This window comes from Novosphingobium sp. ST904 (assembly GCF_001298105.1).
Lineage (GTDB): Bacteria > Pseudomonadota > Alphaproteobacteria > Sphingomonadales > Sphingomonadaceae > Novosphingobium.
Genome location: NZ_LGJH01000138.1, coordinates 1 through 56,090, shown reverse-complemented (window position 1 = coordinate 56,090; position 56,090 = coordinate 1). Strand labels below are relative to the sequence as shown.

Here is a 56,090-nt window from a genome sequence, read left to right as displayed (position 1 = left end):
GGAAAGGTCCGGCGCGGCGCGGGTGTCGCGCGCCTCGATCACGGTGCGCAATTCGGCCAGCGGGCGCAGGCTCCAGCCCAGCGCCGGGCGAATCAGGGCCAGCGCGATCCCGACCAGCGCGCATTCGCCGAACAGCAGCGCGGTCATCAGCCGCTTGCGCAGGGCGTTGCGATTGTCCAGCGTCTCGGCCACCTGAACGACCACGGGCGCATCGATCCGGGGCAGCGCGCGCTTGATCTCGCCGATGCGGATGGGCTGGCCGCGATAGTCGGCATTGCGGAAACGGGCCTCGTCCACCGGCAGGGATGCAAGGTCGGGCGCGGGCAGGTCGGCGTAGCCGGTGAGCAGGCGGTTCCCCACGGCAATGCGGTAGTAGACATTGTCGCGCTCCGAATTCTCAAGCATCCCGAATGCGGCGGGCGGCAGGTCCAGCGTGACTTCGCCGCGCTCCACCTGCACCGTTTCGGCAATGGCGCCGAGCGCGCCGCCCAGCACCCGGTCGTTGGTGCGGCGCACGACATCGGAAATCATCGCCGAGCCGACAAGGCCGAGCACCAGCGCCACGATCATCAGCGGCCCCAGCATGGCGATGCCAAGGCGAAGGCGAAGCGATACCGCGCGCGGCTGGGCGGCAGGCGCTGTCACGAACGGTCGAGCATGTAGCCCACGCCGCGCACGGTGCGGATGGCCGGACCGTAAGGCGCAAGCTTGCTGCGCAGCCGCGTGACGTTCACTTCGAGCGCATTGGAACCGACCGGATCGTCGAAGCCGAACACTTCGGCCTGCAAGGTCTCGCGGGAGACGATCTGCCCGGCGCGTGCTGCCAGTGCATCCAGCACCGCCCATTCGCGGCGGCGCAATTCGACCAGCCGCTCTCCCACTTCCACGCGCCCGGTAGAACGGTTGATCGTCATCGCCCCGATCCGCACTTCCGGCGCCGCATCGCCGCCGCGCCTGCGGCCAAGCGCGCGAACGCGGGCTTCGAGTTCCTCCACGTCGAAAGGCTTGCGCAAGTAATCGTCCGCGCCGAGATCCAGCCCGCGCACCCGGTCGTCCAGCCCGTCGCGGGCGGTGAGCATCAGCACCTGCACCTGATCGCCCCGTGCGCGCAGCCGGGCGAGCACCTCGAATCCATCGATATCGGGCAGGCCGACGTCAAGGATGACCAGCGAGTAGGGCTCGGTCGCCGCCACCGAGAGCGCGTCCTCGCCGCTGGCGACATGGTCGATCGCATGGCCCGCCGCCCGCAGCAGCGAGACCACCCCGCGTGCGAGCTGGGCGTCATCCTCGACGATCAGGATGCGCATGGGAGCGGCCCGGCGGACAATTTTTCGTGAAAGGTGGATGACAGCTTCGGATCGTAGGGCATGTCCATCAGCTTATCCGACATGAGACCCGGAAAGCGAGAGGATACAGGAATGCGCAGCTTCATCACGGTTCTGGCACTTGCAGCGATGGTCGCGTTTCCCGCGATGACCGCGCCTGCCGAGGCCCGGCGCCCGGCCGAGCGCCCGGCCGGCTATCCGCGTTCCTACGACAGCGTCATCGCCGATGCCCAGGCCGAAGGCACCGTGCGAATCTACGCCAATGCCGACAAGGCGGAGATGGTCCCGGTCGTTGCCGCGTTCCGGCGGCTCTATCCGGGCATCCAGGTGCTCTATGCCGATCTCGGTTCGGCCGAACTCTATCGCCGCTACACCGCCGAAACGCGGGCGAAGCAATATTCGGCGGACATCGTCTGGTCCTCGGCGATGGACCAGCAGGTCAAGCTCATCAACGACGGGTACGCGCAGCAATATGCCAGCCCGGAGAAGCCGGCGCTGCCCGCTGCCGCGGTGTGGAAGAACATGGGATTCGGCGTCACCGCCGAGCCGATCGGCGTGGTCTACAACAAGAAGCTCGTGCCGGCCGCGCTCGTGCCGCAAAGCCACCAGCAGCTGGAGCAGCTTCTTCGCAAGCGCCGCACGGCCTTCATGGGCAAGATCGCCACTTTCGACCCGGCGCGTTCGAACGTCGGGTATCTCTACCTTTCGCAGGATTTCCAGATCACCCGCGATACCCGCAGCCTCGTGGAAGCGATGGCGGCGACGCGCCCGGTGCTCATGACGCATACCGAGGAAATGCTCCAGGGCGTTGCCTCGGGCAAACTGGCGATGGCCTACAACGTGATCGGCTCCTACGCGCTCGAACGGGCGCGGCGCGATCCGAACATCGGCGTGGTCTTCCCGCGCGACTATACCATCGTCACCTCGCGCATCGCCTTCATCTCGCGCGAGCGCGCCATCCGGCCGCCGCGCGGCTGTTCCTCGATTTCCTTCTTTCCCGCGCCGGTCAGGCCCAGCTTGCCCGGCACAGCCTCTGGCCCGTGCGTACGGACGTTCCCGCTTCGCACCGCCTTCCTGCCGGTCAGGCCCGCCCCGTGCGCGTCGGCCCGCAGCTTCTCGTCAACCTCGATCGCCTGACCCGTGAGCGCTTCCTGCGCGACTGGAACGCGATCCTCGCCTCCGGACAAAAGACCAGATGAAAGTCATTGCAGCGGGCACAGCCCTCGCCGCCCTGATCGCGGCGACCCCGGCGCTGGCCCAGGAACCCAGCAGGGAAGACCTTGCCGAACTCGTGCGGGCGCAGGCCGCCGAAATCGCCTCCCTGCGCCAACGCGTGGAGAAGCTGGAAGCCGGTTCGCCGGTTCAGGGTTCGGGTGCCCCGGTAGCGGGTGCCCCGGTCGTGGCCGCAGCACCGCAATCGCCTGTCGCCGCTCCAGAAGCCGCGCCCCAAGTGGCGGTGACGCAGCCTTATGCGCCGCAGCTCCTTCCTCCCGGCCCGGCCGAACGCGATATCGAGCGCGTGCGCGCCGCCGCCGTCTCGGCCTCGGGCGTGAGCACCGAATGGGGCGCGGGCCTGCCGGTATTCCACTCGGCAGACGGCATGTTCAGCTTCAAGCCGCGCGGGCGCATCATCACCGATGTCAGCACGTCCACCGGCTCGAAATATGCGGGGCGCAACCTCACCACCACGGGCATGCGCGCGCTGCGCATGGGCCTTGAAGGTACCGTGGGCACGCACTTCTTCTATCAGTTCGAGACCGATTTCTCGGAAAACGAAGTGGACGTCGTCACCGCCTTCATGGGCTGGCGCAACCGCATCGCGCCGGGCATGGATTACGACGTGCGCGTCGGCCACTTGTTCAACGACCGCAGCTTCGAAGGCTCGACCGGCTCGGATTCGACGCCGTTCACCGAACGCTCGGTGGTTGCCACCGCGATCATCCCGCAGCGCGCCTTCTACGGCCTCGGCATCATGCCGCGCCTGTTCTGGAAGACCGGCCACGCCTCGCTGACCGTCACCGGAGACCGTATCGACGCGACCAGAGCACGTCCGACAACCGCACCGTGCTCGCCCGCGCGCACTGGAACCCGGTGAAGTCCGACCGCCAGGTGCTGCACCTCGGGATCTGGGGCTTCGACGAGATGCTCCACCCCGGCAAGAACACCCTGACGCGCAACACCGTGATCGGCGGGCGTTTCAACGGCGGCCTGCGGCTTTCCACCGGCACGCTGACCGGCGGCACCGGCACCACCGGCTACGGCGTGGAGCTGGGCGGCTATTCCGGCCCGCTGTGGATCATGGGCGAGGCGGGCGAGCGCCATGCCCGGCTCGACAACGGCCGCCCCGATTTCGTGACCCGCGCGTGGAGCGTCTCGGGCGGCTGGTTCCTCACCGGAGACCTGCCTCCCTATAATCCGCGCCTTGGCAGCTTCGGCCAGCCCAAGGTGCTGCGCCCGGTCTTCGAAGGCGGCCCCGGCGCGATCGAGCTGACCGCGCGCTACGAGAACCTCGAATTCGACGATATCGTCACCCCTGCACAGGGCTGGGCGGCGACGCTGGGCGTGAACTGGTATCTCAACAGCTTCACCCGTTTCCAGGTCAACGCCATCCACTGGAACACGCAGAATACCGCCGGTGCCTATACCGGGAAAGACGATGGACAGACTTTGACCGCCCGCGTCGGCGTCACGTTCTGATCCGTCCCATCCATCCATGACAGACATTCGGGGACAATCATGAGTCTCGCCCTTATCGGCTTCCTGATGGTGGCCACTTTCATGACGCTCATCATGACCAAGCGGATGACCCCGCTGGTCGCGCTGGTCGTCGTGCCCACGCTGTTCGCCCTGCTCGCCGGTTTCCATGCCGGGCTTGGCGACATGATGATCGAGGGCCTGACAAAGCTGGCGCCCACCGGCGTCATGCTGCTCTTCGCGATCCTGTTCTTCAGCACGATGACCGACACCGGGCTGTTCGATCCGCTGGTGGGCCGCCTGATCCGGCTGGTCCACGGCGATCCGATGCTGATCCTGATCGGTTCGGTGGTGCTCTGCGCGCTCGTCAGCCTCGATGGCGACGGATCGACGACTTACATCATCACGATGGCCGCCATGCTGCCGCTCTACAAGCGCTACGACATGAACCGGCTCTATCTCGTCTGCCTGCTGATGGTGACGAGCGGGGTGATGAACCTCACCCCCTGGGGCGGGCCGACCGCCCGCGCCGCCAGCGCGCTCAAGCTCGATCCTTCGACGCTGTTCGTGCCGCTGATTCCGGGCATGATCGCGGGCCTTGCTTTCCTGGTGGTGCTGGCGATCCACTTCGGCCGCAAGGAACGCCGCCGCATCGGCCGCGTCGAAGCCGCGACACCCAAGGAGCTGGCCGACTTCGCCGTCTCGCAGTGGCCCGAAGCGCGCCGTCCCAAGATGATCTGGTTCAACGCCGCGCTGGTCGCCGCGCTGCTGGTGCTGCTGGTCTGGGGCGTGCTGCCCTTGCCGATCCTGATGATGCTGGCCTTCGCGATCTCGATGATCGCCAACTACCCGCATGTTAAGGAGCAGAAGGAGCGCATCGCCGCCCATGCGGGCAATGTGCTGGCCGTGGTCTCGCTGATCTTCGCGGCGGGCATCTTCACCGGCATTCTGTCGGGCACCGGCATGGTCGAGGCGATGAGCCGCGAGGTGGTGAACTTCATCCCGCCGTTCCTCGGCCCCTACATGGCGCCGATCACCGCGCTCATCAGCCTGCCGGGCACGTTCTTCATCTCCAACGATGCCTTCTACTTCGGGATGCTGCCGATCCTTGCCGAGGCAGGCGCACATTACGGCGTGGAGCCGATGGCCATCGCCCGTGCCTCGTTGATGGGCCAGCCGGTTCACCTGCTCAGCCCCTTGGTACCCTCGACCTACCTGCTGGTGAGCCTTGCGGGCGTGGACCTTGCCGATCACCAGCGCTTCACGCTGGTCCCGGCGGCGCTGTGCTGCCTGGTGATGACCTTGGTGGGGATGATGGTGCTGGCCTTCCCGTTCGTGGGATAATTCGGTGTTGCGCCCATCCCCGCTCCGGATTGCCGCGCCCCTGCGGGGCTCGCAATGACGAAGGCAGCGATGATCCTGCGCTTCCTTGCCGCGCTTGCCCTTGGCGCGGCGGGGGGCGCTGTGTTCTGGTCGATCGGCGCGCCGCTGCCCTGGGTGCTGGGCGCGATGACCGCCTGCGCGGCGGGGAGCATCGCCGGTCTGCCCATCGCCGCCTCCTCCGCCACCCGCCGCCCGATGTCGGCGGTGATCGGCGTCGTGCTCGGCAGCGCCTTCCATCCCGGCCTCATGAAACAGGCGTCCGAATGGATCGTGCCCATCGCGCTGCTGCCGCTGTTCCTTGCCAGCGCGGCGTTTCTCTGCGTGATCTACTTTCGCCGTGTCGCCCGCTTCGACCCGCCGACCGCCTACTTCGCCGGAATGCCCGGCGGCATTGCCGAAATGGTGCTGATGGGCTCCGAGCGCGGCGCGGACGAGCGGATGATCGGCCTGATCCACGGCGCGCGCATCTTCCTCGTCGTGTTCATCCTGCCTTTCCTGATCCGTGCGTTCGAGGCGGACGTCCACGCCCCGCCGCTTGCCGCGCCGCTGGTTACCGAGGCGACCGGCTGGCCGCTGCTGCTCTGGGGGCTCGGCTGCGTGATCGCCGGCAGCGTGATCGGCCGCGCCTTGCGCCTGCCCGCGTGGCACCTGATGGGGCCGCTGTTCGTCAGCGCGCTGGTTCACCTGACCGGCCTTTCCGATTTCCATATTCCGGCATGGGCCATCGCCGCCGCCCAGGTGGGGCTTGGCGCCACCATCGGCTGCCGCTTTGTCGGGCTCGACTTGCGAACGCTCGCGCGGACGCTGCTGCTGGCGGCGGGATCGACGGCGATCCTGCTGGTGATAACCTTCGTCTGGGCCTTTGCGATCGGCTGGGCTACGGGGCTCAATCCGGCGCTTGTCGCGCTGGCCTATTCGCCCGGCGGGGTGGCGGAAATGAGCATGGTCGCGTTGAGCCTCTCGCTGGAGGCGGGCTTCGTGATCGTGCACCACCTTGTGCGGGTGGTGCTGGTCATTGTCGGCGCGCCGCTGTCCTTCCGCATCATGGGAGCCACCAATGACCGCGCCTGACGTTGGCGAACAGACACCGGGCGAACAGACCATCGCCATCCTCTATCAGCGCTCGAACCGCCGGTGATCGGCGGCGCGCGCAAGGAGGCCAAGCCCGGCGGCTATTCCGACAGCGGCGCGGATATCGGCGTGGCCCTGCTGGCGGCCGGCTGCACGCTGGCGATGCCGGTGGCCGATCCCGATCCCGCGCGGGTCTTAGATTGGGTCTGGCCCGATACCCGAGGCGGGCATCGGCCGCTGCTCTGGATGCGGGCGCGACATTGCTCTGGGCCAATACCGTGGTCTTCGCAGGACATCCCGTCGAGGATGCAAGCCGCAAGGCCTGGATCGTCGGCCCCGATCCCAAGGCGATGCAGGCGATAGACGACAAGGCGGCCACCAATGCGCGGCTGCTGGCGGCAGGTCTGCCGGTCGCCCGTTCGTGGCTGATCGATGGCGACGGCGATCTGGACGCCCAGCTTGCTCCCTTCGCTGACCGGGTGCCGATCGTGGTGAAGCCTCTGCGGGGGCGCGGCAGCCAGGGCGTGGGCGTGGCCCGCACCCGCGCGCAATTGGCCGCGCAGGTCCGCGATCTGGCGCAAAGCCGCCGGTTCGGCGCGTCGATCATGCTGGAGCAGTTCCTGCCGGGTCAGGAGATCACCATCACCGTGATGCCTGCCGCCTGCCGTCCGGGCGAGACCGCGCCTTTCGCCCTGCCGCCGGTGCGGCGCTTCGACCAGTTCGACGATGTCGCCCCCTATAACGGCGATGTTCCGGTCAGCCGCAACAGTGCGGCGTTGACCCTGGGGGAATGCGCGGATCCTGCCATCGCCGCGGCTATCGCCGCCTGCGAACAGGCCGCCGCGCTTCTCGAAATCCGCGCGACCATGCGGATCGACTGCCGCGCCGACGGCGATGGCACTTATTTCCTTTTCGACGTCAACGCCAAGCCCAACCTTACCGGCTCCGGCCGGCGGCCGCGAGGACGAAGACAGCCTCTCCACAATGGCTGCCGCCGCTTGCGGCTGGAGCTATCCGGACTTCCTCCTCGCCGCCGCGCGCGGCGCCTGGAGGAATACCCAAGACCAACAGGGATAACACCACATGACCGACTTGTGGCAGCACATCGTTGCCGATTTCTCCAACCTCGGCTCGCCCGCCGCGCTCGCCGCCTTCGGGCAGGTCGTGCTGATCGACGTGATGCTGGCGGCAGACAATGCGATCGTCGTCGGCGCACTGGCGGCCGGACTTCCCGCCGCGATGCGCCGCAAGGTCATCCTGATCGGCGTGCTGGCCGCGCTGGTCCTGCGCATCGGCTTCGCGCTCGTGGTGACGCAGCTCATGCAGCTTGTCGGCCTCGTCTTCGCGGGCGGGTTGCTGCTGGTGTGGGTGGCATGGAAGATGTGGCGCGAACTGCGCGAGGATGTCGGCGGCGAGGATGATCCCGTCGCCAAGGCCGCGCCGCGCAGCTTTGCCGCCGCCGCCTGGGCGGTGGCCGTAGCCGACATCAGCATGAGCCTCGACAACGTGCTGGCCGTGGCCGGCGCCGCGCGCGACCATCCCGGCATTCTGGCGATCGGCCTGATCCTCTCGGTCGCCCTGATGGGCCTTGCCGCGAACCTGCTGGCCCGCGTGATCGAACGCTATCGCTGGATCGCCTATGTCGGCCTGCTCGTGATCCTCTATGTCGCGGGCAAGATGATCTGGGAGGGCCTCGTAGACCCCTCGCGCGGCCTGCTCGTGCTGTTCTGACACGGCACGCGCGCCTGCCATCGGCGCCCGGCGTTTCGCTTCGATCCGGGGCATTTTCAACTCCGGGTTGAAAGATATTACCCAAATCGAGGGATTATCCCGATGGGGGAGCGGCGGCATAGCCACGGCCAAGATCGGCCGGGGCCATTCCCGCCGCGCCCATCCATTGGAGCTCCCATGAAGACCGTCTCGTTCACCGCCCTTCTGCTGGCCGCTGCCGCGCCCGCGCTCGCCGTGGCGCCCTCTCTCGTCACGGCGCAGGCATCGGCTGCGCCCGAAGCCGTCCAGGCCGGAACCTACAAGGTCGAGAGCAATCACACCCTTGCCCAGTTCGCGGTGAACCACTTCGGTTTCAACGATTTCTTCGGCACGATCCCCGGCGCCACCGGTTCGCTCTCGCTCGATCCCAAGGCGCTCGCGGCCACCACGCTCGACGTGTCTCTGCCGGTCGCCCGCATCGCGACCACCAATGACACGCTCGACGAGGAACTGCGCAGCGCCGACTGGTTCGACGCGGCGACGTATCCAACGATCCGGTTCGTGTCCCGCAAGGTCGAGCAGACCGGCCCGCGCACCGCGCGCATTTCCGGCACTGTCACCCTGCATGGCGTCACGAAGCCCATGGTCCTCGACGCGACGTTCGGCGGCGCCGGCGTGAACCCGATGAACAAGGCCTACACGATCGGCTTCAGCGCGACCGGCACGCTCAAGCGCTCGGAATTCGGCGTCTCGAAGTATGTGCCCGCTGTCAGCGACGACGTGCAGGTCCGCATCACCGCCGCTTTCGAAAAGACCAGTTGAGTTCGCGCTCCCGCGCGCAAGCTGACGGGCGGAGCTGACCGAACAGCTTCGCCATCGGGGAGGCGGCCGGACAGCAAGGTTGCGTGAAGCGGCCTTGCCTGCCAAAGGCCTCGGCCGTCCCCCGATCAAGGAATCAGCACCATGTCCGATGGCATGACCGCCGCGCGTACTGTCGGCATCGACTTCGGCACGACCAATTCGGTCATGGCCCTTTCCGATGGAGAAGGCGGTGCCGGACTGGTCGATTTCGCCGCGCCCGACGGCACCGGCTCGGTGTTCCGCTCGGCGCTGTGCTTCTGGCAGGACGACGATGTGCGGGGCGGCCTGGCGCATGAGGCGGGGCCATGGGCCATCGCCGAATTCCTGGATTTTCCGCAAGGCAGCAGGTTCCTGCAATCGTTCAAGTCGGTTGCCGCCAATCCCGGCTTCGACAGCGCCAACCTGTTCGAGAAGCGCCTGCGCTTCGAGGAACTGGGCCGCGTGTTCCTGGAACATCTCATCGCGCATGGCGGCGAGGCGGCAAGGAACCTGCCCGGCCGGGTCATCGTCGGCCGACCGGTGCGCTATGTCGGCGCGCGGCCCGACGCGGCGCTGGCGCGGACACGCTATGACGCGATGTTCTCGATGCTCGGCAGCGAGATCCACTATGTCTACGAACCGCTGGGCGCGGCCTACAGCTTTGCCTCGCGCCTGTCCGATCCGGCCACGTTGCTGGTGGCGGACTTCGGCGGCGGCACCAGCGACTTCTCGATCGTGCGGGTGGAGGCGCCGGGAACGGCCAAGCGCTGCACGCCGCTCGGGTCGGCGGGTGTCGGCATCGCCGGGGACAGGTTCGACTACCGCATCATGGACCGTCTCGTGCTGCCGATGCTGGGCAAGGGCGGCACCTATCGCTCGTTCGACAAGGTGCTGCAGATCCCGGACGGACACTTCGTCGATTTCGGCGACTGGTCCCGCCTTGCGCTGATGCGCAACCGGCGCACGCTGGAGGAACTGGCGCGGCTCAAGCGCAGCGCCACCGATGGCGCGGCGATCGGGCGCATGATCGCGGTGGTGGAGAACGAACTGGGCTATCCGCTCTACGATGCGGTGGGCAAGCTGAAGCGCAGCCTGTCGGGCGACGATCGCGCGCACTTCCATTTCGAAAGCCCGGAACTCTCGATCGAGGCCGACGTGACCCGTGCGGAGTTCGAGGAGTGGATCGCCCCAGACCTCCAGCGCATCGCCGAGACCGTCGATCTTGCGCTCCAGCGGGCGGGCATGGCGGCCGACCAGATCGACCACGTGTTCCTGACGGGCGGCTCCTCGCTGATCCCGGCGGTGCGCCGCATGTTCGAGGCCCGCTTCGGCGAAAGCCGCATCGACAGCGGCGAGGAACTCACCTCGATCGCGCACGGGCTCGCGCTGATCGGGAGTGAACCCGACCTGCGCGAGTGGACCGTTCAGGACGATACTGCCGACTGATCAGAAGGCCGTTCTCACGCCGAACACGAAGTTCCGCCCGCGCAGCGGCGAGGCGTCCTTCACGAAGGAGGCGTGGTTGAGCGCGAACGAATTCGTCAGGTTGGTGCCGCGCGCGAAGAGTTCGGCCCAGCGGTCGGTGCCGAGGTCGAGCTTGTAGGACAGCGTCAGGTTGAGCATGTCGTAGCCCGGTGTCGCGGTCTCGAAGTCGGCGATGCGGTCCTGCTTGAAGGTGCGGTAATATTCCGCCTCCGCCGTGAACGGGCCGGTTGCCGCATCGACGCGCGTGCCGAGGCGGCCGGGCGGGATACGGGGAAGGTTCCCCAGATCGTCCTTCAGCTTGGCGCGCACGTAATCGCCGAAGAGCGAGACGCCCAGTTCCGGCATGATCTGGTGGCGCAACTCGCCGTCCACGCCGGTGAAGGTCGCATCCGCCGCCACGTAGTGGATCAGGCGAAACTCCTCGTACTGGTCTAGCGTCTGGCCATAGATGTAGTTGTCCACGCGCTGGTGATAGGCCCCGAGTGTGAAGGTGGTGGCGCCGCTGGTCTTGCGGAACGTCAGGTTGATCGACTTGCCGGTTTCCAGACGGTTTTCGGTCGATGCCATGCCGTTGAAGGTACGGCCCGTCACCATGCCGATCTCGTAAGTGTTCGAGGCGAAGTGTGGGCCGAAGGCGTAGAGTTCCTGCACGTTGGGCGCGCGCTGCGACCGGGCGAGCGAGAGCGCCAGCGAGTAGCCATCCACCACCTTCCACAGCGCCGAGGCCGAGACCGAGAAGGGATCGTGCGCGCTGGAGGGCATGAACGCGGCCAGCGAGGTTTGCGGGCGGATGCGCTGCCATTCCTGGCGCACGGCGGCCTCGATGCGGACCGGGCCGAAGTCGCGGCTTTCGTGCAGGAACAGGGCGGTATTGCTGATGTCGAACGGCGTGTAACGGGTCACGTCGTCCTCGACCACGGCGTGGATGCCGCTGAAAGTGCTGTCGGAGTGCTGGACGCCGAAGACTCCGCGGAAGCCCGCCACGGCCTTGTGCGTCAGTTCGAAGCGAACGTCGAAGGCCTTGTTGCGATAAGCGGTGGCGATCTCGTCGTGCTCGATCTCGTCATTGCGGTAGTTGGTGTGCGCCATGCGGAAGCGGACGCGTTCGAAGCCGGGCAGGGGGTCGCGATATTCGCCGCGAATGTCGAACCGCTCGCTGCGCATCTTCACGAAGATGCTTTCCTCCTCGTGCTCATGGTCGTGGTTATCCTCGCCATGATCGTGGTCGTCGTGATCGTCGTGAGACCCGCAGTGAAGGCTGGCGCCGTGCGTGTGGCAGTCCTCGTATTCGTGGCTGTGGCCGGGGAGCCCGTACTTCCCGGTCACGCGGGTATAGGCGACGCCGAGATAGCCGTCCGGGCCGACCCACGATCCACCGGCGGTGAAGGTGGAGCTTTCGTTCCACGATCCGGCAACGCGGCGCTCGCCGAAGGCGCCGGGCACGCGGTAGTCGTCCGCCTCGCGGTGCGCGCCCTCAAGCCGCAGCGCCAGAGTGCCCGAACCCACGGTGACGCCGCCCACGACCGAGCGCTCGTCATCCCCGGTGCCGAGCCGGGCCTCGCCCGCGCCGGAAATGCCGCTGGCCGGGATGGCGGTGGGGATCTTGGTGTCGAGCAGGTTCACCGCGCCGCCGATCGCGCCGCCGCCGTAAAGCAGGGCGGCCGGGCCGCGCAGGACTTCGATGCCGCGCAGCAGCAGCGGCTCGCCGGTGATGGCATGGTCGGCCGAAATGCCCGAGGCATCCTGCACATTGGCGCTGTCCGACAGGACCTGCACGCGCGGCGAGGTCTGGCCACGGATCACCGGCCGGCTGGCACCGCCGCCGAAGTTGTCGAAATGGATGCCGGGCTGGCCGGCGAGGGTCTCTCCCAGGGTGCCCTGCCGGCGATGAGCGAGTTCGTCACCGACCAGCGTGATGACCGGCGTGGCGGTTTCGTCCGCGGTCTCTTCCAGCGGCGCGGAGGTGACGAGAATTTCGCGCGATTCCGGCGCGGGAGCCTCGGCGAAAGCGGCGGCCGGGATCAGCGCGATGAGGGATACGGCGGATCGGTGCAGGATACGGACGGACAAGGAACCAACCCCCTGGGATCGGAAAGGAGGCTTTCTCTAATGTGATGTGATAACATTACTCAACAGGGGGATTGTCCTGTTATCAATATGTTACAATCGGGAAATATCCGCTGCCTGCTCAGCCGGCCTTGCCGGGGGCGTCGTCATCCTTCGCGGTGGCCAGTTCGGTGCCGTCTGCCGCGCTGGACCCGTAGATGAAGCCGTAAGTCGGATTTTCGCGCGAACCCAGCGAATGGCTCGGCCCGTACCAGACGCGCACGTTGCTCCAGTCGCCCGCTTCGGACACGTCTTCGGCAAGGGCGCTGCGTTCGATCAGGCCGGGGCCGGACCAGTTGGCGTGGTCGAGCATGACGTGGCGGGCATCCACCACTTCGCGGATCGTCGCGACATGGCCGTAAGGCATCGCCGAGGTGGACTTGAAGACGAGGACCGATCCCGCTTTGGGCAGATGACCGCGCTTGTAGGTGCCTTCGGCCTGGCCCCACCATGTCGCCGCGTTGCCGTGAATGCCGATCCCCGACTGCGCGCGGGCATAGGGCACGCATTGCAGATGCTGCGCGAACGCCGGCGCGGCGAACATCTGGGCAGCGAGGGAAAGGATGGCGGCGGCGACCACGGGAACCATTTTCATGGAGAGACGTTATATCGTCTCAGAACTTTCGAGGTAGCCCCGTCCCGGCGAGATGATCGCACGGGACACACCGTTCGTCGCGCCTGCGGGAACCGGACGGTGAAGGCGGCCTAGCGCGCTTCCATCGAGTCGATAACCAGCACCAGACGGGATTCTCCCGATTCTGCGATGGGCGGTGAGCGATGCAGGATGGATGGTTCCGGTTGAAGCAGACGGCCTTTGAACATTGCCACCGTCCCGGCCGATAGTTCGCGGATCATCTCGGGCTGCCAGTCCGAACCGGGGGCCTGCGTCCACTGCGTGCCGCGCCCGAGATAAGTCGTGATCGTGCGGACCGTTACGAAATCGGCGTGGAACCGCCGGCAGGCGTCGGTCTCGATCACTTCCAGCCGCAACCGGATCCGCTCCGCAGCCAGTACCTCGACATGGCAGCGTGCGAGCATGGCGATGTCGCGGCGCAGCGCCGGACAGTGCGGATAGCCGGCGTCATCCAGGGCCTGCGCAATGCCCGCGGCAAGATCGGGGATGGTGCATTCGAAGGTCAGGTCGTCAAGCTCGGCAAGTTTCAGGGCTGCCAGTTCCTGTTCCAGCGCCGCATCGAGATGCCGTTCCCACAGCGCGACGTCGGTACCCGGCCGGGCTATCCGCGCGAGTGCCTCGTGCGGACGGATTTCAGGAGGACAGAGATCATTTTCCACGGGAGAGGCCTTTTCATTCGCGAAGGAGGCCCCATCTAGCACAAGCAATGTGATGTTGTAACATACCTTAATTGAGCAGGAGCCGGGTTGATGAGCGAGCAGTGTGGAGTCCGGCAGGTCCGGAGACAGAGGCTGCTTGCCGATTTCGTGGAATCCACCGCGATCTCGGCCTCGGCGCTCTGCATGGTCCACTGCCTTGCGCTGCCGCTGCTGCTCTTCCTCCTGCCCGGCCTGCTTGGCTCATTCTTCCAGTCGGAGGCGTTTCATGTGGCCGTGCTCGGCCTGGTCGCACCTGCGGCGCTGGCGGCGTTCCTGATGGGCTATCGGCGGCACGGCGCGATCGGGCCGGGCATTGTCGGCGGGGCTGGCATCGTCTGCCTCGTTCTTGCGGTATGGCCCGCCGGCCTGCCGCTGGGCGAGACGGGCCTGACCGTGGCCGGCAGCGCGATGCTGGTGCTCGGCCACGGCTGGAACTGGCAGAAGCGGCTGCCTTGCAACGAGTGCGAGTCAGCCGGCCCGTCGCGCTAGAAGCGCTTCTTCTCCGTGACGTCGATCTGGACGACGCGGCCGTCATGGATGGTCAGCGAGACATTGCCGTAGCGCAGGTTCTTCAGGGCATCGCGCACGCTGGCGATGCTCTCTTCAAGCTGCTTGTCCGAGGGGGAGCCGGGTGCGGGGCTGGTCATGCGAGGTTTCCTTCAGCCGAATAGGTTCGCGAACGGCGCGCCTCGATCAGGACGGTGCTCCCGATTTCCGGCGGAGTGGTGTTCGCCGCGACATCGATTTCGATCATGGTGTCGCCGCCGCCGAGGCGGCCTTCCACGCGCCATGCACTGCCCTTGCGGAAGACGTTGTCGACATGAACCGCCTCGCCGCCGGTGGGCACGATCGCGAGGTCGTGCGGGCGGACATGCCGGCCGTCCGGGAAACGGTTGGTCTCGCCCACGAAGTGCGAGACGAAGGCGGTCGCGGGCTCCATGTAGACTTGTTCGGGCGTGCCGATCTGGTCGATCCGGCCATGGTCCATCACCACCACGCGATCGGCAAGTTCGAGCGCTTCTTCCTGGTCGTGCGTCACGAAGATCGAGGTCAGGCCCATCTGCTTGTGCAGGTCGCGCAGCCAGCGGCGCAGGTCCTTGCGGACCTTGGCGTCGAGCGCGCCGAACGGCTCGTCGAGCAGCAGCAGGCTGGGTTCGATGGCCAGTGCGCGGGCGAGCGCCACGCGCTGGCGCTGTCCGCCCGAAAGCTGGCCGGGATAGCGCCCGCCGAGGTCTTCGAGCTGGACCACGCGCAGCAGTTCCTGCGCCCGTGCCTTGATCTCGGCCTTGGATGGGCGCCGCTTGGCCTTGCGCACGCTGAGGCCGAAAGCGATGTTGTCGGCCACGGTCATGTGGCGGAACAGGGCGTATTGCTGGAAGACGAAGCCGACGTTGCGCTTGCCCACCGGGATTTCGGACACGTCCTCACCGTTGAAGTAGACGTGGCCCTCGTCCTGGAATTCGAGGCCGGCGATGATGCGCAGCAGCGTCGTCTTGCCCGAGCCGGAGGGGCCGAGCAGGGCGATGAATTCGCCGGGCTGGATTTCGAGGTCGATGCCGTGGAGTGCGGGATAATTGCCGAAGCGCTTGGTGATGTTCTGGACGCGGATCAATGCCTTGCTCCCGAGTGAAGGTCGAAGCGCCATTCGAGCACGGTCTTGAGGACCAGCGTGACGAGCGCGAGCGCAGCCAGCAGCGAGGCCACGGCGAAGGCTCCGACGAAGTCGTATTCGTTGTAGAGTATCTCGACATGCAGCGGCATGGTGTTGGTCTCGCCCCGGATGTGCCCCGAGACGACCGAGACGGCGCCGAATTCGCCCATGGCGCGCGCGTTGCACAGCAGTACGCCGTAGAGCAGGCCCCAGCGGATGTTCGGCAGGGTGACGTGCCAGAAGGTCTGCCAGCCATTGGCGTCCAGCGAAAGCGCGGCTTCCTCGTCATCCTTGCCCTGCTCCATCATCAGCGGGATCAGTTCGCGGGCGACGAAGGGGAAAGTGATGAAGACGGTGGCCAGGATGATGCCGGGCACCGCGAAGATGATCTTCAGGCCGTGGGCGGAAAGCCATGGTCCCAGCAGGCCCTGCGCTCCGAACAAAAGCACGAAGATCAGGCCAGAAACCACCGGGGAGACCGAAAACGGCAGGTCGATCAGGGTGAGCAGCAGGTTCTTGCCGGGGAAGCTGAACTTGGTGATGGCCCAGCTTGCGGCGAGGCCGAAGACCATGTTGAGCGGCACGCTGATCGCGGCGATGATCAGCGTGAGCTTGATCGCGGACAGCGCGTCGGGGTTGGACACGGCGTCCAGGAAGGGAGCGATCCCCTGCTTCAGGGCTTCGCTGAAAACCGCGACCAGCGGCAGCATCAGGAAGAACGCCAGAAAGGCGAGCGCGATGAGGATCAGCAGTACCTGCGCGGTCCTGCTTTCGGTTCCGGGGGTGATCCGGCGCGTTTTCCGGGTCATGCGCCAAGCCTCCTGCGGCGGATGGACTGGAGGGCGTTGAGCGTGAAGAGCACCGCGAAGGACACCAGCATCATGACCATCGCGATGGCGGTGGCGCCGTCGTAATTGTATTGTTCGAGCTGGGTGACGATTAGCAGCGGCGCGATCTCCGTGCGGCCGGGCATGTTGCCCGAGATGAAGATCACCGAGCCGTATTCGCCCACCCCGCGTGCGAAGGACAGCGCGAAGCCGGTGAACAGCGCGGGCAGGATCGCCGGGAAGATGACCCGTGCGAACGTCTGCGCACGGTTGGCGCCCAGCGTTGCGGCGGCTTCCTCCACGTCCTTGCCGAGATCGGCAAGGACCGGTTCGACCGAGCGCACCACGAAGGGCAGGCCGATGAAGACCAGCGCCACGGTGATGCCGATCGGCGTGAAGGCAACCTTGATTCCCAGCGGATCGAGATATTGCCCGACCCAGCCGCTCGGCGCGTAAAGCGCGGTGAGGGCGATGCCGGCAACGGCGGTGGGAAGCGCGAAGGGCAGGTCAACCAGCGCGGAAATCACGCGCTTTCCGGGAAATTCGTAGCGCACGAGAACCCAGGCGACGAGCAGGCCGAACACCGCGTTGACCAGCGCGGCGGCGATGGCGGTGCCGAAGCTCAGGCGATAGGCGGTGAGGGCGCGTTCGGAAAAGCCCACGTCCACGAAAGCCTGCCAGCCCATGCCGGCAGACTTGAGGAACAGGGTGGACAGCGGGATCAGCACGATCAGGGACAGCCAGGCCAGGCTGAACCCGAAGGTCAGCCCGAAGCCCGGCAGAACGGAGGGCGCACGCCATCGGGGCTTGCGCGTCGTCATGGATGGCATCTGCAGTGGCCTGCTCGATTCTGGCGCCGGAAAGCGCGGTTTACTTCTTGGAGTAGATGCGGTCGAACACGCCGCCGTCAGCGAAGAAGGTCTTCTGCGCCTTGCCCCAGCCGCCGAAATCCTCGTCGATGGTGGTGAGGTTCAGCTTGGGGAACTGGTTGGCGAACTGTTCGGCGATCTTGGGATCGCTGGGCCGGTAGAAATTGCGCGCGATCGCGACTTGCGCCTCCGGTGTGTAGAGATATTCGAGGTAGGCCTTGGAAACTTCCTCGGTGCCATGCTTCTTCGCGTTCGCCGCGATCACGGCGACCGGCGGTTCCGCGAGGATCGAGATGGAAGGCACCACGATCTCGAACTTTCCGGCGCCCAGCTTCTTCTCGGCCAGCAGGGCTTCGTTCTCCCAGGCGAGCAGCACGTCGCCGATGCCGCGTTCGACGAAAGTGGTCGTCGCGCCGCGCGCGCCGCTGTCGAGCACGGGAACCTGCGAGAAGAGGCGCTTCACGTAAGTTTCGGCGGCAGCGTCCGATCCGCCGGCCTTGCGGCCATAGGCCCAGGCAGCGAGGAAGTTCCAGCGGGCGCCGCCGCTGGTCTTCGGGTTGGGGGTGATGACCTGCACGCCGGGCTTCACCAGGTCGTTCCAGTCATGAATGCCCTTGGGATTGCCCTTGCGCACGAGGAAGACGATGGTCGAGGTGTAAGGCGAACTGTTGTCCGGGAGGGCCTTTTGCCAGTCGGCCGGGAGCAGCTTGGCCTTCTCGGCGATCACGTCGATATCGTAGGCCAGCGCCAGCGTGGCGACATCGGCTTCGAGGCCGTCGATGATCGCGCGGCTCTGCTTGCCCGATCCGCCATGGCTCATGCGGAAGGTCACGTCCTGTCCGGTCTTCTTCTTCCAGTAAGCCGCGAAGGCCGGGTTCACGGCCTGGTAGAGTTCGCGGGTCGGATCGTAGGAGACATTGGTGATCTCGACCGAATTGCCCGATTTCCCGCCCGAGCAGCCGGCAAGGGAGGCGGCCAGCACCGTCACCGCGGCGACGGTAACAAACAGGCGGCGATTGAGGGTTCCGGCATTCATCTATGGTGTCTCCCGTCAGGTGGCCTACGCCTAAACTCAATCGAATTGGTTGACATTAAATATGTAGTTGCAGGGTGGCAAGCATACCTTTTGGCCAAGCCTGCCTGCTCCACCGGACATACCGGCCAAGCGGCCCATTCGCGCCGGACCCCGCGCTTGATGCGGCGTGCCAGGAATTTCAATGACATATGATTCATCGCCGGCACAGGGTCCACTCCCTCAAAGGGAGCAGCAACCTATTGTCACGCAAACAGGCGGCCGACTCAAGCGGCTCTGCGATCCGGGGCACTGCGCCGGGCCGGCGGCGCACGGAACCGGACGGGAAACCGGTACCGTGCGCGCGTGAGGGGCAGCCTAGGCGGCTGTTACCGGCGCGTTGGAAAGGGCGGCAAGGATCGGGGCGCTGTCGGTACGGTCCAGCCAGTCGGGGCTGGCTTCGAAGAACAGGACTCTGGCGTCCTGTCCCAGGACCAGCACGGCGGGCTGGTCGATCTCGTAGCTCAGCGTTCCCAGAGTGGCGCCGATCCAGCTCTCGCCCGGGGCGACTTCGGGCTGCTCCTCGGGGAAGAAGGTCACGCCAAGCCTGCGGCCGAGTGCGTAGTCGGGGTCGCTGGCGACGGTGAAGCCCAGGCCGTGGCGTTCGATCACCGCCCGGTCCACGGGAATCTGGGCGCTGACCGCGACAAGCGGAATGCCCCGCGCGCGAAGTTCGGGCCAGAGCGTCTCGTTGTAATAGGGCAGGGCGATGTTGCAGGCCGGGCACCCGCCGAAGCGGAAGAACACCAGCACGGCGGGACCATTGGCCAGCAGCGAGTCGCGGGTCAGTTCGCGCCCGTCCTGATCTATCAGGGTGAAAGGCGTGATTTCGTCGCCCGTCCTGGGCAGTTTCGCGGGATCGTGGCGCTCCGAAAGCAGGCTGCGCTGCAAGGCGTTGCGGGCCAGTTGCTCGGCGCTCCACGTCCGGTCCCGTTCCGCCTGAAGCTCGGCGAATCGCTCCTTGAGGCTCTTGCTCATCCTGTTTCCTCCTGATGGGTGTCCATCGGGAAGCTAGGGGGCGAGGCGGGGCAGGAATAACGAGAAGCGCCCCGCCGTTATTGAAAGTTTCCAATAAGCGCCCGTGGCTTCAGAGTGCCGCCACGACCTCGCGCGCCAATTTGGCGAGCTGGCTGGTCGGCCCGTCAAGCCCGGGCGCGGTCTGGAGGATGCACGAGACGTTGGGCAGTTCGGGCAGGTCCGAATCCTCCAGCGGAGCCTCGCGCAGGAACAGGTGCGTTCGGCAGGTCACGCCCAGTCCGGCATCGACGGCAGCGCGCAGCGCGGTGAGATTGGGTGTCTCGACCGAGATCCGGTAAGGCCGCCCGGCATCTTCCAGCGCCCGGATCGCCGCTTCGCGAAAGCGGCACGGCGGTTCGAGCACGGCGAGCTGCACGGTTTCCTGCAACGCCAGTTCGGGCTTTCCGTACCAGGCCATCGGCGCGCTGGCGATCGCGCTGGGATCGTTGTTGGCCGCGAAGCCGAGCACGATGTCCAGTTGCCGGCGTTCGAGCTGGCCGAGCAGTTCGGCAGTGCCCGCGACGCGCGAATAAAGCTGTGCTTCGGGGTGAAGCTCCGCGAAACGGGCCAGCAGGCCGGACAGCAGCATCTCGGCGAAGTCCTGCACCATGCCGATGCGTGCCGGCCCGGTAAAGTGCCCGGCAGTGACGGCGGCTACGGCCTCGTCATGGAGATTGAGCACCTTGCGCGCGTAATCCAGCATCAGGTCGCCGGACTGGGTGAGCGTCAGCCTGCGGCCCTCGCGGTGAAACAGCGGCTGCTGGAGTAGTTCCTCCAGACGCTTGATCTGGAGGCTCAGGGCGGACTGGCTCACGAAGACCCGCTCGGAGGCATGAAGCATGGAGCCGGTATCAACGATCGCCACGAAACTGCGCAGGAGGTTGGTGGGAAGATTGACGGGCATGTTCGAATCACTCTCGAATGGGTGGGCTGCTGCGGCGGGGGTAACCTGCTTCATATTCTCAACCAAATTAGTAGAGTTTGTGAAGCTGATTGCAAACCTTGTCTGCTCCATCAGTGCGGCCAGCGGGGCGTTCGCCCCGAATCCGGCACGGCCCGGCGATGCAAACTCCAGCTTTTTCCGGCGTTATGAGCGGTGCTGATAGGCGGGCACACAAAACTCAATTGAATTGGTTGAGAATGCCGTGTCTCTTCCCGGCCTGCTCCATGGAAGAGAAAGACAATGGCCATTTCAGGCAGGATTCCATTTTCGCTGAAACGCTCGCTGTCAGGCGCGCGCTGGCTTTCGCCGGTGCTGTTCCTGCTGGCCTGGGAGGCGGGATCGCGTTCCGGCCTCATTCCCGAGCGCACGCTGGCGGCGCCCTCGAAAGTGCTCTCCACCTTGCTTGGCATGGCGGTTTCGGGTGAACTTGCGGCCAATCTCTGGGTCTCGTTCCTGCGCATCGCCATCGGCCTTGCCATCGGCGTGACCATCGGCGTGGTGCTGGCGCTGGTCGCCGGGCTTTCGCGGCAGGGCGAAGTGGCGGTCGATCCGCTCATGCAGATCAAGCGCACGATCCCGACGCTGGCGCTGACTCCGCTGTTCATCGTGTGGTTCGGCATCGGCGAAACGCCGAAGATCGCGCTGATCGCCTTCGCCTCGATCTTTCCCGTCTACCTCAACCTCTACAGCGGCATTCGCGGGGTAGACCTGCGCCTGCTGGAAGGCGCGCGCAGCTTCGGGCTCAGCCGCCCCGAACTGGTCTGGCATGTCATCCTGCCCGGAGCCTTGCCTTCCCTGCTGGTGGGGCTGCGCTATTCGCTGTCGGTCGCGATCCTCGTGCTGGTCGTGGCGGAGCAGATCAACGCCTCGGCCGGGCTCGGCTATCTCATCAACAATGCCCGCGACTTCATGAGGACCGACATCATCGTCGTGTGCCTGATGATCTATGCGGTGCTGGGCCTCGCCGCCGATGCGCTGGTGCGGGCGGTGGAGAGCCGGGCACTCGTCTGGCGCCCGAGCATCGTTTCGCAATGACCCCCGCCTACCGATCCCCCACGCAACTTGCACCGGAGAACCGTGCCATGGATGCCCGACCGAACGGCTATTCCCGCGTCGCGCCGCCGCAATTCCCCGCCCCGCCGGTTGGTCCTGCGCCGGTTGTCCGCCTGCGCGATTTCACGCGCCGCTTCGGCGACAACACGATCATCTCCGGCCTCGACCTCGACATCGCGCCGGGCGAGTTCGTCACGCTGCTGGGCCGGTCGGGTTCCGGAAAGACCACGCTGCTGCGCACGCTTGCCGGGCTCGACCCGACGCCGGGCCAGGACGTGATCGTCCCGGATTCCCGCGCCGTCGTGTTCCAGGATGCCCGTCTGCTGCCGTGGAAGAAGGTCTGGCGCAATGTCGCGCTGGGGCTTCGGCAGGGCGACGTGCGGCAGCAAGCAGAGGACGCGCTGCGCGAAGTCGGTCTCGGGCACCGGCTGGACGCATGGCCGCTGACGCTATCCGGCGGCGAGGCGCAGCGGGTGGCGCTGGCCCGCGCGCTGGTGCGCGAACCGAGCCTGCTGTTGCTGGACGAACCCTTCGCCGCGCTCGACGCCCTGACGCGCCTGCGGATGCACGAACTCGTGCTCTCGCTCTGGACCCGGCACCGGCCGGCGGTGATGATGGTCACCCATGACGTGGACGAGGCGATCGCGCTGGCCGATCGCATCGTCCTGCTGGATCGGGGGCGCATCGCCGCGCAGGAGCGCATCGAGGCGCACGCGGCGAACGCGGGCAGGTCGCGCGGGGGCTGCGCAGCCGCCTGCTGAGCGCGCTGGGCGGACAGGTATCGGAAGGTCCTGCACCCGCCGAAATCATCGCGCTCCACGCCGGAGGCCTCGCATGAACGCGCCGGTTTCCCTCGTCGTTCCGGGGCAGGATATCAGGCCGCTACGCCGTTTCGTGACCGGGCTTGCCGCGATCATCGACAGCGGGGCCGGGCAGGCGGCGATCCTGGAACATGGCGGCGCCCTGTTGGGCCGTCTCGTCTCGCAAGGCGGCTGGCTGCCCGAGGAATTCGCGCGGCCGCATCCCGAGCGTTACCAGCAATACCTGCTCCATTGCGACAGTGCGGAGCGCTTCAGCGTGGTCTCCTTCGTATGGGGGCCGGGACAGGCGACGCCGATCCACGACCACCGCGTCTGGGGGCTCGTGGGCGTGCTGCGCGGCGCGGAGAACATGCAGAACTTCCGCCGCCGGCCGACGGCTCGCTCGTCCAGAAGGGTGAGACCGGCCAGCTTCGCGAAGGCGAGGTGGAGGCGATCGATCCGCAGGTGGGCGATATCCACCGCGTCGCCAATGCCTTCGCGGACCGCATTTCGATCTCGATCCATGTTTACGGCGCCAATATCGGCGCAGTCGAACGCGCGACCTACCGCGACAGCGGCGAGGAGCGCCCCTTCATCTCGGGCTATGCGAACGAGGTCCTGCCCAACCTCTGGAATGGAGTGATCCGGGCATGAGCGTGTACCCCGCCGAAGTTCGAAGTGCCCTGCTGGCCCGCCGTGAAATCGCGCTGATAGACGTGCGGCAGGAAGCGCTTTTCGCGCTCGGCCATCCGCTGTTCGCGGCGCAGATCCCGCTTCAGCGCATCGCACTGGAAGCGCCCTGGCGCATCCCGCGCAAGGATACGCAGATCGTGGTCTACGATGACGGCGAGGGGCTGGCCGAACCGGCGCTGCACCAGTTCCGCGCGCTTGGCTATACGCATGTCGATGTGCTGGAAGGCGGCCTCGCGGGGTGGCGGGCTGCAGGGTACGAGCTGTTCGAGGACGTGAACAGCTACTCCAAGGCTTTCGGCGAACTGGTTGAGCATCGCCGCCACACCCCCTCGCTGCCGGCGCCCGACGTGCTGGCGCTGATCGAGGAAAAGGCGGATATCGCCATTCTCGACGCCCGCCGCTTCGACGAATATGCCACGATGAGCATCCCCGGAGGCCGTAGCGTTCCGGGGGCCGAGCTCGTGCTGCGCGCGCCCGTCGCCGCGCCCGATCCCGATACGACGATCATCGTCAACTGCGCCGGCCGCACCCGCAGCATCATCGGCACCCAGTCGCTCATCAACGCGGGGCTGCCGAACAGGATTTTCGCGCTGCGCAACGGCACGATCGGCTGGACGCTCGCCGGGCAGAAGCTGGAGACAGGGCGTCAGGAAAGCGTCGACAAGGGCGCCGACGGCGAAATCGACGTGGCCCGCGAGCGCGCCCGCGATGTCGCCTATCGCGCCGGAGTGCGCCGGATCGACAGCGCGGATCTCAGGGCCTTGCTCGCCGAGAACGACCGCACGCTCTACCGCTTCGACGTGCGTCAGCCCGCCGATTTCGCGGCCGGGCACCCTGCGGGCTTCCGCAATGCGCCCGGCGGCCAGCTCGTGCAGGAAACCGATCACTTCGCACCGGTGCGCGGTGCCCGCATCGTCTTGGCCGACGACCTTGGCTCCCGCGCGGACATGACCGCCTCCTGGCTCGCCCAGCTCGGGTGGGACGTGTCGGTTCTGGCGGATGCCTTCGACGGGCCGCTGGAGACGGGCGAGGACGGCGCTCCCGCGCCGCGCGGACCGCATGGCCGGTACAAGCGTCCTTACGAGGGCACCGACAATCGCGAGGCCGCCATGCAGGCCTACCTCGACTGGGAATATGGCCTCGTCGCCCAGTTGGAGCGCGACGGCACGCACGGCTTCTTCGTCATCTGATCCAGCGCCCTTCAGGGAGAATTGCATCATGACCGTAAAGTTCATCGGCTATATCGGCTTCAACGACACCTCCGAAATCCACGCCGGATCGCGTTCTCGCGTGCTTGACCGCGACTATGTGGATGCCGCTGCCCGCGCGCAGGAAGCGGGCGGGTTCGACCGGGTGCTGATCCCGTTCGGCTCCAGTTCGCCGGAAAGCCAGATCGTTGCCGCCCATGCCGCCGCGATCACCACGCGCCTCGGTTTCCTCGTCGCGCACCGCCCCGGTTTCACGCAGCCGACGCTGGCGGCGCGCCAGCTTGCGACGCTGGACCAGCTTTCGGGCGGCCGCGTCGCCGTGCACATCATCACCGGTGCGCCGATGACGAGATGGCGCGCGACGGTGACGTTCACACCCTCAAGGCCGAACGCTACTTGCGCAGCGACGAGTATCTCGGCGTGCTCAAGCTCGAATGGGCGGAAACCGCGCCCTTCGATCATTCCGGCCGTTTCTACGAAGTGCGCGGCGGCTTCAGCGCCGTGAAGCCGGACAACCTGCCGGTGTTCTTCGGCGGCTCCTCGCCCGAGGCGATCGAGGTGGCGGGCCGCCATGCCGATGTCTACGCGCTCTGGGGCGAGACGCTGGAGCAAGTGGGCGAGGCCGTTCGCACCGTGCGCCACGCGGCCGCCCGGCATGGCCGCAATCCCGGATTCTCGCTCTCGCTGCGGCCGGTAATTGCCGATACCGAGGAAGCGGCGTGGAAGAAGGCCGACGAGATCACCGAGAAGGTCCGCGCCAACCGCGAGGCGGCAGGTCTTCCCACCAGCGGCCATCGTCCGCCCAATGCCGGATCGCTGCGCCTGCTGGAAACCGCGCAGACCCAGCGCCGCGATACCCGCCTGTGGACGGGCGTGGCGCGCTTACCGGGGCAGCGGGCAACAGCACCGGTCTTGTCGGCACGCCCGAACAGGTCGCCGATGCGCTGCTCGAATATTACGACATCGGCATCGATCACTTCCTGATCCGGGGATTCGAACCGCTGGCCGACGCCATCGATTATGGCCGCGACCTGATCCCGCTGGTCCGCGCCAAAGTCGCCGCCCGCGAAGGCACGGACAAAGTGGCGCTGGCAAGCTGAAGCGGCGGCCCGCGCATTGGAAAAACTCACGTTCCTATCAGCCATCCGCGTTGGTTCACAGCCCCCGCACCCCATAGCCTGAACCCACGCAGAAGGAGGAATGACATGAGCAAACGCCAACTAAAACTCGGTTTCATCCTGCACGGCGTCGGCCCCGGCTGGGACGACTGGCGCCACCCGGACGCCCAGGTCGATGCCAGCACCAGCCTTTCGTTCTACACCCGGCAGGCGCAGGTCGCCGAGCGCGGCAAGTTCGATTACCTGTTCGTGGCCGACAGCGTTTCGATCAATGCGCGCTCATCGCCGCACTATCTCAACCGCTTCGAGCCGCTGACGATCCTCTCTGCCGTAGCCGCCGTGACCGAGCATATCGGCCTCGTCGGCACGGCGACGGTCAGCTATACCGAAGCCTACAACCTTGCCCGCCAGTTCGCCTCGCTCGATCACATCAGCGGCGGCCGGGCCGGGTGGAACGTCGTTACCTCGTGGCTGGAAGGCAGCGCGGCCAACTTCGGCCGGGACAAGCACCTCGACCATGACGTGCGCTACCGGCTGGCCGAGGAATACCTCGATGTCGTGAAGGGGCTCTGGGATAGCTGGGAGGACGGCGCCCTTGTCCGCGACAAGGCCAGCGGGCAGTTCCTCGATCCCGGCAAGCTGCATGAACTGGGCCACAAGGGTGAATTCCTGTCGGTAAAGGGCCCGCTCAACATCTCGCGCTCGCCGCAGGGGCAGCCGGTGATCTTCCAGGCGGGGTCCTCTGAAGACGGCCGCAACTTCGCCGCGCGCCATGCCGAGGCAATCTTCACCCATCAGGAAGACCTTGCCGAGGGCAGGCCTTCTATGCCGACGTCAAGGCGCGTGCGCGCGGTTTCGGGCGCGATCCCGACCAGCTTCTGGTGCTTCCCGGCGGGCGCCCGATCGTGGGTTCGACCGAGGAGGAAGCCGAGCGTCTTCACCGCGAACTGGCCGGTCTCGTCAGTCTGGAGAACGCATTGCGGGCGCTTGGCCGTTCGTTCAACGATCACAATTTCAGCCTCTACGATCCCGATGGCCCGTTCCCGCAGCACGTCGCCGAAGAGGGGCGCCGCAGCAACCAGAGCGCGTCCGAGAAGGTACTGAAAGAGGCAGAGCGCGGGTTGACCCTTGGCGAGATCGCCCTGCGCGTGGCCACGCCGCGCAGCCACTTCACCGGTACGCCCGAACAGGTCGCCGACCGCTTCCAGCTCTGGCTCGAGCAGCGCGGATCGGATGGTTTCAACCTGTTCGAATCCCTGCCCGGGCAGCTTGAGGTCTTTGTCGACCATGTCGTGCCGATCCTTCAGGCGCGCGGGATCTACAAGCAGGACTACCCCGGCAACACCCTTCGCGAAACGCTGGGGCTGGACGTTCCCGTCAATCGCAACACCACCGCGCGGCTGCGCCGTACGGCGGCCTGACAGACAGCACGGAAAGGAGAAAACCCATGGCCAGTACCGCTTCCACTTTCGACGTTTCGAACGCCGGCCTCGTGATCCGCCCGGTCCAGCCGACCATCGGCGCCGAAGTCGAGGGCGTGGACCTTTCGAAGCCCCTCCCCAACGAGCAGCGCGGCGCGATCCGCGCCGCGCTGCTCAAGTGGAAGGTGCTGTTCTTTCGCGACCAGTCGATCGACGACGCCCAGCAGGCGGCCTTTGCCGCGAACTTCGGGCCGCTCTATACCCATCCCACCACGCGCCACGATGCGGCCAACAAGGAAGTCCACGCCATCGCCGCGCGGGAGGACCGGGAATATGAAAGGAAGCTCGGCTACAAGCTGCGTCCGGGCGAGGCCTATCACACCGACACGAGCTGGCGGCTCGTTCCCACCTGGGGTGCGGTGCTGCGCGATGTGAACCTGCCCGAAGTGGGCGGGGACACGATCTGGGTCGATGCCCATCTCGCCTATGAAACGCTGCCGGCGGAGATCAAGGCGCGCCTCGAAGGCAGGCATGTCACGCACAACTTCGTGCCCGCGCTGGAGCTTTCGGGGCATGACTACCCCATCGTTGCGCACAGGATCGTGCGGACCCACCGCGAGACCGGGCAGAAGATCCTCTGGGTCAACTTCTCGCAGCAGCCGCAGATCCTCGGGCTGGAACTGTCCGAAAGCCGCGAACTGCTGGACGAGGTGCTGCTCCAGTACAAGCGGCCCGACCTCCAGGCGCGTTTCTCGTGGCGGCCGGGGACGGTGGCGTTCTGGGACAACCGCGCAACGTACACTTCGCGGTGCGCAACTACGGCGATTTCCCACGCGAACTGCACCGCATCCTCATCGCCGACGAACCGCTCTGGACGGACCTCTGATCGATGCTGGACAGACGCAACCTGCTTGCAGGACTTGCCACGACCTTCGCCCTGGCCGCTTGCGGCCGGGGCGCGGGCGCAAATGCCGGGGTGCTGCGCGTCGGTAGCCAGAAGGGCGGCACCAAGTCGCTGATGCTGGCTTCCGGCGCGCTCGACGGCGCGTCCTACAAGGTCGAGTGGTCGGAATTTCCGGCGGCGCAGAACCTGCTCGAAGCGCTGGGCAGCAGCGCCGTCGATCTCGGGCTGGTGGGCGATGCGCCGTTCCAGTTCGCCTATCAGGCTGGCAGCCCGATCAAGGCCGTGGGCGCCCAGCGCACGCAGGCCCGGCTGGACGGCGCGCTTTCCATCCTCGTGCCCGCGGGATCGCCGGTGCGCGACGGCAAGGGCCTGCAGGGCAAGCGTATTGCCACGACGCGCGGCAGCGTGGGCCACTATCTCGTGCTCCGTTCGATGATCGCTTCCGGGCTCCGGCCCGAGGACGTGAAGATCGTGTTCCTTTCGCCCAGCGATTCCCGCGCGGCGCTGCAGAGCGGCGCGGTGGACGCCTGGTCCACCTGGATGCCCTATATCGCCGCGGCGCAGGCCGAGGGGGACAGGATCGTCGTGGATGGCCGGGATTTCGTGCAGGGCTATGGCTTCGAAGTGGCGCCGGAAAGCGCCATCGCCGCAAAGCGCGAACAATTGTCCGATTTCCTCCGGCGCGAGGCCAAGGCGCTCGAGTGGGCCAGGGGCCATGTCGACGACTATGGCGCCGTGCTGGCAAAGGAAACCGGACTGCCGCCCGAAATTGCCCGCGCCACGGCAGAGAAGAATATCCGCCTGCGGGTGCCGATTGATAATAAGGTCATATCCGATCAGCAGGTCGTCCTCGATACGTTTCGCAGGTTTGGCGAAGTACGGTCGTCGCGTCCGCTCGGCGGCGCATTCCTGTTGAATGCCTGAATCAAGAAAAACTTGGGTTCAGATAAGGCAATTCAATTTCAACTAATTTAGTTGAGATGGCACGAAGCTCTCGTGTTTCTGACTTCGGGGGCTGATGTGAACAAGTTCTTTGTATCGAGTTTTCTTGCCGGTGTTTCTTTCCTCGCCATTTCTCCCGCGCGGGCCGAAGAGGCGGCGGATGCCGCCGCCGAAGTCGCCGCTGCGGAGGCGGACGGTACCGCCATCGTCGTCACCGGTGCGCGCGGGCGCATCCAGCGCTCGGTGGCGGACAGCCCGGTGCCGATCGACGTCATCGGTCCACAGGAACTGAAGAACACCGGCCGCACCGGCCTCAAGGAAATCCTCGGCAATATCATCCCCTCGCTGAGCATGCCCGCGCTGGGCGGCGGCGGCACCTCGGCCAGCGTCCGGCCGATCTCGATCCGCGGCCTTTCGGGTGACTACGTGCTGGTCCTCGTCAACGGCAAGCGCCGCCACACGACCTCGCTCATCAACAACCTCTCGCGCATTTCCGGCGGCTCCACCCCGGTGGATATCGACCTGATCCCGACCAGCGGCGTCGGCCGGATCGAGGTCCTGCGCGATGGGGCGGCGGCGCAGTACGGATCGGACGCGATCTCGGGCGTCATCAACATCATCCTCGACAATACGGCGCGCGGCGGCGAACTGTCGGTGACGGGCGGCCAGCTCTACGAAAAGGGCGGCGCGCTGGCGCAAGTTTCAGGGTCCTACGGCGTGGGCCTTGGCGACGGCGGGTTCGCACGGTTCGCGGTGGAGGCGAAGTATCACGACCGCGCCGATTCCTCGGCGGAGCCGGTGCCCTATGTCTATCCCCTGGTGGACGGCCAGCCCGACCCGCGCGAGGCAGATGCAAACCACCTGATCGCCGGCGGTTACGGCCGCTCCAACCGCGACAAGATCGTCAACACCAGCTACAACGCCGAACTGCCGCTGGGCGACGATACCACGCTCTATTCGTTCTCCACGCTCAGCTACCGGAACATCAAGGACGCGCGCGGTGCGTACTTCGCTTCCGCGACAGGCTACGGCGGGCTGGCCAACAGCTCCGGCGCCTCGGTACTGCCGCAGCTCTATCCGGCGGGCTTCCAGGCCTATCGCCGCATCTGGGAATGGGATTTCCAGGCCGCGCTTGGCCTTCGCAGCGAATTCGCGGGCTGGTCGCTCGATGTTTCCAGCAGCTTCGGGCGGGACAACGTCAAGCTCGGCGCGGAAAACACGCTCAACCCCTCGCTCGGCCCGGACAGCAAGAGCAGCTTCTTCATGGGGCGCCAGAAGCAGGACCTCTGGGTCAACAACCTCGATATCAGCCGCGATCTGGATCTTGGGCTGGCAAGGCCGGTCAGCCTGTCGCTGGGGGTGGAGCATCGCTGGGAGTGGTTCCGCAACATTGCCGGCGAACCGGATTCCTACCGTGACGGCGGCTATGTGATCCCACTGGACGATACCCCGTTCGGCCAGCTCTATGGTGGCCGTTCGCCCTCGCCGGGCCTGGTGTCCTTCACCGGTACCTCGCCCGCCGACGCATCGAGCATCAGCCGCAACAACGTGGCCGCCTATGTCGATATTTCCGCCGATCTCACGCCGGGCTGGTTCCTCGGCCTCGCGGGGCGGTTCGAGCATTATTCCGACAGCGCGGGCAACACCTTCAGCGCCAAGGCCTCGACCCGCGTGGAACTGGCGAAGGGGCTGGCCCTGCGCGGCGGCGTCAATACCGGCTTCCGCGCACCCTCGCTGGCGCAGACCGCGTTCTCGACCACGCAGAACACCGTTACCGTGATCGGCGACGAGCGTGTCTCCACGGTCTCCAAGTTCCTGCCGGTCAACAGCGCGGCGGCCATCGCGCTGGGCGCGAAGCCGCTGAAGCCGGAGAAGTCGCTCAACTTCACGGCGGGCGTCACTTATGAAACCGGGCCTTTCCGGCTGACCGTGGATGCCTACCAGATCCGCATCGACGACCGCATCGTGAAGACCGAATTCCTGGGGACCGCATCGAACGGCGGGGCGGCGATCAAGGATATCCTCGTCGCCAACGGGATCGACGACGTGGACAGCGCCCAGTTCTTCACCAACGCCATCGACACCCGCACGCGCGGCGTGGACGTGGTGGGCGAATATACGCTGGATACCGCGTCAGTGGGCACCTTCCGCCTCAATGCGGCCTATAGCTACAACCGCACGAAGATCCTTCACGTCATCGACAATCCCGATGAACTCAGCACCATCAACGTCACCCTGTTCGGCCGTCAGGCCCAGCGCGACCTCGTGGCGGCGCTGCCGCGCAGCAAGGTGGTGCTGTCCAGCAACTGGTCGCTCGACAAGCTGCGCGCACTGGTGCGGGTGACGCGCTATGGCCAATATACCGAATCCAGCAATGTCGCCGCTTCCGATCGCACGTTCGGCGCGAAATGGGTGACCGATGCCGAGATCGGCTACCAGCTTACGGACAACTTCGACATCGCCGTGGGCGCCAACAACCTCTTCGACCTCTACCCCGACAGGAACGGCGCGGTCGCGGCCGATGGTTCGGGGCTCTACGGCAATTTCGCGCCGTTCGGCCTCAGCGGCGGCTTCTATTATGCACGGCTGGGCGTGAAGTTCTGAAGATCGGCGCCGGGGTCAGGCGGCGGGCATCGACCGGATGCGGCCGTGCATGGTGCCCCGGTCGCCCCCGCGCAGCATTCTCGCCGCCGTCACCACGCCTTCGGCCGACCATGTGCGCCGGGTGATCTCAAGGCAGGGGACATGCGGCGCGATCGCCATCAGCCGCTGTTCCCCGGGCGTGGCAGCACCGCGCGGACTTCCTCGCTGCCTTCGCGGTAAGGGCGCATCAGCATCAGGCGCGAGAACAGCGTCTGGCTTCCCAGGTCCACGGCCATGCAGTCCGGCAGGGCTTCGGGGGCGATCAGGCGATCTTCCAGTTCCAGCGGGACGTCATCCTCGAAATGCAGGATCACGGCGTGGAACAGCATGTCCCCCTCGCCGCGTTCGAACGCGCGGGCCTGCTCGGTGCCGGCCGGCGCAAGCTCCCGCTTCAGCACTTGCGCGCGGTGACGGGCGCCGCGCGCCGCGATTTCCTCGATGATGTCGAGATGGGCGTACTCCGCGACATAGGGTCGCGGCGGGGCAACGAAAGTGCCGGAGCCCGCGTGCCGCACGAGAAAGCCGCGCGCGGTGAGATCGCGCAGGGCGTGATGCACGGTCATCCGGCTGCGCCGAACATTTCCATGAACCCGCTTTCCGAAGGGATGCGATCCCCGGCGCTCCATTCGCCCGAAGTGATGCGGGCGATGATGTGGCGGTCGATGCTCTCGCGCAGGCCGGGGGCGGCGGGTCTGGTCGTCATGCCCCGCGCCTTAGCACAGGCGCGGCTGCCTAGACAGCAGGTCATTATCTGTATATACAGGTTGGGCCATGGAGATGCTGATGCCTGCCGACACCCTTCGATCCCGCGATATTCTCGCCGATTGCGAGACGCCTTGCCTGATCCTCGACGAAACGAGGATGCAGCAGAACATCGACCGCCTTCGGCGCCATCTGGCTCCGCTTGGCGTGACGCTGCGTCCGCACATGAAGACCGCCAAGTCCATCGACGTTGCCCGGCGCCAGCTTGACGGTGGCTGCGGTCCGGCCACCGTTTCCACCCTGAAGGAAGCGTCGGAACTGTTCGCGGCGGGGGTTGGCGATATCCTCTACGCGGTGGGGATCGCGCCGCAGCGGCTGGAGAGGGTGCAGGCCCTGCGCGCGGCGGGCTGCGACCTGACGGTGGTCCTCGATTCCGTGGAGCAGGCGCGCGCAGTGGTCGCCGCTGGCGCCGACGCGCCGATCCCCGTCCTGCTCGAGATCGACTGCGACGGGCACCGCTCCGGCCTGGTCCCGGATGACGAACGCATCCCGGCGATCGGGCGCATCCTGGTGGACGGGGGCGCGGTGCTGCGCGGCGTGATGACCCATGCAGGCGAAAGCTACGGTGCCAGCGGCGGACCGGCGCTGGAGGCTTTCGCGGAACGGGAACGTGCCGCCGCGGTCGAAGCGGCGGAGAACCTCAGGCATGCAGGCCTGCCGTGTCCCGTGGTCAGCGTCGGCTCGACACCGACGGCACATTTCGCGCGCGACCTTGCTGGCGTTACCGAAGTACGGGCCGGGGTCTATGTCTTCTTCGATCTGGTGATGGCAGGGATCGGCGTCTGCTCGGTGCAGGACATCGCGCTTTCGGTGCTCACCACCGTAATCGGACATCAGCGGGACAAGGGCTGGATCATCGTGGACGCCGGATGGATGGCGCTGTCACGCGATCGCGGCACGCAGGGGCAGGCCGTGGATCAGGGCTACGGGTTGGTCTGCGATGCCGAAGGCACGCCGCTGGCGGACCTGATCGTCATTCAGGCCAACCAGGAACACGGGATCATCGCCCCGAGGCCGGGCAGCGGCGGTGTCCTGCCGGAATGTCCCGTGGGCACGCGGCTGCGCATATTGCCCAATCACGCCTGCTCCACGGCGGCCCAGTTCGACGCCTATACCGTCATCCCGCGCGGCGCTGCCGGTCTTCGGACCTGGCCGCGTTTTCGCGGCTGGTAACGAGGTCTGCATGAAGTTCATCTCCGAAGAACAATCCGCCGCGCTGGTCACGCCCGAAATGGCGCGGGCGGCGGCGCGGGAGGCTCTGGTCCTTGCGGCGAGCCCGCAAGGCATCGTTTTCCCCGCCGTGCTGGCGCATGGCACCGTGCCTGCCGACAGGTTTTCGATAAAGGCGGGGGTTGCGGGCGATCTGGCGGGGCTCAAGGTCGGTTCGTTCTGGCCGGGCAACGCCGCGCGCGGGCTGCCGCGCCATAATTCGACGATCCTGCTGATCGACCAGAGCCTTGGCCGTGTCGAATGGGTGATCGAGGCGGGGCAGGTCAATGCCTGGCGGACCGCCGCCGTGAACGCCGTTGCCGCCGAAGCGCTGGCACGAGAGGATGCCGGGGTGCTCGCCCTGTTCGGGGCCGGGCATCAGGCACTGCATGAATGCCTTGCGCTTGCGGGCGTGCGGCCGATCCGCAAGATCCTCGTGGTCGCGCGCGACGATGCCAAGGGGGCCGCATTTGCCGCCCGGCTTGGCGAACACGGGCTTCGGGCCGAGCTTTCCGGCGCGCGCGAGGCCTGCGAAGCGGCCGATATCGTGGTCACTGCCACGCCGGCGCGTGCGCCGCTGTTCGATGCCGAATGGATCGGGCCGGGCACCCATGTCGTCAGCATGGGGTCCGATGCGGCGGGCAAGCAGGAACTGCCGCCGTCCCTGTTCGCGCGGGCGCGCCTGTTCTGCGACCTGCCCGCGCAAGCCGTGACCATCGGCGAGTTCCAGCATTACCGCGGCGACCGGGCGCGCATCGCGGCGATCGGCGATGTCCTTTCGGGCCGCGCTCCGGGGCGCCGGTCGGCGGAAGAGATAACCGTCTTCGACAGTTCCGGCATCTCGCTGCAGGACCTTGTCATCGCGCGGCACCTCGTGGCTGCTTTCGAAAACCGGAATCCGGGGAGCCACCATGCCTGAACGCGCCATCTCCATCGCAGACGTCATCGACGCGGCAGACCGCATTCGCGGCGCGGCGGTGCGCACGCCGCTGCTGGAATTCGCGCCGCTGAACGAACGCCTCGGCCACCGCGCGCTGGTGAAGTTCGAAGGTGCGCAGCACACCGGTTCCTTCAAGTTTCGCGGAGCCTACAACCGGCTGTCCCGTATCGCTGCCGAGCGCAGGGCCGCAGGGGTCGTCGCGTGGTCTTCCGGCAACCATGCCCAGGGCGTAGCGGCGGCGGCGCGCCTGCTTGGCATCCCGGCAACGATCGTCATGCCCGCCGATGCCCCGGCCATCAAGGTCGCCAACACGCGGGCGCTGGGCGCGCAGATCGTTCCCTACGACCGCTACACCCAGTCGCGGGAAGAGATCGCCACGGCTCTGGCGAACGCGCGGGGCGCGGTTCTCGTGCCGTCGTTCGACGATCCCTTCGTGATCGCCGGGCAGGGAACCGCCGGGCTGGAGATCCTTGAACAGGCCGGGGAAGCGAGGGCCGAGATCGGCCGGGTGCTCGTCTGCTGCGGCGGGGGCGGGCTGGTCGCCGGGATCGCCACGGCAATCAAGGCCTCGGCTCCGCAGGTCGAAATCTACAGCGTGGAGCCCGAGGCGTTCGATGATACGGCCCGATCGCTGGCCAGTGGCCACCGCGAATCCGTTCCTTCGGGCGCGCGCTCGATCTGCGATGCATTGCTGGCGCCGAGCCCGGGCGAATTGACCTTCCCGATCAACCGCGCGCTGCTTTCCGGCGGCCTTGCGGTGAGCGACGGGGAAGTGCGCGAGGCGATGCGCTTCGCGTTCGAGAAGACGAAGCTCGTCGTCGAACCGGGCGGCGCCGTGGCACTGGCGGCGGCCCTTTCAGGCCGCGCGCCGCCCGCGCCGGGAGCCACGGTCATCGTCATGTCCGGCTCTAACGTCGATCCCGGGCTCTTCCGCTCGATTCTGGAAGACGCTTGAATCCGCGACGCCTAGTTCATCCGGAAGGCGATGTTCTGCGCGCGCCCGCGCAGGCCGTGTCGCCGCCGGGGCGGTAGCTGCTTTCGTAGACGAAGTCCTTGGCCATGGCCGATGCCGCATCGGAAAAGACGAACGGAGGGTAGGAGATCAGCGCCCGCTGCTGGCGGGTGCGACCGGCGGAATCGACATCGAACTCCACGCGGGTCCAGCCTTCGAAGCCCATGCGCGCGGCTTCCATCGGATAGTCGGTGGAGCTTACGCCGGTCCTGCGAATGGCGGGCGCGCGCCGATGAAGGCGCATTGCTCGGTGCTGAGGCCGGTCTGCTGGAAGATCTGCTGGGCCTGCGAGAAGTCCCTGTTCTGCGCGGCCCATGATGCGCTTTGCAGGAGCGCGTTGATCTTGAGCGGATGGTCGCGAGGCAGGGCGGGATCGGCGATCACCGCTTCGCGCAGGGTGGGCGCGTCCACGGGGGCGCTCAGGCGGTAGCCGGGCGAAGCGATCTGCAGCCGCACGGTGTCGATCGCCAGGGCATCGCCGGTTGCCGTCACCACCGGAAGCAGTTCCCTTAGCGCGGCGCGCGTAGCCGCCGGTTTATCGGAATTGCGCTGCGCGGCGATGGCGAAGCGCAGCCAGTTCGAAGTCTCCACCGGCATGTTCCGGCTGAGGGCAAGGCCGAGGCCTTCCTGCAGGTAGGTGTTGGCCGAAGCCGTGTCCGTCACCGGATTGAGGCCCAGCATGCCCAGCAGCGCGACGGTCAACTGGTCTGTCCCTTCCTTGCGGGACTGATCGAGCAGCGCGCTGGCCCGGGCGGCGACCGCACCGTCGGTTCCGCCCTGGGTCCTGCCGGCCAGCAGCGGCGCAGCCCACTGCATGAAGCGCGAGGTCAGCGGTTCGTTGATCTGGGGGCGGGCTCCGGCGACCGTGCAGCGCATCTCGACCCGCATGGCGTAGCGCAGGAACGGCTTGATTTCCTGCACCTTGGCAGGGGCCCAGGACCAGCGGGACGCTGCACGCGCGAACGCCAGCGCAATTTCGCGGCCCCCGGTGGAATAGATCGGCTGAACCCCGAAGGCGGAACCGTCGTCGGCGATGCTGAATTCGACCACGGCGTAGTCTGCCGGGGTCAGGCCGCTGGTGGAGCCGCAAAGGGGGACATCCATGTTCTCGGCACGGGAGAACGGCGCCTGATCCATGCGCCCGGCGCCGGTATAGACAAGATAGTTCCGGGCATCGTCCCGCTTGTTCAGCAGCATGGCGGCGATCGCGAGGTCTGAGCGGGTGGCGACATCGCTGAGCGAAACCTTGAGCGACAGCCCGCCCTGAAGCTTCAGCGCGTCCTTGAGCAAGGCGTAGCCTTCCGCCTTTTCCCCGCGATTGAGCAGTATCCGGGCCTTGAGCGTCAGCAGCTGCGCGTGGAAATCCTTGCTGATCGAAGGCGTTGCGTCAGCGATCCGGCTCGCCTCGTCGATATAGGCGAGCGGTTCGGGGCCGGGATCGAAAATGGAAACCTGCGACAGCGCCAGCAACGGCCTGAAGCGCCCCTGCGGCCCGCCCGCCGCCAGCGCCAGACGGAATTCGTCCCCCGCGCGGGCGTAGTCGAACCGGTCGCGGGCGGCGGTGCCCAGCCCCATGTGGGCGTTCACGACATCGCCGACAAAGACTTCCCCTGCGGCGACCATTGCCGGCAGTCCCGAACGGATCGCGGCTTCGCCCTCGTCGGTCCGGTGCAGTTTCACCAGGCAGTTGCCCTTGCGCACGCCGATCGCGCCGCGCACGACCGGGGACTTCATGGCGGCGGGATTGTGTTCCAGCGCTTCGAATGCGGTAATCGCGTCGCTGCATTTGCCATCCTGTGCCGCGTCGCTGGCGGCATCGAACTGCTGCTGGAGCGTGGCGGGCGCCGAAGCGGGAGCCGCTGCGGCGGGAGCCGCGGCCTGCGCTGTTGCCAAAAGCAGGGATTGGCCAATAATACCGAACATAGGGAGCCTCGGAGAAGTGTTCAGGTGCGTAGTGGGCTATCCAATATGGCTTCGCAAGTTAAGCGATTGATATCAATTGTCGTATTTCCATCAGTATTGTCCCTTATAGGCGCGTCCGCGCCCGCCCTTGCGGCAGGGTCGGTACCCGCCGCCTCGCTTGTTGCGGCGCCGGGCGAACCGCCTCGCGATAGCGTGCTGATGTTCGTCGCTTCGTGGTGCGCCCCCTGCCTTGCCGAGCTTGCCCGGTTTGAGGCGCTGGAGGCTGCGGCGCGCCCCCGGCGCCTGCTGATCGTCGCGCTGGACGAGGGCGCGGGCAGCACGGAAATGACGCGCCGCTTCGATGGTCGCCAGAAACTGGCGATCTCGCCGCGAGAGGGTTGGGAACTCCTGCGCCGCGCTTCCGCCGGGCGGGCGGCCGGGCTGCCCTATGCCGTGATGACGGACGAGACGGGCAGGCCCTGCGCCCTGCGCGACCGCGGCCTGAGTGAGGCGGAACTGCGCACGATGGCGGCGGCCTGCAAGGGATAGGTCGGCATCAGGTTGGGCGGGGGGAGGCGGCCATGCCCGTCAATTCTGCTGGAGTGCCTCGAAGTAGGCATCGAGCTTGAGGCGGGTATCCTTGCTGAGGTGAATATAGATTCGCCGCCCGTCGGCCGGGTCCTTCGAACGCGTGAGCAGGCCCTTTTCGGTCATCCGGTCGATCCAGCGCGTGGCCGTGGTCGCAGGAGCCGATGCGGCGATGCAGAGGCTCGAGATCGAGACCGGTTCGCCTTCGTAATGGGCGGCGTAAAGATCCAGCATGATGTCCCAGCACGGGTCCGAGAAGAATTCGGCGCCGAAGCAGTTCTCGCGCGCGCGGCGTTGCCTTATGCGGTCCCGGGCAAGCGCGGCGCGGGCCTCTTCCGGCGGAGAAAGGGGCGGGGTTGAGGCTGGCGGCAGGGCGGTTTCCGACGAATGCCGCAGTTGGCGCCGTGCACGCCATTGCTCTATCGCGATGTTTTCCAGCATCGCGATGAGATTTTCCACTCGCCCCACCAGCGTGTCGAGCTGCGCTTCTTCCGGTGCGACTGGTAAGTGGCCGCGCGCATGTTCGCTCATGCGTGTCCCCTTTGCCTGATTTCCCGCAGGACCAGCGCCGGAGCGCGCGCGATGGTTCCCGCCCTCGTCGCAATCGCGGCTCGCCCTGCCGAATTTGCCCGCCCTGCCTAACCCGTTCAAAAGGCGACATCTATGCGGATCGTGTCGCTGTAGTCCCCGGCGGCAGGCGTGATCTGGCCGGGCAGAACTGCGGCCCTGTAGGTATAGCTCTGGGTCGTGACGGAATCGTATATGCCCTGGTTGGTGTCGGCAGTGGTACTGCTGCGCCGGGCGCTGTCCACCGATCCCCAGCGCTCGGTGGAGGAGGCCGACTTGTATATCTCGTAGCGCAGGTAGTTGCTGGAATTGTCGATCTTGCGCATCCGGCGGACGGTGCCGTCGGCATTGTTGCCGTCGTTGAGGCCCACCGTATAGCTCGCTCCCGCGCTGCACCGGATCAGGATGGTCCGGGTGATGGGGTTGAAGCTGCGACCAGCGGCGCCGAGCCGAAGCTGGCGGCCGGAGCGGTAATGATGCAATCGTTCAGGACGGTGAGTTCCACGTTGACGCGAACCGTGCTGCCCGCTCCCCAGTTGAGCGCGACGCCAAGCCCCGGACGGACGAAGCCCGGACTGGACGAGTAGCTGAGGCATACGGCGGCCCCGAGCGAGCATACCGAGTAGAACCAGCGCAAGTCGAGGAAGCCGGTGTAGCGTCCCGCCCGGAGGCCGGATGTCGCGGTCGTGCGGAAATAGAGGGGGATGGAGTTGTTCGTGCCCGCAAAAAGGCTGACGATGCTGAGCGAGGACAGGTTCTGGAAGCTGCCGATAGCAAGGGCGGCTCCGTTCGCGCTCAGCGCGGCGGTGAAGGGGATGGTCTGTCCGCTCGGACCGGTGAGCCGGAAGGTCGAGGCATCCACCTGAAGGCCGACATAATGCGTGGTCAGCGCCGCGAGGAGAATGTCGCACTGCAGCCCGGCCGATCCGCTCCCCGCCTGCGCGGTATTGGCGACAGTGTAGGAACTCAGGCTGCCGAGGTTGGTGCTCGTTGCCGAAAGCGTGCAGCTCCGGCGGTGCCCGGCATCATCGACCAGGCGGCCAGCGTGGCGGCGATGCCGCAAGGCAGGCGCTTCAGGAACGGCATGTCAGCGTTCCCGCATCGATGATCTCTTCAGCTTCCGCAGGCACGGAAAACGCCGCATGGCAGCGTGTGCCGTCAGGCAGGATCGCTTCCAGGCCGGTCTCGGGGGAGGCGTCGTCGATGAACAGCATTCCGTCCCAGCCGACATAGGCCCTGTCCTTGCGGTTGACCGTAATCGGGGTTCCGGCGGGCAGCGGCTCGCCCCGCGTGTCCGCGATCGTCGCGCGGACGGCGATCGCCCTCTCGATCGGAAAACGGATGACGTGGCCGCTGCCGGCGGCGATGGCCACGCGGCGGCTCACGGTATCGGCTTTCACGTTGGGCGACAGCGACAGGGTGTCGATGTCGTAATGCGCGGGGTAATAGGCACTGGCCGAGGGGACCAGCAGCTTGCCGCCGGAACCGGTCCTGCCGATGAGCTGGTTTTCGTAGCGCACCGGGATGCCCGCCTCGCCGTCGGTACTGACGACCGCGAAGGCATCGGATACCCGGTTCGCCGCGAAGAGCGAGCCGTCCATGAAGACCAGCGAGCCGCTGGCGCCGAACCATCCGGTCACCTCGTCCCGTCCATAGGCGCCCGCACGAAGCTGGACGGGCTGGGCCCGCCAGAGCACGTCGCCCCTGAGGTAGGGTCTTCCGCCGCCCTCGCTGAAGGCGCTGGCGCTCCAGCCCAGGCCGCCATCGGACGGCACGGCGCGCGAATAGTCCGCCCGCAATCCGCTGCGCCCGGCATTGTCCCGCGAGACGCCGGTGCCGAGGTTGCCGCCACCCAGCGGGATGGTGAGCGTAATCGCGCCCGACCATCCGCGTTCCGCGAAATCGCGGGAGATCGAGGCATTGATCCGGCTTTCTCCCACCAGCGGCAGCGCCCAGCTCAGGTTCGCCAGCCGGGCATCGGCGGTGCCGGATCGCCGGATGTCGAAGTAGCCGATGCCCAGGGTGCTGGCGCTGCCGATGGCGATGCTGGCGGTGGCGGCGGTCGATCGCTCCCGGTTGCCCGCGCAGCTTTCGGCAGGAGGTTCGGAAAGACATTCCGGACGGTTCTGCCGGCCGTTCCTGTCCAGCACTCCGAGATCGGCGTAGTGGCGGTCCTGTCGGCTGTGGCGCAGGCCGAGGGAGAAGGTCCTGGCCTGATACTCGTAGCCGAGAGTCAGTTGCCCGCCCTGGCGCCCCTTGTGAAAGCTGCGGGCATAGGCGGTGCTGACGATGCCGAGATTGCCCAGCCGGAAAACGGCGCCGGCCCCCAGCAGGCGCATCGTTCCCGTGGCTTCCGCGCGTGCCTCAAGCGTGAGGCCGGAGGTCATCCCCCGGCGCAGGGAGGCGCTTGCGGCAAGCGGCCATAATCGAAGTTCGCGGTGCCGTAGTTGCGGCGAAAGGCCCCTGCCGCCACGGAATAGTCGGCAAGGCCGGGGCGCAGCAGGATGCTGCTGACATAGAACGGCAGCGCCGTTGCCACGCTGCGCCCATGCATGTCGGTAACGATGAGATTGGCCTCGCCGTAGCCGCTGATCGGCGGCAGCGTGTCGAGCGCGAAAGGACCGGGGCGAACCTGGCTCCCCGCGATCCGCTGGCCGTTGACGACCAGTTCCACCGTGGAAGGCAGCGCCGCGCTCCCGGCAAATTCGGGCAGCGGGTACGTGACGATATCCGGCCGCACCGAGAAATCGCGCGAGACCTGCGCGCCGCCCAGCCGGATCGCGGGCGCCCAGGGCAGGGTCCGGGTGATGATGTCGCCGGCTTCCATGGTCGTCATGCTGCGTTCGTCCGACCAGCGCCAGATCGTATCGAAGCGGACGTAGGCCCGCCCTGCATTCGAGCGCAGCGCGCCGGTGGTGGAAAACAGGCCGAAGGGGCCGAACAGCCGGGCTTCGTGCCAGAGCGAGGCCCGGAACGCCGCCCTTTCGCCGCCGCTGACATAGAGGTCGTAATTGAGCAGTGCGCCGGTATCCTGCTGCGCCGGGGCGAATGCCTCCGCGCTGCCGCCCAGATGCTGGGCGGGGAGGCGTTCCGGGGAAACGGTGAGGTGCAACTGCTGGCGCGGGGCGTCGTAATCGGCGCTCACGCCTTCCAGACTGTCGATAAACAGGCTGTCCTCGGCCGTGTCCAGCAGCAGGCCCGCTTGCCGCAGATCCTGCGCGCGAAGCTGGAACCGTCCGCCCTGCCGGGTCACCGAGGCGATCACGCCGCTCGCCAGTCCATTGACGACGAGTTCCAGTTCGAGCTGCTGCTCGGCGTCCGGGTCGGTGTGCCGGGGCGGCGGCGGCAGCTCGGTAAAGACATCATACCGGGCATCGGCCGCATCCGCGGCTTGCGCGGGCGCAGCTTGCAGGATAGCCGCCGCCAGCGCGGCCAGCCACGGGAGGCGCGCCGGAGAATGGGTGGCGGCGATCATGCGCCGTCATTCCGGCAGCCGCTCGATACGGGCCTGCGCCCGTCCGTTGACGGCGGCAACGAGATCGCCCGATCCGTCCACCCCTGATGGCAATGGCCAGCGCATCGTCGCGCCGGGCAGGACATAGCCGAACAGGCCTTCACCCAGCACCGACGCTGACCGCCCGCCCGTGAAGGCGACGTCGCTCAGCCTGGCATGGCCGGAGCCGCTGTTGCGGATTTCAAGGAAACGGCGTCCCGGTCCGTGCCCGTGCGCCAGGCGATGGCGGCTGCGGGCGCGTCGGCCTTTCCGCGCCGCCTTCCTGCTTCGCCTCGGAAAACAGCGGAAGCGAGTAGCGCATGCGAAAGGTCACGGATGCGCCGGCGGTGCCCGGGCCGTCCTTCACCGGGACTTCATCGACGATGATGCGATAGGGCTGCTCTCCCGACGGCGGCGGGGCGACAAGCCGCGTGATCCGCACCAGTTGCCGGGCCCCCGGCTCGATGGTCACGATCGGCGGCGAGCCTATGACCTCGCGCGTCTCGGCATAGAGGTTCTGGTTTTCGCGCTGCGTCCAGGCATAGATGCGGACCTGCAGCGTAATCGGCGACTTGCCCGGATTTTCGAGCCAGAGCGCGGTGGCCCGGGCCTGCCCCTCTATGACCGGGTTGACCGGCCAGATCAGGATCGAGCTGGGTGACTGCGCGGCGGCGGGCAGGCCATCCACCGCAAGGAACGCGGCTTGCGCAAGCAGGAGGAGACTCGCCAGTCTGCCGGGGGGAATCATGCTCTTCATCGGCTTATCCTCGGCTGGGAGCTGTCACCAGCTCAGGGTGACGATCAGGCTGTCGGTGTAAGTGCCGGGCGGCAGGGTTCCCGAAAGCGTCAGCGATCCGTAGATCGGCAGGCGCACGTCCTCGCTGTTAGTGCCGGTTACGGGAACGGCGGGGGCTCCGCCGATGACGATGGGCTGGGTGCAGCCTGCGTCCTGGCACAAGGCATAGGAAATCCGCGCCGATGCATCGGTCCCCCTCTGGAGGTTGCGCATGCCGGATGCGGCGTGGTTGCCGCCGTTTACCGTCATCGTCAGATTGACGCCGGGCGTGCAGCGCAGGCGGATCGCCTGGGTCGCCGTAGAGGTTGCCGTGCGGGTCGCCCTGGAGAACGTCGAATCCACGCCGAAGTCCAGCCTGCCGACGAGCCCCGCGTTTCCGCTGCTCCCCAGCCCGTCCACAAGACAGCCTGCCGTGATGTTCGCGGTGACGGCGAACTGCGCGGTCGTATCTGCTCTTGCGGCGGCGGGAAGCATGGCTGCCGCGACGCACGGGGCGACAAGGATCGCGAGCGCCGGCGCCGGGAGCGCCTTCGCGTCAATTCCAGTTCTCATGAGCCTGGTCCGGGCGGCGTGCCGCTAGAGTTCGAGGACCACGGTGACGACGTCCGAATATGTGCCCGTGGTCAGGCCCGCCTCGCCGAAAGCGCGGCCATAGACGTTGACGGTCTGCTGCGTGCCGTCGGCGGGCAGGGTGATGTCGCCGTCTACGGGAATGATGACCGAACGGTTGGTGTCGGAATAGAGGTTGTAGGTGACGAACTGGCCCGCTGCGGTCTGATTGGCCATGGCATGGACGCCCACCCCGGCGCCCGATCCATCGTTCTGCCCGGCATTGAACGACAAGGTGGGCGCGATCCCGTTGCTGCACTGGACCGTGAAAGCCGCGCCGCCGTTGAGGACCTGGGCATCGGCCTGCGTGAACAGCGTGTTCTGCGTGCCGAAGTCGAGCGTGCCGAAAGCGACGTTGGCGGTGCCGTCGTCATAGTTCTGTCCGTTGACGATACATCCTGCCTCCAGGGTGATCGTCGCGTCGATAGTGCCGGTAATGTCGGCCCGGGCAGGGTTCGTAGCAAGGACTATCGCCGATAGTCCGGCCGCGGAAAGAGCAATCTTTCTGAGCACGTTCGCACCTCTCTTGCTATGCGCTGCAGAATACTTTCGCAAAGTATCGCTTGAATCCGGGTAACGGAACCTTGCGGAGCATTCTTTCAGTGGCGACCTTCAGGGCTGCGTTTTTGCTTGTTAGTTAACTTGTTGAAATGAATACTTGAAAAAATGTTGTATCAAGCATTATCATCCGATTCAGTTTCAACTTTCCCCAAATTGGAGTGATTTGCCGGCCGGCACCCGTTCCGATCGGATCGTGCCGACGGGTTTCGCCTGTCAATCAGCGACATATGCCCCGCTTGGAGCCCCTTTTTGCGGCCCGTTTCAAAGGGCTGGGAAGAACCGATGCGGCTCCAAGTCCGCGCAGGCATGGCATCGGGAGCGGCTCTGTCCGGGGCAAATTCGTCTTTTTGTATCGCGGGGCCGTTGGGCGCCGGGTCATATCGTGATATGTTCGCGCCATGTTTCTGGCCGCAATCTCGCTTTCGGCAGCGATCCCTTCCGTCACCTCCTCCTTTATCACCGCGCGTTCGGACCGGCCGATCGCGGACGTGGCGGCATGTGTGGAGACGGAGTTCGACGATCTGGGCGTGAGCGAAAATCTCGCGATCGAGACCGGGCGCAAAGTGGATTTCCGACTGGCCGCGAACGACGCGAGCCGTCCCGCCGTGGTGATGTCGTTCGAGGCGCGTCACGATGGCACGCTGATCCTCTACGGCTTTGGCGACTGGCGGGATGCGGTGGAGCCGATGTGGAAGAACCTGGCGCGGGAGTGTTTTCCCGAGATCCAGGGCGCGGTGGTCAAGGCCGTTCCCTGACCCGGCCGCCGGGCTTGCGGGCGCTTCCGCGCGGCATGTAACGCCGCATCAGCGCGCGCGCCGGTAAAGCCCCTTTCCTTCGAAGATATCGGGCGCAAGGTCTTGTCCGACGATGCGCAGCCGCATGGATTCGAAAGGGGCCTGTTCCAACTGGCCGCCATCGATCGAGAAGCTCAGTACCGTGTCGCTGGCCGGTTCGATGCGAAAGCTGGCATCCCGCCCCGGCGCATAGGGTGCCGACAGGCCGACCGCCACGACCGGGCTGTCCGGCGTGCCGGGCCGGATCGCCAGTCCGCCGGACCCCGTCTCGATCTGCTCTTCCTGCCCATCGGCATGGCGCAGGGTGACGCGCACATGGTTCGCGGTCTGCTCCCGGACCGGATCGAGCACGCGAACCGCGATTCCGCCTGTCCACTGTTCACGCGGGATGTCGGCGGCATCGGGTGTTTCCGGCGCGATGCATGGGGCCGGAAGCTCCGGCTCGGCAAGGTCCGGGTCCGGCAGATAGGCTTCCCCGGCGGCGGATTGCGCCGCCGCGCGCGCATCGAACCATGCGGCGAAGGCCTTGCCGACTGCTTCGTTCGCTTCGGGCGAGGGGGCGTCCAGTGCCCGGCGGGCCAGCATTGCGGCGCGGTTGCGCGTGAGCAGGGCGGTCTGGAGGGTCTCGGCGGCCTTCCGGCGGAGGCTTTCCCTCGAGACCGGGACGGTCGCGGCCTCGTCGATGGTGGGAACCGGCGTCACCGCGATATCGGCCCATCCGGCCAGGAACGGGCAGCGCGCCGCGACGGCGTCCGCGGCTTCTTCGGCCTGTTGGCGAAGCAGGGCCTGTTCGGCCTGCAAATCCCAGGGCTCGGCGCCGAGCGGAGCATAGAGCGGCTTCGCATCGTCAGGGCCATCCGGTTTCAGGATCACCGATGCCCCCTCGCGTGACCAGCGGCCCTTGGCGAACCGGTCAAGCGCGCCGTAGCTGATGTACCATTCGAAGGTTCCGTCTTCGCGCAGGAGAAGTTCCGAACCCGTCTCCATGACGCCGGAAAGGTAGTAATGGCCTGCCACGGAGGCTTCGCTGGCGGCAGCGTGGGCAGGTCCGGGCGGGGCTGCAAGCGATGGGGAGCCTGCCAATGCCGATGCGGCCAACAGGACGATGGCAGGCGAACGGGGCACGGCGACCGGGAATGTCACGAAAATCCTCCTCCGAACCGCCGTCCGCTCTCCTGAGCGATCTGCCTTGAGCGGCAAGCGATCAAACTACCGCCTGCGGCCATGAAGTCAAAACAGGCCCGTGCCCGCATGGAACGCAGCTTCAGGGCAAGGTCCTGAATTCTCCCGGAATCAGGAGAACGCCGCCCAGGGTTTAGGAGAACTCATAGGACGGCTTCCATAACTCTATTGAATTGGTTGAGAATGGGCGTGATTACCCCCGGTGTCTCCTTGAGGCACTCGCATAGGGGGTTTTGTTGCCGTTCGTTCGTTCTTTCCGCCGTCGCCGTTCCGGACGCCTGCATGCCTTGTCCGGTGCGGCCTCGGCCCTTGCGATAACCTTCGCCTCGCCCGCGTTCGCCGCTGACGCCGAGGCCGATGCATCCGCTTCCGCCGCCGGGGAAGTGAGCGAAATCACCGTCACCGCGCGCTATCGCAACGAAAGCGCACAGAAGGTGCCGATCGGCATCAGCGCCATTTCCGGCGAGCAGCTTTCGGCGCAGGGCGCCACCACGCTGAAGCAGGTGCTGCAGCAGCTACCCAGCCTCAATATCCAGGGCTTCAGCGGCCGTAACCAGACGATCACCGTGCGCGGTATCGGCACGAATGCGGGCGGCACCAACGACGGACTGGAGCAGGGCGTCGGCATCTACGTGGATGGTGTCTACCGCCCGCGCACCGGCTCGGTCATCACCGACCTCATGGACGTGGAGAGCATCCAGCTCCTGCGCGGGCCGCAGGGCACACTGTTCGGCAAGAACACGGTGGCCGGCGCGCTCGACGTCAAGACGCGCGAACCCGCGTTCGATCAGGAAGCGCGCGGCGAACTGACTTACGGCAATCACGAGCAGTTTCGCGGCTATGTCTCGCTGAACTCGACGATCGGCGACGATATCGCCTTCCGCGTCAGCTACCTGCGATCCAGCCGCGAGGGCCTGATCTACAATACGACCTATCGCCAGCACTGGGACGACCAGGACAACCACGCGGCCAAGTTCGACCTGCTCTACAGGCCGGCCGATAACTTCAAGCTGCGCTTCATTGCCGATTACAGCGTGCAGAAGGGCGACATGGGCTTCCAGATCGTCTCGGGCGTGCTGCCGACGACGCTGGCCAACGGCACCGAGGTGCGCGGCTTCTACCGCAGGGCGGCGGACGTGGGCTATACGCCGATCGCCGTCGATCCCTTCGCCCGCAAAACCGATATCGACTCCTCGCAATATGATGAGATGCCCAGCTGGGGGCTCCAGACGCGTGCGGACTGGGACGTCGGGCCGGTCTCGCTGACCTCGATCACGGCCTATCGCAACTGGAAATGGATTCCGAATTATGACGGCGACCAGATCGGCGCCAATGTCATTACCTACAGCGTGGTCGATACCGACCAGCAGCAGTTCAGCCAGGAATTCCGCGTCGCCTCCAATGGCGAGAAGACCATCGACTACACCGCAGGCCTCTATTTCTTCTGGCAGGAGGCGGACGACAAGGTGGTCCAGACTTACGGCCGCGACGCATCGGCCTGGCTGCTTACCGGCAATACGCCTTCGGCCTCGGTTTCGGCGATCCCCTCGGCGGCGCTGGAAGGGCTGACGGCCTTTGCCCATGTCGTCCCCGCCACTTACAGCTATGCGGCCTACGGACAGGCGACCTGGAATATCTCGCCGGTGTTTCGCCTGACCGGTGGCCTGCGCTACACTTACGAGCACAAGACCGGGCTCTACGATGCCGACTTGCGCGGCGATTTCGCGCCGATCGACAGTTTCGACCCGGCGCTTCAGGCGACGATCGCCGCCACGCGCGCCAGCCTCGCGCCGACTTCGTCCTACAAGGCTTCGAACAATACCGACAACCTGTCCGGCACCCTGATCGCCGCTTACGACCTCGACAGCGACCTGCACGGCTATGCCTCCTACTCGCGCGGCTTCAAGTCGCCGGGCATCAACCTCGTGCGGCAGTCGCTGGGCGTCGACATCTTCGTGAAACCGGAGAAAGTGGACAATTACGAGCTGGGCCTGAAAAGCCGACTGCTGGGCGGCAAGGCGGAACTGAACCTTTCCCTGTTCTGGGCGGATATCGCCAACTACCAGGCGAACTACGTCAACAACGCAGTGACCCCGGCGGTCGGCTATATCACCAATGTCGGCACCGTGCGTTCGCGCGGCGTGGAACTGGATGCCCGCCTCAGCCCGTTCGAGGGCCTCTCGCTGGGTCTCGCCGGAACCTACAACGATGCGGAATACCGCTCGTACAAGAATGCCCCGGCGCAGTACCTCAACAGCTACCTCGGCGTGATCGACCTTTCCGGCCGCCGTGCATCGGGCGCCCCGCGTCTCGCGGCGACCGGCAACGGCGAATATACCTTCGATGCCGGGAACGCGAAGGTCTACCTGGGCGGCGATGTCAGCTACCGTTCGGGCTATTACGCTGCGGTCAATCTGGACCCCTATTCATGGGTGCCGCGCTCGACCCTCGTAGGCCTTCACGCCGGAGTGCGCAGCCCGGACGAGCGCTGGGACGTCTCGGTCTGGGTCCGCAACCTCTTCGACGAGGACTACTACAACACCAAGACCGTCTACGGCCAGTTCGGCGTCGTTCTCGCCGCGCTGGGCGATCCGCGCCTCTTCGGCGTGACCCTCAAGGGCCGCATCTGATGCGCGCGCCCGCTATCATCGCAAAGGAGCAGAGATCATGACCAGGCGCACCCTCAAGCTCGGCCTCGTTCCCACCGGCGTTGGCGGGCCGGGCCAGCACAACCGCTGGCTCGACCCGGAAATCCCGGCGGATGCCAGCGTCAACATCGGCTGGTACATCGACGCCGTGCGCAAGGCGGAAGGCGCGAAGTTCGACTTCGTCTTCATCGTCGACAGCCAGTTTATCACCCCGGATTCGCCGCCGCATTACCTGAACCGGCTCGAACCGCTGACCCTGCTTTCCGCGCTCGCGGTGGCGACCAGCCACATCGGCCTTGTCGCCACGGCGACCACATCGTTCAACGCGCCGTTCAACCTTGCGCGCCGTTTCGCCTCGCTCGATCTCATCAGCGGCGGGCGCGCAGGCTGGAATGTCGTGACCAGCGGCGATCCCGGGGCGGCGGGCAATTTCGGGCTCGACGAGCATTACGACTACGAGACCCGCTACGGCCGGGCGCACGAATATCTCGATGTCGTGCACGGCCTCTGGCGCTCCTACGAGGACGATGCGCTGGTGCGCGACCGCAAGAGCGGCGTGTTCCTCGACAAGGACAAGCTCCATGCGCTGAACCACAAGGGCCGGCATTTCTCGGTGGCGGGGCCGCTCAACATCCAGCGCTCGCCGCAGGGTGAGCCGGTGATCTTCCAGGCGGGCGATTCCGACCAGGGCCGCGACCTCGGCGCGCAGACCGCCGATGCGATCTTCACCCATGCCGCCACGATCGAGGACGGCAAGTCCTTCTACGCCGACATCGCCCGCCGCGCCGAAGCGGCCGGCCGCAATCCGGATGAGGTCATCATCCTGCCCGGCGTCAGCGTGTTCGTCGGCGATACCGACGAGGACGCACGCGGCATCGAACAGGCGCACAAGCTGGCCGACCACAGCTTCGACCAGGCCCTGAACGAGTTCGGCCGCTCGTTCGGCTGGCACGATTTCCGCCAGTACGACCTCGACGCGCCGTTCCCGGTGCAGGCGCTCGAACATGCCCACCGCAGCTTCTTCACGCAGGCAAAGAAGCTTACCGACCTTGCCGTGGAGCGCGGGCTGACCTTGCGCCAGACCGTGGAACTGGTGCGGGCAGGGCATCGCAGCCCCTTCGTGGGCAGTGCACGCACCGTGGCGGACACGATAATCCGCTGGTTCGAGGAACGCGCGCTCGACGGGCTCAACGTCATGCTCGGCCATCCCGACCAGTTCGATCGTTTCGTAAGCGAAGTCGTGCCCCTGCTTCAGGAGGCGGGAGTGTTTCGCAGCGACTACGAAGGCACCACCCTGCGCGATCACCTCGGCCTGCCGAAGCCCGCCAATGTGCGTGCATCCGCGCAGGCTCCGCGCGAACCGGCGCTCACCGCATGAGGCAGGAGGCGGGGAGATACTTGCGGCGGCTGTTCACCGTGCTGGCGGCGGGGCTGCTCGTCGCCGCGTGCGGCGGTTCGGGCAAGCAGGAGGCCGGGCACAGCAAGCTGCGCTGGGCCTTCATGCTGCCCACCTCGTGGGACCCGGTGACCAGCCGCACCGGCGCGGATATCAATACGATCAGCCTGGCCTATGCCTCGCTCACCCGTCTCGACAAGCAGGGCGAGGCCCAGCCGGGCCTTGCGCAGAAGTGGCGCTTTTCCGATGATGGCAAGGCGCTGACCTTCGATCTGCGCAAGGGGCTGACGTTCTCGGACGATACCGTGCTGGATGCGGCGGCGGTCAAGGCCTTCTACGACCGGGCGCTGTCCCAGAAGGATTCCTTCATCAAGCGCGATCTCGGCGGCGTCGAAAGCGTTTCCGCCGATGGACCGCTGGCGGTGACCTTCCACTTGCGCGAGCCCGACTACCAGCTTCCCACTATTCTCGCCGGCCGCGTCGGCGCGATTGCCAGTCCGACCGCTGCAGCGAAGGACAAGGCGAAACTGGCGCTTTGGCCGGTCGGCGCGGGGCCGTTCCGCATCACCGAATTCGTGCCGGAATCGCACGCCTACTTCGAGAAGAACCCCGGCTACTGGGACGCCGCGAACATCCATATCGACCGCTTCGAACTGACCAATGCACCGGACCCGGCCACGGTGATCGCCGCGCTGCTTTCCGGTTCCATCGACGTGCCGACGCATTCCCCCGCGCCGCGTGGAAGAGGCGAAGGGCAGGGGGCTGACCGTCGCCATTGCGCCCTCGCTCAATGTCCGCGACGTTTCGATCAACCGCAACCGGCCGCCGTTCGACAATCCCAGGGTGGTGGAAGCGCTGCGCTATGCCTTCGACCGCGGCGAGTTCATCAGGACCGTTACAGCCGGGCTTGCGACGGTCTCGCACCAGCCGTTCCCCGCCGGGAACGCCGCCTTCGATGCCAGTGTCGAAAAGCTCTGGGGCTACGATCCGGACAAGGCCCGCGCGCTGCTGCGCGAGGCGGGATATCCGCCGGGCAAGCTCGCCATCGAGATCGCCGTCAACCCGGTGATGAACGACGGCCTGCCCGAACTCGTGCAGGCGCAGCTTGCCCGCGTGGGTGTGAAATCGACGCTGCGCATCGTTCCGCCCGGCTCCTCCACCTGGCAGAGCGAGGTCTATATCGCCAAGCGCCCGGCCCTCGCGCTGGATGGCACCATCGGCCGGGAATCCCCGGTGCAGAACCTGCTGGCGACATATGGCCCCGAAGGCATCATGAACCTCAGCGGGCCTTATGCGGCGCCCGCGTTCCTCCAGGCGCTGGATGCGGTGCGGCGCACGCCGACAAGCGATCCGGCCTATGCCGCGCGCCTCCACGCTGCGGTCCGCGCCGGGGTGGAGCAGTCGCCCAGCAACTACCTCTACAGCGAACCGTGGATCGTCGGCGCGCGGGCGGGGGTGAAGAACCTCAACATCCTGCCCTCGCAGATCCGCTGGGAAGGCGTGACCGTGCAATGACCGCGCGCACAGTCCCAGCCGTTCCCGGCCACGCATGGGCCGTGCGCCTGCGCCATGGCCGCGCCTTGCTCGGCTTCACCGGTTCGACCCTGCTGATCGCGGTGCCGGTGTTCTTTCTGGCGACGCTCATCACTTTCCTGCTCGGCGTGGCGAGCGGGCTGGACCCCGCCGCCGGGCTGGCCGGAGACAGTCCCACGCCCGAAATGATCGCGCAGATCCGCGCGCAGTTCGGCCTGGATAGGCCGGTCCCCGTCCAGTACCTCGACTGGATGGGCGGGGTGCTTCACGGCGATCTCGGCACTTCGTGGTTCAACGGGGTGCCCGTTACCGAGATGATCCTCCAGCGCCTGCCGGTCAGCCTCTCGATTGCGGGCGGGGCGCTGCTGATCGGCGTGGGTTTGGGCACGCTGCTGGGGATCGCCTCGGCGGCGCGGCAAGGCGGCTGGCTCGACCGAATGGTGACGGTCTTCGCCTCGACCGCCGCCTCGCTGCCGCCGTTCGTCGTCGCCATTGCGATGATCCTGCTGTTCAGCCTCTGGCTCGAACTGCTGCCCTCGGCCGGTTACGTCCCGCCATCGGAGGATGTGGCAGGCTGGCTGCGCTCGATCGCGATCCCGGCCATGGCGCTGAGCGTCGATGTCGTGGCCGAGCTCGCGCGCCAGCTTCGCACCGGCCTCGTCGCCGCACTCTCGGACAATTACGTGACCGGGGCCGTCGTTCGCGGGCTTTCGCCCCGGCGCATCCTGTTCGTCCATGTCCTGCGCAACGGCGCCGGCCCGGCTCTCTCCATACTGGCGCTGCGCGTGCCCATGCTGATCGGCGGCGCGGTGGTGAGCGAGGCGATCTTCAATATGCCCGGCATGGGCCGCCTCGCCGCCGATTCCGCGCTGCGCGGCGATGTGCCGGTGGTGCAGGGAACGCTCGTCGTTTCCATCGTGCTGGTTCTCGCCAGCAACCTTCTGATCAACGTGCTGCTGGGCGTCCTCCAGCCCGCCTCGCGCCGCAGGAGCTGACAGGATGACAGTTGTGCGAAATGCCGCAGTGCCCTTGGCTTTCCTTGCGCTGATCGTCGTTCTCGCGGCGCTTGGCCCCGTCATCGCCCCGCACGATCCGCTCGCGCAGGACGGCAGCGCGATCCTGCAAGGCCCCGGCCCGGCTTACTGGCTCGGCACCGATGCGCTGGGGCGCGACGTGTTCAGCCGGCTGCTGGCGGGCTCCACGGTTTCGATACTGGCCGCCGTGCTTTCGGTGGGTGTGGGTCTTCTGCTCGGCGTGGTGCCGGGGGTGCTGTCCGTCTTCCTGGGAAGGCGGGCGGAATGGATCAGCCTGAGGCTGGTGGATGCGCTCATCATGTTGCCGTTCCTGGTCTTCGCGATCGCGATGACGGCCATGCTCGGCAACGGCCTCGTCCAGGCCATGTTCGCGGTGGGCGTGCTGATCGCGCCCGCTTTCTACCGGGTGAGCCGCGCCGCCGCGCTATCGGTCGCCAACAGCGACTATATCGAGGCGGCACGGCTGGGCGGCGCTTCGACGGCATGGATCATCCGCCGCCACGTCATCGCGAAAGTCCTGCCGGTGGTGGCGGTCACGACCGCTTCGATGACGGGCGCCTGCCTTTCCATCGTCGCCTCGCTGACCTTTCTCGGCATCGGCGTGGTCCCGCCCGACCCGACCTGGGGCGGCGAGCTCGCCAGCGACCTGACCACGCTTTACGACCGGCCCTTCGGCCCCTTCGCGCCGGGCGTGTTGATCGTGGCGACAGTGTGGTCGCTCAACGCGCTCGCGGACGCGATGCGTCGCAGCGATCCCCGCATTCCGGAGATACGGCCATGATCCAGCAGAACAACGTCGTTACTTTCGGACCGCGCTCCCCCATCGCGCCAGCCGCGCCGCTGTTGTCGGTACGCGGCCTGACGATCGCCGGGGCCGATGGCCGGATGCTCGTGCGGGGCGTGGATTTCGAGATTCCGCGCGGCGGCACGCTTGGCATCGTCGGGGAATCCGGCAGCGGCAAGTCGCTCACCTGCCGGGCCGTCCTTGGCGTGCTGCCTGCCGGAACCGCCGTCACCTCCGGCACCATTCGCTACCGGGACACCGACCTCTCGCGGTTGAGCGGCCGCGACTGGAAACCCCTTCGCGGGACCGAGCTGAGCGCGGTGTTCCAGGATGCGGGCTCCTACCTCAACCCGTCGATCCCGGTGGGCCGCCAGATCGTGGAGGCTATGCGTGCGGTTCTTCCGCTTTCACGCCGGGAAGCGAAAGAGCGGGCGCTGGCCCTGCTCGCCCGTGTGGGGTTCGCGGAGCCGGAGACGGTATTCCGCCAGTATCCCTTCGAACTGTCGGGCGGCATGGTGCAGCGCGTGCTGATCGCCATCGCGGTCTGCGCCGGGCCGCGCCTGCTGATCGCCGACGAGGCGACCACCGCCCTCGACGTTACGGTGCAGGCCGAAGTCCTGCGCCTGATCGAAGACTTGCGCCGTGAACAGGACCTCACCCTCGTCATGGTTTCCCACGATCTCGCCGTGGTGGCGCAGACCTGCGATCAGGTGATCGTCATGCGCGAGGGCGAGATCGTCGAGGCGGGCGCCACGCGGGAGGTGCTGGACCGGCCGCGCCATGCCTATACCCGCAGCCTGATCGAAACGCATCATGCCACCTCGCTGGAAGCCGGGCAGAACGCGCCACGGCCGCAAGCGGCCGCGCCGCTCCTGCGGATCAGCGGGCTTCGGGCAGGCTATGGGCAAGGCACGGTGCTGGACGGGATCGATCTCGAACTGGCGCGCGGCGAAATCCTCGGGCTGATCGGGGAAACCGGCTCCGGCAAGACCACGCTCCTGCGGTCGATCCTTGGCCTCGTTCGCCCTGCCGAAGGTTCGATTGTGCTCGGCGGCGAACCGCTGGAGCGGCTGGCGGGGCGTGAACTGATGGCGTTTCGCCGCAGCAGCCGGCTGCAATATGCGTTCCAGGACCCGCTGCGCAGCCTCGATCCCGATATCACCATCGCTGGTTCGGTGGGCGAGGGGCTGGACATTCGCGGCGGCATCGACCGCATCGAGCGGGCGCGATTGGTGAATGCGGCGCTGGAGGCTGCCGGACTCGATCCCGCACTGGGCTGCCGCCTGCCGCGCCACCTTTCAGGCGGTCAGCGCCAGCGCGCGGTGATCGCGAGGGCGCTCGTGCTCGATCCGCAAGTGATCCTGCTCGATGAACCGGTCAGCGCGCTCGATGCCGTGAACCGCGTCCACGTCCTGCAACTGCTCGAACGGCTCGCACGGGAGCGCGGCATTGCGCAGATATTCATCTCGCACGACCTCGGCTCGGTGGCCGGCATCGCGCACCGGGTGGCAGTGCTCCACCGCGGCAGGATCGTGGAGACCGGACCGACCGGGCAGGTGCTCTCGCACCCGTCGCATCCCTATACCCGCGCCCTGATCGCCGCTGCGCCCAAGCTTGCGGAACCCGGCACCGGCGGCGCGCTGCGCCTATCTCCCAACAGCTTGTGAAAGGCATGACGATGGCACGCGATAAGCTCAAGTTCGGAGCCGTCCTGATCGGGGTCGGTGATGCATCCGGCAAGGAACTGTGGCGCGATCCGGCGGTCCCGCTCGATGCCAGCGTCGACATAGACTGGTACATCCGGCAGGCGCGGGAGGCGGAAGACGCCCGGTTCGACTTCGTGTTCATCGTCGACAGCCAGTACATCACACCGGATTTCCCCAACCATCATCTCAACCGGCTGGAGCCGCTGACCCTGCTGTCGGCGGTCGCCACGGCGACGCAGCGGATCGGTCTGGTGGCGACCATCAGCACCACCTACAGCGAGCCCTTCGATATCGCCCGGCGGCTCGCCTCGCTCGACCTCATCAGCAAGGGGCGGGCCGGGTGGAACATCGTGACCAGTCAGGACCCGGCACGGCAGGCAATTTCAGCCGCACCGGGCATGGCGACTACGAAACCCGCTATCGCCGCGCGTCCGAAGCGGTGGAGGTGGTGCAGGGATTATGGCAATCCTACGAAGAAGGCGCCTTCGCGCAGGACAGGACGGCCGCGCGGTTCCTCGATCCGGCGCGGCAGCACCGGCTAGACCATCGCGGAGAGTTCTTCAGCGTTTCCGGCCCGCTCAACATCCAGCGCTCGCGCCAGGGGCAGCCGCCGCTGGTTCAGGCGGGAACATCGCCGCAGGGCCGCGAACTGAGTGCGCAAGTCGCCGATATCGTGTTCAGCTTCGCGCGCAATCAGGCGGAGGCGCTGGAGCTTGCCACGGACGTGCGGGCTCGTGCCCGGCGATATGGCAGGGCCCCGGAAAGCCTGCTGTTCATCCCCGCACTCAGCGTGACGATCGCCGATACAGACGAAGCGGCCCGGCGGAAATTCGAGGCGCGCCAGACGGCAGGAGACTTGCGCGCGCAGCTGGCGTCGCTTTCAAGGCAGTTCGCCGGTCATGACTTTTCCGGCTATGATCTGGACGCACCGTTCCCGGAAATCGCTTCGGGCGGCGAAGCTGCCGGAATTCGGCGCTTCCACGAAGACCTCGAAGCCGCGCGCCGGGAGGGGCGCACCCTGCGGCAGGTGCTGGCGGACGCGGGATCGGCATGGCTGCGGCTGGCGGGATCGCCGGTCACGATCGCCGACGAGATCGAGCGCTGGCATGCCAGCGGCGCGGCGGACGGTTTCAATGTCTTCGTCCAGCATCCCGACGACTGGGCGCGCTTCCGCGCCGAAGTGGTGCCGATCCTCGCCGCGCGCGGGCTTTTCAGGGACGACTATTCGGCGGATACGCTGCGCGGCAATCTCGGACTGGAAATCGCCCCAAGTCGCCATTCCGCCGAGCACCGCACCCTTGAGAAGGGCGCGGCGTGGATTTTGCGACCCAGGTCATAAACTCATAAACGGCACCATCGAGGTTTGAGGCAAAATGGCTCAGCGCCAGGAGGGAAGGCGACGGAATATGTCGATATTTCAAGACTTCCCCGACGCAGCGATGGGCATTTGTCAAACGTAGTTCACCG

At 66.6% G+C, this 56,090-nt stretch carries 51 protein-coding genes and 8 pseudogenes (1 of these 59 running past the window's edge); 32 read left to right on the top strand and 27 right to left on the bottom strand.

Annotated elements, in window-relative coordinates; genetic code table 11:
* On the bottom strand, window positions 1–585 hold the 5' portion of the coding sequence (locus ADT71_RS10840; RefSeq protein ID WP_082370292.1) for a sensor histidine kinase. The gene continues 741 nt to the left of window position 1, outside the view; only the first 585 of its 1,326 coding nucleotides appear in the window; it begins with the start codon at window positions 583–585; its stop codon lies beyond the left edge, outside the window.
* A 56-nt stretch (window positions 586–641) separates the two neighbouring features.
* Window positions 642–1,307: a response regulator gene (locus tag ADT71_RS10835; RefSeq protein WP_054436738.1), complete on the bottom strand. Its 666-nt coding sequence runs from the start codon at window positions 1,305–1,307 to the stop codon at window positions 642–644.
* 111 nt (window positions 1,308–1,418) lie between these two features.
* Between ADT71_RS10835 and ADT71_RS10830 the strand changes: the two genes are divergently transcribed.
* From ADT71_RS10830 to ADT71_RS10795, 8 genes and pseudogenes are all read left to right on the top strand, one after another.
* Window positions 1,419–2,462: an ABC transporter substrate-binding protein gene (locus ADT71_RS10830; protein WP_231635797.1), complete on the top strand. Its 1,044-nt coding sequence runs from the start codon at window positions 1,419–1,421 to the stop codon at window positions 2,460–2,462.
* 58 nt (window positions 2,463–2,520) lie between these two features.
* A pseudogene (locus tag ADT71_RS10825) lies at window positions 2,521–4,022 on the top strand (OprO/OprP family phosphate-selective porin).
* Between the two features lie 39 nt (window positions 4,023–4,061).
* Entirely contained in the window at window positions 4,062–5,363 is a 1,302-nt protein-coding gene (locus tag ADT71_RS10820; RefSeq protein WP_054436736.1) for a CitMHS family transporter, read from the top strand.
* A gap of 54 nt (window positions 5,364–5,417) precedes the next feature.
* Entirely contained in the window at window positions 5,418–6,473 is a 1,056-nt protein-coding gene (locus ADT71_RS10815; RefSeq protein WP_197282987.1) for an AbrB family transcriptional regulator, read from the top strand.
* Window positions 6,474–6,823: 350 nt separating this feature from the next.
* A pseudogene (locus tag ADT71_RS33490) lies at window positions 6,824–7,360 on the top strand (biotin carboxylase); the annotation flags it as partial.
* A 196-nt stretch (window positions 7,361–7,556) separates the two neighbouring features.
* Window positions 7,557–8,204 carry a YjbE family putative metal transport protein gene (locus tag ADT71_RS10805; RefSeq protein ID WP_054436732.1) on the top strand — a complete coding sequence of 216 codons (648 nt, stop codon included), beginning with the start codon at window positions 7,557–7,559 and terminating at the stop codon, window positions 8,202–8,204.
* A 177-nt stretch (window positions 8,205–8,381) separates the two neighbouring features.
* On the top strand, window positions 8,382–9,005 hold the full coding sequence (locus ADT71_RS10800) for a YceI family protein (RefSeq protein ID WP_054436731.1): 624 nt from the start codon (window positions 8,382–8,384) through the stop codon (window positions 9,003–9,005).
* A gap of 141 nt (window positions 9,006–9,146) precedes the next feature.
* Window positions 9,147–10,469 carry an Hsp70 family protein gene (locus ADT71_RS10795; protein ID WP_054436729.1) on the top strand — a complete coding sequence of 441 codons (1,323 nt, stop codon included), beginning with the start codon at window positions 9,147–9,149 and terminating at the stop codon, window positions 10,467–10,469.
* On the opposite strand, the gene ADT71_RS10790 is transcribed toward ADT71_RS10795, so the two are convergent.
* From ADT71_RS10790 to ADT71_RS10780, 3 genes are all read right to left on the bottom strand, one after another.
* Complete coding sequence (locus tag ADT71_RS10790) at window positions 10,470–12,578, bottom strand: TonB-dependent receptor domain-containing protein (protein WP_054436728.1); 2,109 nt, start codon at window positions 12,576–12,578, stop codon at window positions 10,470–10,472.
* Window positions 12,579–12,696: 118 nt separating this feature from the next.
* Window positions 12,697–13,209 carry a CHAP domain-containing protein gene (locus ADT71_RS10785; protein ID WP_054436727.1) on the bottom strand — a complete coding sequence of 171 codons (513 nt, stop codon included), beginning with the start codon at window positions 13,207–13,209 and terminating at the stop codon, window positions 12,697–12,699.
* A gap of 110 nt (window positions 13,210–13,319) precedes the next feature.
* Window positions 13,320–13,907 carry a DUF1826 domain-containing protein gene (locus tag ADT71_RS10780; RefSeq protein WP_054436726.1) on the bottom strand — a complete coding sequence of 196 codons (588 nt, stop codon included), beginning with the start codon at window positions 13,905–13,907 and terminating at the stop codon, window positions 13,320–13,322.
* A 90-nt stretch (window positions 13,908–13,997) separates the two neighbouring features.
* Here ADT71_RS10780 and ADT71_RS10775 point away from each other — a divergent pair, with 90 nt between their 5' ends.
* The gene (locus ADT71_RS10775; protein WP_082370285.1) at window positions 13,998–14,435 is read left to right on the top strand and encodes a MerC domain-containing protein; all 438 of its coding nucleotides are present in this window, start codon (window positions 13,998–14,000) and stop codon (window positions 14,433–14,435) included.
* Here the strand turns inward: ADT71_RS10775 and ADT71_RS30255 are convergent.
* The 7 genes from ADT71_RS30255 to ADT71_RS10745 form a co-directional block, all read right to left on the bottom strand.
* Complete coding sequence (locus tag ADT71_RS30255) at window positions 14,432–14,593, bottom strand: YezD family protein (RefSeq protein WP_082370284.1); 162 nt, start codon at window positions 14,591–14,593, stop codon at window positions 14,432–14,434. The genes ADT71_RS10775 and ADT71_RS30255 overlap by 4 nt on opposite strands.
* The gene (locus ADT71_RS10770) at window positions 14,590–15,558 is read right to left on the bottom strand and encodes a sulfate/molybdate ABC transporter ATP-binding protein (protein ID WP_054436723.1); all 969 of its coding nucleotides are present in this window, start codon (window positions 15,556–15,558) and stop codon (window positions 14,590–14,592) included. Before ADT71_RS10770 ends, ADT71_RS30255 begins: the two co-directional genes overlap by 4 nt.
* Window positions 15,555–16,406 (bottom strand): sulfate ABC transporter permease subunit CysW, encoded by an 852-nt coding sequence (gene cysW, locus ADT71_RS10765; protein ID WP_054436721.1) that lies wholly within the window; start codon window positions 16,404–16,406, stop codon window positions 15,555–15,557. The genes ADT71_RS10770 and cysW overlap by 4 nt, the downstream gene beginning before the upstream one ends.
* Window positions 16,403–17,245, bottom strand: a complete 843-nt coding sequence (gene cysT / locus ADT71_RS10760; RefSeq protein WP_054436719.1) for a sulfate ABC transporter permease subunit CysT — start codon at window positions 17,243–17,245, stop codon at window positions 16,403–16,405. The genes cysW and cysT overlap by 4 nt, the downstream gene beginning before the upstream one ends.
* Before the next feature lie 49 nt (window positions 17,246–17,294).
* Window positions 17,295–18,329: a sulfate ABC transporter substrate-binding protein gene (locus ADT71_RS10755; RefSeq protein ID WP_082370282.1), complete on the bottom strand. Its 1,035-nt coding sequence runs from the start codon at window positions 18,327–18,329 to the stop codon at window positions 17,295–17,297.
* 354 nt (window positions 18,330–18,683) lie between these two features.
* Complete coding sequence (locus ADT71_RS10750; protein ID WP_054436718.1) at window positions 18,684–19,343, bottom strand: peroxiredoxin-like family protein; 660 nt, start codon at window positions 19,341–19,343, stop codon at window positions 18,684–18,686.
* 109 nt (window positions 19,344–19,452) lie between these two features.
* Window positions 19,453–20,286 (bottom strand): LysR substrate-binding domain-containing protein, encoded by an 834-nt coding sequence (locus ADT71_RS10745; RefSeq protein WP_054436770.1) that lies wholly within the window; start codon window positions 20,284–20,286, stop codon window positions 19,453–19,455.
* Between the two features lie 279 nt (window positions 20,287–20,565).
* On the opposite strand from ADT71_RS10745, the gene ADT71_RS10740 reads away from it, so the two are divergent.
* From ADT71_RS10740 to ADT71_RS10700, 9 genes and pseudogenes are all read left to right on the top strand, one after another.
* A complete protein-coding gene (locus ADT71_RS10740) occupies window positions 20,566–21,360 on the top strand; it encodes an ABC transporter permease (RefSeq protein ID WP_054436716.1) in 795 nt (264 codons plus the stop codon).
* Between the two features lie 47 nt (window positions 21,361–21,407).
* Window positions 21,408–22,216: pseudogene (locus ADT71_RS10735) on the top strand (ABC transporter ATP-binding protein).
* Window positions 22,213–22,832 (top strand): annotated as a pseudogene (locus ADT71_RS10730) (cysteine dioxygenase). The pseudogenes ADT71_RS10735 and ADT71_RS10730 overlap by 4 nt, the downstream one beginning before the upstream one ends.
* Window positions 22,829–24,061: a rhodanese-like domain-containing protein gene (locus ADT71_RS10725; RefSeq protein ID WP_054436714.1), complete on the top strand. Its 1,233-nt coding sequence runs from the start codon at window positions 22,829–22,831 to the stop codon at window positions 24,059–24,061. The pseudogene ADT71_RS10730 and the gene ADT71_RS10725 overlap by 4 nt, the downstream one beginning before the upstream one ends.
* Before the next feature lie 28 nt (window positions 24,062–24,089).
* Window positions 24,090–25,179: pseudogene (locus tag ADT71_RS10720) on the top strand (LLM class flavin-dependent oxidoreductase).
* A gap of 105 nt (window positions 25,180–25,284) precedes the next feature.
* Window positions 25,285–26,618 (top strand): annotated as a pseudogene (locus ADT71_RS10715) (LLM class flavin-dependent oxidoreductase).
* 26 nt (window positions 26,619–26,644) lie between these two features.
* Complete coding sequence (locus ADT71_RS10710) at window positions 26,645–27,637, top strand: TauD/TfdA family dioxygenase (RefSeq protein WP_231635796.1); 993 nt, start codon at window positions 26,645–26,647, stop codon at window positions 27,635–27,637.
* A complete protein-coding gene (locus tag ADT71_RS10705; RefSeq protein WP_231635795.1) occupies window positions 27,595–28,446 on the top strand; it encodes an ABC transporter substrate-binding protein in 852 nt (283 codons plus the stop codon). The genes ADT71_RS10710 and ADT71_RS10705 overlap by 43 nt, the downstream gene beginning before the upstream one ends.
* Before the next feature lie 96 nt (window positions 28,447–28,542).
* Window positions 28,543–31,068, top strand: a complete 2,526-nt coding sequence (locus ADT71_RS10700) for a TonB-dependent siderophore receptor (RefSeq protein WP_054436710.1) — start codon at window positions 28,543–28,545, stop codon at window positions 31,066–31,068.
* A 15-nt stretch (window positions 31,069–31,083) separates the two neighbouring features.
* Here ADT71_RS10700 and ADT71_RS31310 read toward each other — a convergent pair whose 3' ends face one another.
* The 3 genes from ADT71_RS31310 to ADT71_RS31305 are packed head-to-tail and all read right to left on the bottom strand — an operon-like array spanning window position 31,084 to window position 31,810.
* Complete coding sequence (locus ADT71_RS31310) at window positions 31,084–31,227, bottom strand: hypothetical protein (protein WP_156336559.1); 144 nt, start codon at window positions 31,225–31,227, stop codon at window positions 31,084–31,086.
* On the bottom strand, window positions 31,227–31,670 hold the full coding sequence (locus tag ADT71_RS10695) for a UTRA domain-containing protein (RefSeq protein ID WP_054436708.1): 444 nt from the start codon (window positions 31,668–31,670) through the stop codon (window positions 31,227–31,229). The genes ADT71_RS31310 and ADT71_RS10695 overlap by 1 nt, the downstream gene beginning before the upstream one ends.
* Window positions 31,667–31,810 carry a GntR family transcriptional regulator gene (locus ADT71_RS31305; RefSeq protein WP_156336557.1) on the bottom strand — a complete coding sequence of 48 codons (144 nt, stop codon included), beginning with the start codon at window positions 31,808–31,810 and terminating at the stop codon, window positions 31,667–31,669. The genes ADT71_RS10695 and ADT71_RS31305 overlap by 4 nt, the downstream gene beginning before the upstream one ends.
* 80 nt (window positions 31,811–31,890) lie before the next feature.
* On the opposite strand from ADT71_RS31305, the gene ADT71_RS10690 reads away from it, so the two are divergent.
* Genes ADT71_RS10690 through ADT71_RS10680 form a run of 3 tightly spaced genes read left to right on the top strand, consistent with a single transcriptional unit; the run spans window position 31,891 to window position 34,973 of the window.
* Window positions 31,891–33,042: a DSD1 family PLP-dependent enzyme gene (locus ADT71_RS10690; protein WP_054436767.1), complete on the top strand. Its 1,152-nt coding sequence runs from the start codon at window positions 31,891–31,893 to the stop codon at window positions 33,040–33,042.
* A gap of 10 nt (window positions 33,043–33,052) precedes the next feature.
* A complete protein-coding gene (locus tag ADT71_RS10685) occupies window positions 33,053–33,997 on the top strand; it encodes an ornithine cyclodeaminase family protein (RefSeq protein ID WP_054436706.1) in 945 nt (314 codons plus the stop codon).
* Window positions 33,990–34,973, top strand: a complete 984-nt coding sequence (locus ADT71_RS10680; RefSeq protein ID WP_054436704.1) for a threonine/serine dehydratase — start codon at window positions 33,990–33,992, stop codon at window positions 34,971–34,973. The genes ADT71_RS10685 and ADT71_RS10680 overlap by 8 nt, the downstream gene beginning before the upstream one ends.
* Window positions 34,974–34,989: 16 nt before the next feature.
* Here ADT71_RS10680 and ADT71_RS10675 read toward each other — a convergent pair whose 3' ends face one another.
* Both ADT71_RS10675 and ADT71_RS31300 read right to left on the bottom strand, forming a co-directional pair.
* Window positions 34,990–35,274: an energy transducer TonB gene (locus tag ADT71_RS10675; protein ID WP_054436702.1), complete on the bottom strand. Its 285-nt coding sequence runs from the start codon at window positions 35,272–35,274 to the stop codon at window positions 34,990–34,992.
* A complete protein-coding gene (locus tag ADT71_RS31300) occupies window positions 35,229–36,953 on the bottom strand; it encodes a hypothetical protein (RefSeq protein ID WP_054436700.1) in 1,725 nt (574 codons plus the stop codon). The genes ADT71_RS10675 and ADT71_RS31300 overlap by 46 nt, the downstream gene beginning before the upstream one ends.
* A 198-nt stretch (window positions 36,954–37,151) precedes the next feature.
* Here ADT71_RS31300 and ADT71_RS10665 point away from each other — a divergent pair, with 198 nt between their 5' ends.
* The gene (locus tag ADT71_RS10665; RefSeq protein ID WP_132469881.1) at window positions 37,152–37,481 is read left to right on the top strand and encodes a hypothetical protein; all 330 of its coding nucleotides are present in this window, start codon (window positions 37,152–37,154) and stop codon (window positions 37,479–37,481) included.
* A gap of 39 nt (window positions 37,482–37,520) precedes the next feature.
* Here the strand turns inward: ADT71_RS10665 and ADT71_RS10660 are convergent, their stop codons facing one another.
* The 9 genes from ADT71_RS10660 to ADT71_RS10625 form a co-directional block, all read right to left on the bottom strand.
* Window positions 37,521–38,051, bottom strand: a complete 531-nt coding sequence (locus tag ADT71_RS10660; RefSeq protein ID WP_054436696.1) for a MarR family transcriptional regulator — start codon at window positions 38,049–38,051, stop codon at window positions 37,521–37,523.
* 116 nt (window positions 38,052–38,167) lie between these two features.
* Entirely contained in the window at window positions 38,168–38,458 is a 291-nt protein-coding gene (locus ADT71_RS30250; protein ID WP_054436694.1) for a spore coat protein U domain-containing protein, read from the bottom strand.
* Between the two features lie 29 nt (window positions 38,459–38,487).
* Entirely contained in the window at window positions 38,488–39,150 is a 663-nt protein-coding gene (locus ADT71_RS10650) for a spore coat protein U domain-containing protein (protein ID WP_054436692.1), read from the bottom strand.
* A 10-nt stretch (window positions 39,151–39,160) separates the two neighbouring features.
* Window positions 39,161–40,474, bottom strand: coding sequence for a fimbria/pilus outer membrane usher protein (locus ADT71_RS10645; RefSeq protein WP_054436690.1), 1,314 nt, complete (start codon window positions 40,472–40,474; stop codon window positions 39,161–39,163).
* Window positions 40,471–41,562 (bottom strand): fimbria/pilus outer membrane usher protein, encoded by a 1,092-nt coding sequence (locus ADT71_RS10640; RefSeq protein WP_054436688.1) that lies wholly within the window; start codon window positions 41,560–41,562, stop codon window positions 40,471–40,473. Before ADT71_RS10640 ends, ADT71_RS10645 begins: the two co-directional genes overlap by 4 nt.
* Before the next feature lie 6 nt (window positions 41,563–41,568).
* Window positions 41,569–41,712, bottom strand: coding sequence for a hypothetical protein (locus tag ADT71_RS31295; protein WP_156336553.1), 144 nt, complete (start codon window positions 41,710–41,712; stop codon window positions 41,569–41,571).
* Between the two features lie 70 nt (window positions 41,713–41,782).
* On the bottom strand, window positions 41,783–42,337 hold the full coding sequence (locus ADT71_RS10635; RefSeq protein WP_054436686.1) for a molecular chaperone: 555 nt from the start codon (window positions 42,335–42,337) through the stop codon (window positions 41,783–41,785).
* Window positions 42,338–42,361: 24 nt separating this feature from the next.
* Window positions 42,362–42,928 (bottom strand): spore coat U domain-containing protein, encoded by a 567-nt coding sequence (locus ADT71_RS10630; RefSeq protein WP_197282984.1) that lies wholly within the window; start codon window positions 42,926–42,928, stop codon window positions 42,362–42,364.
* A 24-nt stretch (window positions 42,929–42,952) separates the two neighbouring features.
* The gene (locus tag ADT71_RS10625; protein WP_054436682.1) at window positions 42,953–43,498 is read right to left on the bottom strand and encodes a spore coat U domain-containing protein; all 546 of its coding nucleotides are present in this window, start codon (window positions 43,496–43,498) and stop codon (window positions 42,953–42,955) included.
* Between the two features lie 446 nt (window positions 43,499–43,944).
* Here ADT71_RS10625 and ADT71_RS10620 point away from each other — a divergent pair, with 446 nt between their 5' ends.
* On the top strand, window positions 43,945–44,301 hold the full coding sequence (locus ADT71_RS10620) for a hypothetical protein (protein WP_054436679.1): 357 nt from the start codon (window positions 43,945–43,947) through the stop codon (window positions 44,299–44,301).
* Window positions 44,302–44,349: 48 nt separating this feature from the next.
* On the opposite strand, the gene ADT71_RS10615 is transcribed toward ADT71_RS10620, so the two are convergent.
* Window positions 44,350–45,483, bottom strand: coding sequence for a hypothetical protein (locus ADT71_RS10615; protein ID WP_054436678.1), 1,134 nt, complete (start codon window positions 45,481–45,483; stop codon window positions 44,350–44,352).
* A 326-nt stretch (window positions 45,484–45,809) separates the two neighbouring features.
* Here ADT71_RS10615 and ADT71_RS10610 point away from each other — a divergent pair, with 326 nt between their 5' ends.
* The 9 genes and pseudogenes from ADT71_RS10610 to ADT71_RS10580 all read left to right on the top strand — a co-directional run bounded on the left by ADT71_RS10610 (window position 45,810) and on the right by ADT71_RS10580 (window position 55,962).
* Entirely contained in the window at window positions 45,810–48,152 is a 2,343-nt protein-coding gene (locus tag ADT71_RS10610; protein ID WP_165913336.1) for a TonB-dependent receptor, read from the top strand.
* 37 nt (window positions 48,153–48,189) lie between these two features.
* Complete coding sequence (locus ADT71_RS10605) at window positions 48,190–49,548, top strand: LLM class flavin-dependent oxidoreductase (protein ID WP_054436674.1); 1,359 nt, start codon at window positions 48,190–48,192, stop codon at window positions 49,546–49,548.
* Window positions 49,545–50,240 (top strand): annotated as a pseudogene (locus ADT71_RS34960) (ABC transporter substrate-binding protein); the annotation flags it as partial. The gene ADT71_RS10605 and the pseudogene ADT71_RS34960, both read left to right, overlap by 4 nt.
* 64 nt (window positions 50,241–50,304) lie before the next feature.
* Complete coding sequence (locus tag ADT71_RS34955; RefSeq protein WP_255351630.1) at window positions 50,305–51,081, top strand: ABC transporter substrate-binding protein; 777 nt, start codon at window positions 50,305–50,307, stop codon at window positions 51,079–51,081.
* Window positions 51,078–52,094, top strand: a complete 1,017-nt coding sequence (locus tag ADT71_RS33480) for an ABC transporter permease (protein ID WP_054436671.1) — start codon at window positions 51,078–51,080, stop codon at window positions 52,092–52,094. The genes ADT71_RS34955 and ADT71_RS33480 overlap by 4 nt, the downstream gene beginning before the upstream one ends.
* 4 nt (window positions 52,095–52,098) lie before the next feature.
* Window positions 52,099–52,914, top strand: a complete 816-nt coding sequence (locus ADT71_RS10590; protein ID WP_054436669.1) for an ABC transporter permease — start codon at window positions 52,099–52,101, stop codon at window positions 52,912–52,914.
* The gene (gene nikE / locus ADT71_RS10585; protein WP_054436667.1) at window positions 52,911–54,584 is read left to right on the top strand and encodes an ABC transporter ATP-binding protein; all 1,674 of its coding nucleotides are present in this window, start codon (window positions 52,911–52,913) and stop codon (window positions 54,582–54,584) included. Before ADT71_RS10590 ends, nikE begins: the two co-directional genes overlap by 4 nt.
* Window positions 54,585–54,589: 5 nt before the next feature.
* Window positions 54,590–54,943: pseudogene (locus ADT71_RS34950) on the top strand (LLM class flavin-dependent oxidoreductase); the annotation flags it as partial.
* A 20-nt stretch (window positions 54,944–54,963) separates the two neighbouring features.
* On the top strand, window positions 54,964–55,962 hold the full coding sequence (locus tag ADT71_RS10580; protein WP_255351629.1) for an NtaA/DmoA family FMN-dependent monooxygenase: 999 nt from the start codon (window positions 54,964–54,966) through the stop codon (window positions 55,960–55,962).
* Window positions 55,963–56,090: the final 128 nt, after the last annotated feature.

What these genes read in the sequence shown, in the direction of transcription:
- ADT71_RS10805 (WP_054436732.1), top strand. Translation starts at nt 7,557, where the DNA reads ATGACCGACTTGTGGCAGCACATCGTTGCCGATTTCTCCAACCTCGGC.
- ADT71_RS10635 (WP_054436686.1), bottom strand. Translation starts at nt 42,337, where the DNA reads ATGAAGAGCATGATTCCCCCCGGCAGACTGGCGAGTCTCCTCCTGCTT.
- ADT71_RS10640 (WP_054436688.1), bottom strand. Translation starts at nt 41,562, where the DNA reads ATGATCGCCGCCACCCATTCTCCGGCGCGCCTCCCGTGGCTGGCCGCG.
- ADT71_RS10680 (WP_054436704.1), top strand. Translation starts at nt 33,990, where the DNA reads ATGCCTGAACGCGCCATCTCCATCGCAGACGTCATCGACGCGGCAGAC.
- ADT71_RS10725 (WP_054436714.1), top strand. Translation starts at nt 22,829, where the DNA reads ATGAGCGTGTACCCCGCCGAAGTTCGAAGTGCCCTGCTGGCCCGCCGT.
- ADT71_RS10710 (WP_231635796.1), top strand. Translation starts at nt 26,645, where the DNA reads ATGGCCAGTACCGCTTCCACTTTCGACGTTTCGAACGCCGGCCTCGTG.
- ADT71_RS33480 (WP_054436671.1), top strand. Translation starts at nt 51,078, where the DNA reads ATGACCGCGCGCACAGTCCCAGCCGTTCCCGGCCACGCATGGGCCGTG.
- ADT71_RS10630 (WP_197282984.1), bottom strand. Translation starts at nt 42,928, where the DNA reads ATGAGAACTGGAATTGACGCGAAGGCGCTCCCGGCGCCGGCGCTCGCG.
- ADT71_RS10660 (WP_054436696.1), bottom strand. Translation starts at nt 38,051, where the DNA reads ATGAGCGAACATGCGCGCGGCCACTTACCAGTCGCACCGGAAGAAGCG.
- ADT71_RS10690 (WP_054436767.1), top strand. Translation starts at nt 31,891, where the DNA reads ATGCCTGCCGACACCCTTCGATCCCGCGATATTCTCGCCGATTGCGAG.
- ADT71_RS31300 (WP_054436700.1), bottom strand. Translation starts at nt 36,953, where the DNA reads ATGTTCGGTATTATTGGCCAATCCCTGCTTTTGGCAACAGCGCAGGCC.
- ADT71_RS10815 (WP_197282987.1), top strand. Translation starts at nt 5,418, where the DNA reads ATGACGAAGGCAGCGATGATCCTGCGCTTCCTTGCCGCGCTTGCCCTT.
- ADT71_RS10695 (WP_054436708.1), bottom strand. Translation starts at nt 31,670, where the DNA reads ATGACCGTGCATCACGCCCTGCGCGATCTCACCGCGCGCGGCTTTCTC.
- ADT71_RS10750 (WP_054436718.1), bottom strand. Translation starts at nt 19,343, where the DNA reads ATGAGCAAGAGCCTCAAGGAGCGATTCGCCGAGCTTCAGGCGGAACGG.
- ADT71_RS10685 (WP_054436706.1), top strand. Translation starts at nt 33,053, where the DNA reads ATGAAGTTCATCTCCGAAGAACAATCCGCCGCGCTGGTCACGCCCGAA.
- ADT71_RS10740 (WP_054436716.1), top strand. Translation starts at nt 20,566, where the DNA reads ATGGCCATTTCAGGCAGGATTCCATTTTCGCTGAAACGCTCGCTGTCA.
- ADT71_RS10755 (WP_082370282.1), bottom strand. Translation starts at nt 18,329, where the DNA reads ATGAATGCCGGAACCCTCAATCGCCGCCTGTTTGTTACCGTCGCCGCG.
- ADT71_RS31305 (WP_156336557.1), bottom strand. Translation starts at nt 31,810, where the DNA reads ATGACGACCAGACCCGCCGCCCCCGGCCTGCGCGAGAGCATCGACCGC.
- ADT71_RS10620 (WP_054436679.1), top strand. Translation starts at nt 43,945, where the DNA reads ATGTTTCTGGCCGCAATCTCGCTTTCGGCAGCGATCCCTTCCGTCACC.
- ADT71_RS10785 (WP_054436727.1), bottom strand. Translation starts at nt 13,209, where the DNA reads ATGAAAATGGTTCCCGTGGTCGCCGCCGCCATCCTTTCCCTCGCTGCC.
- ADT71_RS30255 (WP_082370284.1), bottom strand. Translation starts at nt 14,593, where the DNA reads ATGACCAGCCCCGCACCCGGCTCCCCCTCGGACAAGCAGCTTGAAGAG.
- ADT71_RS10675 (WP_054436702.1), bottom strand. Translation starts at nt 35,274, where the DNA reads ATGCGCCTTCATCGGCGCGCGCCCGCCATTCGCAGGACCGGCGTAAGC.
- ADT71_RS10800 (WP_054436731.1), top strand. Translation starts at nt 8,382, where the DNA reads ATGAAGACCGTCTCGTTCACCGCCCTTCTGCTGGCCGCTGCCGCGCCC.
- cysT (WP_054436719.1), bottom strand. Translation starts at nt 17,245, where the DNA reads ATGACGACGCGCAAGCCCCGATGGCGTGCGCCCTCCGTTCTGCCGGGC.
- ADT71_RS10745 (WP_054436770.1), bottom strand. Translation starts at nt 20,286, where the DNA reads ATGCCCGTCAATCTTCCCACCAACCTCCTGCGCAGTTTCGTGGCGATC.
- nikE (WP_054436667.1), top strand. Translation starts at nt 52,911, where the DNA reads ATGATCCAGCAGAACAACGTCGTTACTTTCGGACCGCGCTCCCCCATC.
- ADT71_RS10605 (WP_054436674.1), top strand. Translation starts at nt 48,190, where the DNA reads ATGACCAGGCGCACCCTCAAGCTCGGCCTCGTTCCCACCGGCGTTGGC.
- ADT71_RS10590 (WP_054436669.1), top strand. Translation starts at nt 52,099, where the DNA reads ATGACAGTTGTGCGAAATGCCGCAGTGCCCTTGGCTTTCCTTGCGCTG.
- ADT71_RS10820 (WP_054436736.1), top strand. Translation starts at nt 4,062, where the DNA reads ATGAGTCTCGCCCTTATCGGCTTCCTGATGGTGGCCACTTTCATGACG.
- ADT71_RS10795 (WP_054436729.1), top strand. Translation starts at nt 9,147, where the DNA reads ATGTCCGATGGCATGACCGCCGCGCGTACTGTCGGCATCGACTTCGGC.
- cysW (WP_054436721.1), bottom strand. Translation starts at nt 16,406, where the DNA reads ATGACCCGGAAAACGCGCCGGATCACCCCCGGAACCGAAAGCAGGACC.
- ADT71_RS10645 (WP_054436690.1), bottom strand. Translation starts at nt 40,474, where the DNA reads ATGACCTCCGGCCTCACGCTTGAGGCACGCGCGGAAGCCACGGGAACG.
- ADT71_RS10835 (WP_054436738.1), bottom strand. Translation starts at nt 1,307, where the DNA reads ATGCGCATCCTGATCGTCGAGGATGACGCCCAGCTCGCACGCGGGGTG.
- ADT71_RS10775 (WP_082370285.1), top strand. Translation starts at nt 13,998, where the DNA reads ATGAGCGAGCAGTGTGGAGTCCGGCAGGTCCGGAGACAGAGGCTGCTT.
- ADT71_RS31310 (WP_156336559.1), bottom strand. Translation starts at nt 31,227, where the DNA reads ATGGCGATCGCGCCGCATGTCCCCTGCCTTGAGATCACCCGGCGCACA.
- ADT71_RS10830 (WP_231635797.1), top strand. Translation starts at nt 1,419, where the DNA reads ATGCGCAGCTTCATCACGGTTCTGGCACTTGCAGCGATGGTCGCGTTT.
- ADT71_RS10665 (WP_132469881.1), top strand. Translation starts at nt 37,152, where the DNA reads ATGTTCGTCGCTTCGTGGTGCGCCCCCTGCCTTGCCGAGCTTGCCCGG.